This is a genomic window from Zongyangia hominis, from assembly GCF_014385095.1.
GTDB lineage: Bacteria > Bacillota > Clostridia > Oscillospirales > Ruminococcaceae > Zongyangia > Zongyangia hominis.
In genome coordinates this window covers 1-56,890 of the sequence record NZ_JACRTC010000006.1, presented here as the reverse complement: position 1 = coordinate 56,890, position 56,890 = coordinate 1, and the positions used below count along the sequence as shown (strand labels likewise).

The window sequence follows — 56,890 nt, the reverse complement described above, 5'->3', positions numbered from 1 at the left end:
CAGCGGCACGATGCCGGCGTTAATGAGATTGGCCCGGTGGATGCGGGCAAAGCTCTTGGCGATGACCGCCTTGATGCCCAGATACAGGGGGACCAGCGCCGCATGTTCCCGGGAGGAACCCTGGCCGTAGTTCTGGCCGCCCACGATGATGCCCTTGCCCGCTTTTCTGGCTCTCTCCGGGAACGCCTCGTCGCACACGGCGAAGCAGAAGTTGGAGAGATAGGGGATATTGGAGCGGTAGGGGAGAATCTTGGCGCCCGCCGGCATGATGTGGTCGGTGGTGATGTTGTCGCCGACTTTGAGCAGCACGTCCGCGGAAATGTCCGCCGCGATGGGGTCGGCGTTGGGGAACTCCTTGATATTGGGCCCGCGCAGGATCTGGAGATCTTTGGCTTCCTCGGGGGAGGCGGGGGGCTCGACCATATTGTCGTTGATGAGGAAGTGTTCGGGCAACTCGATCTTAATTTCGTCGCCGAAGGTGCGCGGGTCGGTGAGGACGCCGGTCAGGGCGGAAGCCGCCGCCACCTCGGGGCTAACCAGGTAGACGCCCGCGTCCTTGGTGCCGGAGCGGCCCTCAAAGTTGCGGTTAAAGGTGCGCAGGGAGATGCCGCCCGAGTTGGGGGATTGTCCCATGCCGATGCAGGGGCCGCAGGCGCTTTCCAGGATGCGGGCGCCTGCCGCGATCAGGTCGGCGAGAGCGCCGTTTTGCGCGATCATGTTAAAGACCTGCTTGGAGCCCGGCGCGATGGCCAAAGAGACGTCGGGATGGACGGTTTTGCCTTTCAGCATGGCCGCCACCCGCATGAGATCCAAGTAGGAAGAGTTGGTGCAGGAGCCGATGCAGACCTGGTCGACCTTGATGGGCCCGATTTCGTCGATGGTTTTCACATTGTCCGGGCTGTGGGGACAGGCCGCCATGGGGACAAGCTCGCTTAAATTGATGTCGATGACTTCGTCGTACTCGGCGTCCTCGTCTGCGAAGACGGGAACCCAGTTTTCTTCCCGCCCCTGGGCCGCGAGGAAGGACTTGGTCACCTCGTCGGAGGGGAAGACGGAGGTGGTGGCGCCCAGCTCCGCGCCCATGTTGGTGATGGTGGCGCGCTCGGGGACGGTCAGGGTGGCAACGCCCTCGCCGCCGTACTCGATGATCTTGGAGACGCCGCCCTTAACGGACATCCGGCGCAGGACCTCCAAAATGACGTCCTTCGCCGCCACAAAGGGCCGCAGTTTGCCGGTGAGGTTGACCCGCACCATTTTCGGCATGGTGATGTAATAGGCACCGCCGCCCATGGCCACCGCCACGTCTAAGCCGCCCGCGCCGAAGGCCAGCATGCCGATGCCGCCGCCAGTGGGGGTGTGGCTGTCCGAGCCGATGAGAGTCTTGCCCGGGATGCCGAAGCGCTCCAGGTGGACCTGATGGCAGATGCCGTTGCCCGGCCGGGAGAAATAGATGCCGTGCTTTTTGGCGATGGAGCCGATAAACCGGTGATCGTCCGCGCTTTCAAAGCCGGACTGGAGGGTGTTGTGGTCGATGTAAGCGACGCTGCGCTCGGTCTTAACCCGCTCCACCCCCATGGCCTCAAATTCCAGATAAGCCATGGTGCCGGTGGCGTCCTGTGTCAGCGTCTGATCGATGCGAAGACCGATCTCCTCGCCGACCTTCATCTGGCCGTCCACCAAATGGTTCTTTATGATTTTCTGAGCGATGGTATAACCCAAATGTACCGCCCCTTTCCAGAAATTGAACTAACAAAGATACACTTAATTTTATAATACATTATATATATTGTCAATGTTTTAACATGTTAAAGTAATGTAAATTCGGCGAAATACCGCGGAAAAATGGAGGGCGAGGGGAAAACAGGATACCGCGGGGAAAGAAAAGAAAAAATGAAAAAGAATCTTAAGAACCGGCAAATTGACATAGATATGAAAGGTAGTCTATAATGAAGCGTATGACAAAACAAAAGTTTGGCAGCTTCGGAGAAGAGAAAACTGAGCCGGAGCGTGATAAATGCGCCGCCGCGGTCAATACTAGTGGGAGTAATGAACGCGGAGGTGGATTTTTTGTCACAGGAAGAAAAAAAGGAGCGGCTTCGCGCCCAAGAGGACCCAGTCCAGGAGAGCGGAGACGCCAATGGGGACGAATCCCAGGACGAGCAGGAAAAAACCGACGAAAAGATGTCGGCCCAGCAGTCCCAAATTATCGAGACGGGGTCGGTAACCCCGGTGGGAGGCAAGCATGTCATCCACTGCCTGACCATCGTCGGGCAGATCGAGGGGCACTACATCCTGCCGCCCCAAAATAAGACGACCAAATATGAGCATGTGATTCCTCAGCTGGTGGCCATCGAACAAGATCCCCGCATCGAAGGGCTCATCATCATCCTCAACACCGTGGGCGGTGACGTGGAGGCGGGCCTTGCTATCGCCGAGCTCATCGCCGGGATGAAAAAGCCCACCGTTTCCCTGGTGCTGGGCGGCGGACATTCCATCGGCGTGCCTTTGGCGTGCAGCGCCAAACAGTCCTTTATCGCGCCGTCGGCCACCATGACCGTCCACCCGGTGCGGATGAGCGGGTTGGTGCTGGGCGTGCCCCAGACCCTGTCCTATTTTGACAAGATGCAAGAGCGCATCGTCAACTTTGTCATCGACAATTCCCACATTTCCCCCGAGCGCTTCCGGGAGCTGATGATGAACACCGGGGAGCTTGTCATGGATGTGGGCACCGTACTCGACGGGGAAAACGCCGTGGAGGAAGGCCTGATCGATCATCTGGGCGGCCTGTCCGACGCCATCGGATGCCTTTACGACCTCATCGAGGAGCAGGATGGTGCGGAAGAAGACGGCGGGGAGGACGACAAGGAAGAAAAGCCCAAAGCCGCCAGCCGAAAGAAGGCGGACGGGGAGAAAGCTTCCTCCAGTCCCAATACCCCCAGCGGGAACCCGCCCAGAAAGCGGCCCAAGGCCGCCGGAAAGAAAAAGTCCGGCGAAGGGGAAAAAGCGTCCGGCGCCCGCAATGGCAAGGACGCGGATACAAAACCCAAAGGCGGGAAGAAGAAACAGGCCGGGGGGGAAGCGCGATGATCCTTTACACCACCCAGCCCGCGGAGCTCATTTTTCCCACCGATGCAAGCGCCTACCAGTGTTCCACCGCCCGGGTGGGGGGACAACTGGTCATGGGCGTGCGGCAGGGGCGCTCCTTTCAGGTGACCCGGCTCCTGTCCACCGACCCGGCGGCCTATCTCAACCCCGGCTTTACGCCCGGCGCACAGATATTCCTCGACGAAAATGATTCCGAAACGGCGGCTTTTTAGCCCCGCCGTTACATAGGAGGTAACAGCTTTGTCTATTCTCAACGCCATCTTCCAGGCCATCGTCCAGGGCCTGACCGAGTTTCTCCCCGTTTCCAGCTCCGGACACCTGTCCCTGGTCCAGCATTTTACCGGCGTGAGCGGGGAAACCGGCATCTTCTTTTCCATCATGCTCCATCTGGGCACCCTGATCGCCGTGTTCGTGGCGTTCTGGCCCACCATCAAGCGCCTGATCGTGGAGTTCTTCCTCATGATCGGCGACATCTTCCGGGGCCGCTTCAGGCTCAAAGAGGCAAACCCCTACCGCCGGATGATCCTTTTGCTCATCGTCTCCTTAGTGCCGCTGATTCCGTTTTACTTTCTCAGCGACTTCTATAAGGGCCTTGCCTCCGACAAGAGCATCTTAGCCGAGGGCATCTGCTTCCTCATCACCGCCGCCCTCCTTTTCATCGCCGACCGGCGGATGGACGGGCGCAAGACCGCCAAAAACATGCGCTTTGCCGACGCCGTCGCCATCGGTATCGCCCAGGGCATCGCCCCGCTGCCCGGCGTCTCCCGCTCCGGTTCCACCATCTCCGTGGGACTCATGTGCGGGCTCAAAAAGGAATACGCGGTCAAGTTCTCCTTCATCATGGGCATCCCCGCCGTGCTGGCGGCGAACCTCGTGGAACTCAAGGACGCCATGGAGGTGGGCACCCAGGGCGTGGGCGCCGCCGCGCTGATTGTGGGCGTTTTGGTCTCCGCCGTGGTGGGCTTTTTGGCCATCAAGATGGTTCAGTGGCTGCTCAAGGAAAACAAGTTTAAGATCTTTGCCTACTACACCCTGATTCTGGGCATCCTGGTCATCACAATCGCCATCATCGAACTGCTGATGGGCCAGAATATCGCCGCCTTCTTCGGGTGGATCAAATAGCGAGACCTCCCCGGATACAACCGAATGGGTCCCCGGCGGCTTTCCGCCGGCTTCGTCAAAAAAAGGCTCTGCACGCAGGGCCTTTTTTGTGTTATAATAAATCTGATTACGCACGCGGGAAGCCGCCTTGTCCGGAACGAGGCCGCCTTTGCCGCTTTGCATGACACTGCTTTGCATTTCAAACCGAAAAGAAAGGGATTACCATATGCCTGCAACGACCACTGGAAAGAAGAAGACCCCCAGCCGGTCCTCCTCTTCCGCCTCAAAAAAGAAGCCGTCCACCCAGCGGATGACGGCGGCACAAAAGCGCCAAAAGCTGGAACAGGAGCGCCGGGCCCGGCAGCAGATCGGAGCCATCGTCCTGTTTGCGGTGGGGCTGCTCTGCCTGTGCCTGACCCTCATCGAGGGACAAAACGTCTGGAAATGGATGCACGACGGCCTGTTCGGCCTGTTCGGCTGGTGCGCCTGGCTCATCGCTCCGGTGTTTATCTACATCGCCGTGGTGGTGACCATGGATAAGAAAAACTTCCTCTTGGGCCACAAAATCTGGCAGGCGGGGGTGCTTTTCCTCCTCATCTGCGCGGCCACCCAGGTCTTCGGCAAGAACCTGGTTCTGGGGGAGAGCTTGTGGGACAAGCTGGGCTATCTCTTCGAGCAGGGCAAAACCTTCTCGGGCGGGGGACTGGCTTCCGCCCTCTTCGCCATGCCGCTGACAAGCCTTCTGGGAAGCGTGGGAGCGGGCATCGTCATCGTCCTGCTCATCTTTGTTTTCCTCATGATTTTTACCGGCTTTACCCTCATTGATCTGTTCCAAACCGCGGCAAAGCCGGTCAAACGGATGGAGCAGGTCTACATAGAAAAGGCCCAGGAGAAGGAGGAGCGGGCGGCCCAGGCCTCCTTTAACATCGACGTGCCGCTGGACAAGGAGTCCAAGTTTATGCCCGCCCATCCGGTGGAAGCGCCCAAGGGCACGGGCGCGGCGGCCATGAGCCCCGAGGAGGAGCAGGCGTGGGCCGAGGCGGAGCTGTTAAAACAGCAGGCCCAGGCCACGGCCAAAAAGCTCCGAGAAAGCGAGCAAATCAGGGAGGAAGCGAACAAAAAGCCCATGGAGCTGGTGGAGGAACTGCCTCCCATCAAGGCCCCCGATCCGGTGGAAATTCTGGACGGCCCCGAGGAGGAGCCGGCGGCGGTGTCCGCCATCCCGCCCTTTGCCGTGGAGGACGCTCCCCCCGTCATCCAGACGGACAGCCCCAAGGAGGAGGGCTTCCAGTTTGATTTCGGCGGTGCCGTCACCGAGGCCCCCCAGGTTCATCCCCGTCCGCCGCTGAGCCTTCTCAAGGAGCCGGGTCCCGCCCGCACCGGCGATGAAAACGAACAGCAAAACGGAGAAATCCTCATCGAGACGTTAAAGAGCTTCGGGGTCCGGGCCAGCATCATCGACATCGCCCGGGGCCCGGCGGTCACCCGGTATGAACTCCAGCCCGCCGCCGGGGTCAAGATCAGCAAGATCACGAACCTCGCCGACGACATCGCGCTCAACCTGGCCGCCGCCGGGGTGCGCATCGAGGCCCCCATCCCCGGCAAGCCCGCCGTGGGCATCGAGGTGCCCAACAAGAACGTGGGGCTCGTGGGCATCCGTGAGATCATCGATTCCAAGGAGTTTGAGCAGAGTAAGAGCAAGCTCACCGTGGCTTTGGGCAAGGACGTCTCGGGCAATATCGCCGTGGCCGACATCGGCAAGATGCCCCATATGCTCATCGCCGGGGCCACCGGCTCCGGTAAATCGGTGTGCATCAACTCCATCATCATCAGCCTGCTCTATAAAGCCACCCCCGACGAGGTCAAGCTCCTGATGGTGGACCCCAAGGTGGTGGAGCTGGGCGTCTATAACGGCATCCCCAACCTCTTGGTCCCGGTGGTCACCGACCCGAGAAAAGCCGCCGGTGCCCTCAACTGGGCGGTCAACGAGATGTTAAACCGCTATAAGCTCTTCGCCGACAACGGGGTCAGGGACCTCAAAGGCTTCAATAAGCTGGCAAACTCCAAGGAGGAGGAAGCTCTGAAGCCTCTGCCGGAGATCGTCATCATCATCGACGAGCTGGCCGACCTGATGATGGCCGCCCCCAACGAGGTGGAGGACGCCATCTGCCGTCTGGCCCAGATGGCCCGGGCGGCGGGCATGCATCTGGTCATCGCCACCCAGCGTCCGTCGGTGGACGTCATCACCGGCGTCATCAAGGCCAATATCCCCAGCCGCATCGCCTTCGCCGTCTCCTCCCAGGTGGACTCCCGCACCATCCTGGACATGGGCGGCGCGGAAAAGCTCTTAGGCCGGGGCGATATGCTCTTTTACCCCGTGGGCATGCCCAAGCCCCTGCGCGTCCAGGGCTGCTACGTCTCGGACAGCGAGGTGGAACGGGTGGTGGCCTTTGTCAAGGAGGCCCAGGACGCCGACTATGACGAAGACGTGATGGAGGAGATTGAAAAGCAGGCGGTGGCCGAGAAGGGAAGCGGCGGCGACGGCGGCGGCTTCTCCGACGAGGACGAAATGCTCCCCAAAGCCATCGAGTGCGTCATCGAGGCCGGACAGGCCTCCACCTCCCTGCTCCAGCGGCGGCTCAAACTGGGCTACGCCCGGGCGGCCCGTCTCGTCGACGAGATGGAACAGCGGGGTGTGGTGGGCCCGTTTGAGGGCAGCAAGCCCCGGCAGGTCCTCATGACCCGCCAGCAGTGGATTGAGATGAACATGCAAAAGGACGAGTAAAAGGAAAAGAAGCGGGATGTTCCCCGCTTCTTTTGAAATAGGATTTATGAACATGGGAGCCCCAGGTGGGCATTGGCGCCGACAGTGCCCAGGTCTTGCCCCCGCGCGTGCTTTGAGGCGGCGTGACCGGCGCGACTGTCCGGTATCCCCCACCGGCAGGTGGCCGCTCATGCCGCGGGGGCACACCCTTTCCCTTGCCGGAAAGGATGCAAAGGGCACAGCAAGGGGGACACCCCCTTGCTGACATCCCCCAAGGATCGCGCTCTGGGTTTGCATGGTCTGACAGTCTCCCTCCACGCGAAGCGTTCGCGGAGTATCACAGCCACCGGCTCGCTCGCCGCTCGAAAGGGGCTCACGCCCCGCGGCGTACGAGACCACCGTCACGATTGCCCGCCGGGAGGCGCGTACTTTGGCGTCCGTGGGCGGGAATCAGTGCGAAGCACTGACAGCCACCCGGTCCACAGCGCGGGACGCTCTTGTTTTCGCCCGCGCTGTTAGAGGGTGGGTGCCGCCCATGCCCATGGGTTGCCATGCGGCCGCATAAGCGGGGTTTTCGAAGGGGTGTCCCCTTGGATCACTTTTGCATCCTTTTCTTGAGAGAAAAGGATGTGCCCGCCCCGGCACGAGGGGCACGCCTACCGGCGAGGATGCCGGACAGTCGCGGCGATGACGCCGCCGCAAAGCACGCGCGATGGAAAGGCTTCGACGGCGACTGTGCCCTGCGCGTTACGGGCTTATTCCTCCTCATGGATGTTGACGCCCGCGAACAGGGAGGCCCCCAGCGAAAAGCCGCGCTGGAAGGCGCAGTCCCGCTCCAGATCGGTGCAGAGACTCATGGCGTCGTAATAGCGCAGCAGCACCCTTTTGCGGGGGCCCAGCATATTTTTGAGCAGGCGCTGGTAGTAGCGGAAGAGCCGCATGGAACGGTCGTATTCCAGGGCGTCCTCGGGGAGCACGGCGTGCTCCTTCTCTTGGGCGTAGAGCTTGGCGAGAGCCGGTTGCATTTTATCCCCTCCTTTGTTTTGATTAAACGCTGCGAGCGAAAGGGGAGAATAATAACTCCTAGAGTTATTATAGAGGCGAAAGGGACAATTTTCAAGAAGGAAATAACTATAAGAGTTATTTTGAGAAGGAGGCACATATATGTCCGTCAAAATTAATCTGAAAGAAATCCTAAAAGAGAAACGGATGACGATGAAAGAGTTATCCGTTTTAACGGGCATCCGCCCCAACACCATTTCCAACCTCAGCAAAGAAACAGCAATGCGAATTCAGTTCGATCAGATCGATGCGCTCTGTAAGGCGCTGGACTGCACAGTCGGGGAGCTGTTTGAATATATTCCCGACAAAAAATAGATAGGAGCAAGTTATGGCAGAATTTTTACCCATCTTTAAGCGGGACATGGCGGCCCGGGGCTGGGAGGAATGCGACTTCATCTGCGTCACCGGCGACGCCTATGTGGACCACCCCAGCTTCGGTGTGGCCATCATCTCCCGGCTTTTGGAAAGCCTGGGATACAGGGTGGGGGTCATCCCCCAGCCCAACTGGAAAAATCTTACCGACATCACCCGGCTGGGCAAGCCCCGGTACGGGTTCTTTGTCACGTCGGGGAACATCGACTCCATGGTGGCCCACTACACCGTCGCCAAGCGTAAGCGCAGCGACGATGAGTACACCGCAGGGGGCAAAGCGGGACGGCGTCCCGACCGGGCGGTGATCGTCTATGCGAAGCTCATCAAAGAGGCCTATCCCGACGTTCCCGTGATCATCGGGGGCCTGGAGGCGTCGCTCAGACGCTTTGCCCATTATGACTACTGGGACGACGCGGTGCGCCCCTCCATCCTGGTAGACGCGGGGGCGGACCTCATCTCCTACGGCATGGGCGAGCACCAGACCGAGGAGATTGCGAGGCGGCTCTCCGCCGGGGAGGACATTTCCGAGATGCGGGACATCCGGGGCACCTGCTACCTCTGCCGCCAATTCGAGCTGCCCCAGGACGCGGTGTCCTGCGCCTCCTTTGACAAGGTGGCGTCGGACAAGACCGCCTACGCCAGGGCCTGCAAGACCCAGATCGACGAGCAGGACCACATCAGCGGCAAGGCGGTCATTCAAAAGCATGGGGAAGTCTATCTGGTGCAAAACCGCCCCAGCCTCCCCCTGACGACCTCCGAGCTCGACCGCATCTACGCCCTGGATTACGCCCGCACCTATCATCCCGAGTATGAGAAACTGGGCGGCGTCCCCGGCATCCAGGAGGTGGAGTTTTCCATCGCCCACAACCGGGGCTGCTTCGGCGCGTGCAACTTCTGCTCCATCGCCTTCCACCAGGGCCGGTACGTCACCACCCGCAGCGAGGAATCCGTCCTCGAGGAGGCGAAGCTCTTAACCCGGCTTCCCGGCTTCAAGGGCTACATCCACGACATCGGCGGCCCCACCGCCAACTTCCGCCAACCCTCCTGTAAAAAGCAGGAGAAGGCGGGGCTCTGTAAGGGGAAAAAGTGTCTGGCCCCCGCGCCCTGCCCGGCGCTTGAAGTCGATCACACCGAATATTTGGAGCTGCTGCGCAAGGTACGGGAGCTGCCGAAAGTCAAAAAGGTGTTCATCCGCTCCGGTATCCGGTACGACTACGTCATCCGGGACAAGGACGACCGGTTTTTGGAGGAGCTCGTCGAGCACCACGTCTCGGGCCAGCTCAAGGTGGCCCCCGAGCATTGCAGCGCCCGGGTATTGGACATGATGGGCAAGCCCCACATCTCCGCCTACGAGGAGTTCCAGGAGAAGTTTTACCGGGCCACCAAGCGGGCGGGGAAGGAGCAGTACCTCGTGCCCTATCTCATGTCTTCCCACCCGGGTTCCACCCTCAAGGACGCGGTGCAGCTGGCCCTATTCCTCAAGAAAAACAACATACATCCCGAGCAGGTGCAGGACTTTTATCCCACGCCGGGCACCGTCTCCACCTGCATGTTTTATACGGGGCTCGACCCCAACACCATGAAGCCGGTCTATGTCCCCCGCACTTCGGAGGAAAAAATGATGCAGCGGGTGCTGCTCCAATACTTTAAACCCCAGAACCGCCCCCATGTCATCCGGGCGCTCAAGGCCGCCGGCCGGGAGGACCTCATTGGCAAGGGGCCGGGCTGCCTGGTCAGCGCCCCTTATGACCCCAATGCCAAATATAAGGCCCAGGCGCAGGAGAAGCCGGGGCAGCGGGAAAACCGGAACCCCAAGGGCCGGCAGACGTCCCGCACCGGCGGCAAGGACGCCGGGCGCGGCAAAGGCGGCGGCCGGGGCGGAAAAGATACAGGAAAACAGCGGGGAAGGAGAGGATAACATGAGCCGGCGCAGACGCAGAAACGGAGCGATACTGGGAACGGTGGGCGGCATCTTGGCGCTGCTCTGCCTACTTGTGACGGTGGCGTCCCATGTGGAGCTGCCCTTCCCGTTTCCCACCTGGGACCAGATCTTCGACGGGACCGGGCTCAAGGAGAGCCGTCCGGTCATCGGCGCCGACGTGGAGGGCGGCATCACCGTCCACGTCATCGATGTGGGCCAGGGGGAGAGCATTCTCATCAAAACCGACAGCGGCAACGTCCTCATCGACGCGGGTGAAAACGATCAGGGTCCCACGGTGATGGATTATCTCCAAAGCCAGGGGGTCGAGACCATCGACTATTTTGTGGGCACCCATCCCCATTCCGACCACATCGGCGGCATGGACTACATCATCGAACACATGGACGTCAAAGAGGTCGTCATGTCCGACATCCCCGACAGCATCCTGCCCACCACCAAGACCTTTCAGGATGTGCTGGCCGCCGTCCAGAAAAAGAATTTGGAGATCACCGTGGTGGAGCCGGGGGACTCCTTCGATTTGGGCCCCGTCCACTTCGCGGTGCTGGCGCCAATCAAAGCGTACGATGATCTCAACGACGTCTCGGTGGTCCTCAAAATGACTTATGGGGAGCGCTCCTTCCTCTTCCCCGGCGACGCGGAGAAGACTTCGGAAAAGGACATGGCGTCGTCGGGGAAGGATTTGTCCGCCGACGTGCTGGTGGCCGGACATCACGGCAGCCGCACCTCCTCCAGTAACGCCTTTCTGGACAAGGTGAACCCCGCCTATGTGGCCATCTCCTGCGGGAAGGACAACAGCTACGGCCACCCCCACAAGGAGACGCTGGAAAATCTGGAAACAAGAAAGATCGCCGTCAACCGCACCGACGAGGAGGGCTCCATCATCTATCTGACCGACGGAAAAAATATTGCGGTGCAGACGGAAAAGGCCGCGTAAGGAGGGGATTTTGGTGCAATCTATTTGTATCGACCGCTTGGAAGAGGGCGTCGCCGTCTGCCAGGACGAAAGCGGCGCGAAGCTGGAAATCCCGGCCGTGCGGCTGCCGGCGGGCGCTATGGAAGGGGACTGGCTCCTCTTCGACGGCGCTCGGTTCTTCCCCGACCCCGAGCGGACCAGACGGGAGCGGGAAAAGGTGAAAAATCTTTTCCACAGTCTAAAAAAACGGAGGAATAGCGATGGGTAAGGTACTCTGGAACCCGGGTACCCTCTTGGGGCCCGTGCCGCCGGCCCTCGTCACCTGCGGGAGTATGGAGCGCCCCAATATCCTCACGGTGGCCTGGACGGGCATTGTCAACACCAAGCCCCCCATGACCTATGTGTCCGTGCGGCCCGAGCGGTATTCCTACCCCCTCATCCGGTCGTCGGGGGAGTTTGTCATCAACCTGACGATCGCCTCGATGGTCCGCGCCGCAGACTTCTGCGGGGTCAAAAGCGGGCGGGACTTGGACAAATTCGCCGCCTGCGGGCTGCATGCCATCCCCGGGTCCAAGGTGACGGCCCCGGTATTGAAGGAGAGCCCCTTGAGCCTCGAATGCCGGGTGAAGGACGTCTTAGAGCTTGGGAGCCACCACATGTTTTTGGCGGAAATCCTGGGCCTCGACGTGGAGGAGGGGCTCATCGACAAGGACGGCGGACTCCACCTGGAAAGGGCGGGGCTCATGGGTTACGCCCACGGCGCCTATTACGCGCTGGGGGAGCGCCTTGGCACCTTTGGGTACTCGGTGCGCAAAAAGCCCCTGAAAAAGCGCGGGCGGCCCCAAAAGGAATAGGCGCTTTTGCCCCAAAGACGCGGGAAGCGACAAGAAAGCAAGGAGGAAAACCAAATGGAAGAAGCAAAACGGGTTTCCGATTCCTATACGGAACAAATCCACATCCTCATGCCCCAGCACATCAACGGCTATCAGCGGATGTTCGGCGGCGTGCTCATGCAATGGATTGACGTGGTGGCCGCCGTGGTGGCCCGGCGCCATTCAAATTGCAACGTGACCACCGCCTCGGTGGATAACCTCCAGTTCAAGGCGGCGGCCCACGTCAACTGTACCATCTTCATGTCCGGACGGGTCACCTATGTGGGCAGGACCTCTATGGAGGTGCGGGTGGAGACCTTCGTCGAGGAGCTCGACGGCCAGCGCAAAATGGTCAACCGGGCCTATTTGGTCTTTGTGGCGCTGGACGAAAACGAGCACCCCGTGCCGGTGCCCCGCCTCATCCTCGAAACCGACGAGGACCGCAAGGAGTGGGAGGCCGGACAAAAGCGCCACGCCCTGCGCAAACAGCGGCGGCTGGAACATTACTAAGAGAGCACTCGTGAAATGGCGTCCGCCAACCGGTGGCCCCGCGTTATGGGGGCCGGTTGACGTAAAGCGCCCTCACTTCCGGGAATGGCGCCACATTTTTTTAAAATAGGGTGGACTGATCTGATATTCAGATAAAAAAGGCAGGGACGCCGTCAGACGTCCCTGCCTTTTTTCTTCCAACAGGATTCCTACTCCTCCTTTTGGAGCTTTGCTATAAAGTGCTTGTGGATAAGGATGCCGGCGATGCCCACGACGCCCACCCCGGCGAAGACCAGCACCGAGGTCAGCACATTGCCCTCGATGAAGGAGGAGCCGACAAAGGTGGAGGAGATGACCGAGGGGATGCGGGCAAAGAGGGAGAGGAAGAGGAAGCGCCCCAAGGAAATGGGGGTGATGCCCGCCACATAGGTCAGCACGTCCTTGGGTGTGCCGGGGATGAAGAAGAGAAGGAAGATGAGGGTTTCTAAGCGGGTGGTGTTATTTAAAAACTTGTAGCTTTTGAGCTGCTCCTCGCTGACAAATTTGGTCAGCAGCGGGTAGCCGAATTTTTTGACGGCCAAAAAGATGCCGCCGGTGCCGATGAGGAGCCCCAGATAGCAGGTGAAGAGGCCGCCCCAGGTGCCGAACATGGCCCCGGCCAGCAGCTCGATGGGCTCGCCGGGCAGTACCGCCACCACCACCTGCAGCACCTGCAGCCCCAGGATGATGAAGAATCCCCCCGCGCCGAAGGAGCGCAGGGTGTTTTTAAAACTTTCCAAATTTTCGGGCTTGGTCAGGGAGGAGATGAAGGGGAACGCCGCGACGGTTACGCCTACGAGGACCAGGACCACCAGCACCAGGGCCACAATTTGCCCGGGGGTGAGCTTTCGCTCCTTTTTGCCTGTGGTTTCATTTGTCATGCTGCTACCGGCCTTTCTGTATCAAAATGACGTTCTGCAATTTTTGGAGCTGGAAGCGTCCAGCATTTGCTTTGTAAGTTTTAAAGCGCCCCGCATAGAATAGTTACTGTCCCGCCGGGACACTTAATCTTTGAAAATAAAACGGAAAGCGCCTCCCCTCTCCGGAACCACGACGCAGACGCTCACAATGCGGGATATTGCCCCCGAATTCGAGGGACCTTTGCCGCGCCGCCCGGAACTGGCGCTGGAAGATGCCACCTTTTCATTGTTTTTCCTCCGATTCAACCGTTCATACATGCGCGGGACAGGATCTGTCCAACAGTAGTATACTTGGTTTTCGCCGCGGTGTGAATGGTTCAGGTAAAAATTTCAAAATTATTTAAGAAGTCCTTATCCTTTTTGAAAGTTTTTACGTTTTTCCGGTGAGACAGAGCAAAAAACCCGATGTCAAATATGACATCGGGTTTTATTATACATAGGATAGGCAGGGCTATTTCGTGAAATAGTCCACAGCGCCCTCGAACATGCGCTGATCAAACGCGCCGGGGACATTCTGGTACACGCCGGCGGAGAGACGCTCGGAGTGGCCCATCTTGCCGAAGATGCGTCCGTCCGGGGAGGTGGCGCCCTCGATGGCGTGGACGGAGGTGTTGGGGTTAAAGCGGATGTCCAGGGTGGGACGTCCCGCCTCGTCCACATACTGGGTGGCGATCTGGCCCTGTTCCTCCATGGAGGAGATCAGCTCCTCGGAGGCGATGAACCGGCCCTCACCGTGGGAGATGGGGATGGTGTGGATGTCGCCCACCCGGGTGTGCATCAGCCACGGGGACTTGTTGGAGGCGATCCGGGTGCGCACCAGCATGGACTGATGGCGGCCGATCTTGTTGTAGGTCAGCGTCGGGCAGCCTTCGTCCATGTCGCGGATTTCGCCGAAGGGCACGAGGCCCAACTTGACCAGCGCCTGGAAGCCGTTGCAGATGCCGCACATCAGGCCGTCCCTGTTTTTGAGCAGGTCGTGGACCGCGTCTTTGACCGCGGGATTGCGGAAGAAGGCGGTGATGAACTTGCCCGAGCCGTCCGGCTCGTCGCCGCCGGAGAATCCGCCGGGCAGGGCGATGATCTGGCTTTCGGCGATGAGCGCGGCCATCCGCTCGACGCTCTCCTCGATCTGGGAGGACGAGAGGTTTCTCACCACAAAGATTTCGGGAAGGCCGCCGGCCCGCTCAAAGGCTCTCGCCATGTCGTACTCGCAGTTGGTGCCGGGGAAGACGGGGATGAGGATCCGGGGCTTGGCCACTTTGACGGCCGGGGATGGCCATTTGTCCGCTGTAAAGGAGAAGCTCTTGACAGCCTCGGTGCGGGGGGCAATCGTCCAGGGGAAGACGGGATTGAGCTTTTGCTGCCAGGCGTCCTGGACCTCCCCGAGATCCACCGCGCCGTCGGGGGTTTCCACCCGATATTCGGAAATTACCTGGCCGATGACCTTGCCCACCGGCGCCGCGCCCTCGGCCATCTCCAGCAGGAAGCCGCCGTAGACATTGTCCCAATACGCGGGGATATCCAGCCTCGCGGCCTGATCGTCGGTAAAGCGGAAGCCCAGGCCGTTTCCGAAGCACATCTTGGCGATGCCCTCCGGGACGCCGCCGTAACCGAGGGCCCAAGCGGCTTTGACTTCCCCGGCGCTGACGGCGCTCTCCACCCGGTTCCAGACGGATTTGAGGTCGTCGAAGTCGACGAGATGGTTTTCGTCGTAGCGGGGGGCGATGAGACAGACATCGTGTCCCGCCTTTTTAAAGTCGGTGGTGACGATGTGAGCGATGCTCGTCACCGACACGGCGAAGGAAGTGAGGGTGGGCGGGACGTCCAGCTCCTCAAAGGTGCCGGACATGGAGTCCTTGCCGCCGATGGCCGCGCAACCCAGTTCCAGCTGGGCTTTGAGGGCGCCGAGCAGGGCGGAGAGGGGCTTGCCCCAGCGCTTGGGGTCGTTTTTGGTCCGCTCGAAATACTCCTGGAAGGTCAGCCAGCACTTGTGGTAGCTGCCGCCCGCCGCGATGACCTTGGCGATGGATTCCACCACCGCGGCCATGGCCCCGTGGTAGGGGCTCAAGCTGCTCAGGTCCGGATTAAAGCCCCAGCCCATGATCGAGCAGGTGGCCGTCTCGCCGGAGAGGACCGGAATTTTGGCCGCCATGGCCTGGGAGGGGGAGAGCTGTCTTACGCCGCCGTAGGGCATGAGGACGGTCCCCGCGCCGATGGTGGAGTCAAAGCGCTCGACGAGCCCCTTCTGCTGGCAGACGTTTAATTGGCTGAGGTGGGCGCACCATTTAGCCGTGGTGTCGCCGATAGTTCCTTTGGCCCCGCCGATGACGGCGGGGGCCTCGATCTTCATGTCGGTGTGCTTGGAAGCGCCGTTGGAATTTAAAAACTCCCGGGAGAGGTCGACGATGACGTTGCCGTTCCACTCCATGGTAAGCCTCGGTTCCTTCTCGACCACGGCCACCACGGTGGCTTCCAGGTTTTCCTTGGAGGCGGCGGCGATAAAGTCGTCCACGTCCATCTTGTCCACCACGACCGCCATCCGCTCCTGGCTCTCGCTGATGGCAAGCTCGGTGCCGTCGAGGCCGTCGTACTTTTTGGGCACCGCGTCCAGATTGATGCGCAGCCCGTCGGCCAGCTCGCCGATGGCCACCGACACGCCGCCCGCGCCGAAGTCGTTGCAGCGCTTGATCATCCGGGTGACCTGGGGGTCCCTAAAGAGGCGCTGGAGCTTTCTCTCCTCGGGCGGGTTGCCCTTTTGGACCTCCGCGCCGCAACTTTCCAAGGATTCCAAGGTGTGGCTCTTGGAGGAGCCGGTGGCCCCGCCACAGCCGTCCCGGCCGGTGCGCCCGCCCAGCAGGATGATGATGTCGCCGGGGACGGGGCGCTCCCTGACCACGTTTTCCTCCGGGGCCGCGCCGATGACCGCGCCGATTTCCAGGCGTTTGGCCGCGTAGCCCGGGTGATAGACCTCACTGACATGGCCGGTGGCCAGGCCGATCTGGTTGCCGTAGGAGCTGTAGCCGTTGGCGGCGGTGGTCACGAGCTTTTTCTGGGGGAGCTTGCCCTCCATGGTCTCGGAGACGGGGACGAGCGGATCGGCCGCGCCGGTGACCCGCATGGCCTGATAGACATAGCTGCGCCCGGAAAGCGGGTCGCGGATGGCCCCGCCCAGGCAGGTGGCCGCGCCGCCGAAGGGCTCGATCTCGGTGGGATGGTTGTGGGTCTCGTTTTTAAACATGAGCAGCCAGTCTTCCAGTTTGCCGTCCACGTCCACCTTGATCTTCACCGAGCAGGCGTTGATCTCTTCCGACTCGTCCAGGTCCTGGAGCTTGCCCTGGGCCTTGAGAATCTTTGCGCCGATGACCGCCAGATCCATCAGGGTCTGGGGCTTACTTTTGCCCTGTTTCGTATAGAGCTCGTCCCGGTAGTGGAGATAGGTGTCGTAGGTGTCTTGGATGTAGCCGGGCTCGATTTCCACCTTGTCGATGTTCGTCAAGAAGGTGGTGTGCCGGCAGTGGTCGGACCAATAGGTGTCGATCATGCGGATTTCGGTGATGGTGGGGTCCCGATGCTCGGTGTTTTTGAAGTAATTCTGGCAGAATTTGATGTCGTCCTCGTCCATGGCGAGGCCGTAGTCCCGGACAAACGCCGCGAGCTCCTCGTCAGAGAGGGCGATAAAGCCGGTCAGGGTTTCCACCGTGGTGGGGATGTCGTACCGGACTTTGAGGGTTTCGGGGAGGCCGAGGCCCGCTTCCCGGCTTTCCACCGGGTTAATCAGGTAGTGCTTGATGCGGTCAAACTCCCGGTCGTCCATGGGCCCCGAGAGGATGTAGATCCGGGCGGTGCGAACCAGCGGCCGGTCCTTCTGGGTGGACATCTGGATGCACTGGGCACAGGAATCGGCCCGCTGGTCATACTGGCCGGGCAGGTATTCCACGGCGAAGATGCGCTCGTTTTCGCCTAAGACGGGCAGCTCGTCGCTGACCGTGTCCACCTGGGGCTCGGAAAAGACGGTGTTTCTGGCGCTTAAAAAGTCGCCCTCTTCGATCTCCTCCACGTCGTAACGGTTGAGAACCCGTACCTTCTCCACGCTGTCGATGAGCAGGGAAGTGCGGATGTCCTGGAGCACCGCGTCGGCCTCGACGGCAAATTTCGGCTTTTTCTCTACATAAATGCGGTAAACTGCCATGAATAAACACTCCTATCATATTGGGTTGCCAAAAGGAAAAGTCCTCCGGTTTCTAAGGGCGGCAACGGGAGGACTGTGATGGACTTCTATGAGTTAAGGCGTGAGCCTCTCTTCCAGCAGGACGCCTTCGCAGACGTCCCCGTCGTTGTCCCCGATCTCGGTCAGGCGCACAGCGCCCTGGAGAGGCAGCGGGGACTTCACCCGCACGGGGGTGTAATTTTTGGTGTAGCCCTCGTAGACGCCGTCCCGGCCGGTTTCAAAGAGGACCTCTTCGATGAGGCCCCGCTGCCGGTCCAGAAAGGCCCTGCGGGTGGCCCCCGCCGCCGCAATCATCCGGGCGCTGCGCGCCTCCTTGTCGGTTGGGGACACCTGTCCGGGCAGGGAGGCCGCCCGGGTGCCCGGACGGACCGAATAGGCGAAGACATGGGCTTTGGCGAAAGCGATGTCGGAGACAAACTGAAGGGACTGGGCGAATTCCTCCTCGGTCTCGCCGGGGAATCCCACCATCACGTCGGTGGTGATGGCGCACCCTGGAAAGTGTGCCCGCAAATCGTCCACAATCCGCCGATACTCGGCGCGGTCGTAGTGGCGGTTCATCCGCTGGAGGGTCGCGTCACAACCGCTTTGGAGGGACAAATGAAACTGGGGACAGAATTTGGGAAGAGCGCTCATCCGCTCGATGTCCTCCCCGGTGAGAAGCTCGGGCTCCAAGGAGCCCAGCCGCACCCGGCGGATGCCGTCGACGGAACAGGCGAGCTCCACCGCGTCGATGAGGCGCAGCCCCAGGTCCCGGCCGTAGGAGGAGAGGTTGATGCCCACGAGCACCGCCTCCTGATAGCCCCGTTTTGCCAGGGCGACCAGCTCCCGTCTGAGCTCCTCCAAGGGTTTGGAGCGGATGGGGCCCCGGGCGGTGGGGATGATGCAGTAGGAGCAGTACCGGTCGCAGCCGTCCTCAATTTTGACAAAGGCGCGGGTTCGGTCCAAGAAGGCGCCGGCCTCCATGGGCTCGAAGGCCTCCCCCTTGGCGTGGGGGGTGATGGCGATGACCCGCTCCCCCGTGATGAGAGCCTTCTGGATGGCGGGGAGGAGGCCCTTTCGGTTGTAGGAGCCGGTGATGACGTCGGCCTCGGTGATCTTGGCCGCCTCCTCGGGGAAGGCCTGGGGAAAGCAGCCGGTCAGCGCCACTAAGGCCCCCGGGTGCTCCCGCTTCATCCGGCGCAGGGACTGGCGGGTTTTTTTGTCGCCGGTGGCCGTCACGGTGCAGGAGTTGACCACAAAGATGTCGGCGCCCTCGGGGGAATCGGAAACATCAAAGCCGCTTTGGGAAAAAAGCTGGGAAAGAATCTGGGTTTCGTATTGGTTGACCTTGCAACCAAGGGTGGTAAAATGTACTCTCATGAGGCCCCCTGACCATTTTTTTGTGGAATAAAACGGGCATAATTGCCAGAAAATTGTCTTAAAAAAATGAAGAAAAAATTTTTTCAAAAAATTGATGCTTTTTACGGCGAAAATGGATACTATTATTATAAACAACAGCAAAAGGTTTTGCAATTAGCAGTTGACTAAAAACTCCGCTGCTGATATATTGTAAATATAGTGATTTTCTTATAAAACCCAACAGCCTGATGACTGGTTGGCACCCACAAGGTAAAATAAGGAGGCAGACAGTATGAGACAGACCACCATCGCACTCAAATCCATTGATGACGTTAAAAAATTCGTAAAGATCGTTTGCATGTATGACTTTGATGTGGATATGATCAGCGGCCGCCACATCGTCGACGCGAAGTCCATCATGGGTATCTTCAGCCTGGATTTGTCCAAACCCATCAAGCTGGAAATTCACGCCATTGAATGTGACAAATTCCTCGAGGAAATCAAGGAATTCGCGGCATAAATTCCGTCTGATAAAACACACCTTGCAAAAGGTGTGTTTTTTCTTTTTCCCGCAGCTTTTCGCCGCCGCGCCCGTCCCGGGCGGGGGGGTGTCCGCCGGAAGGGACGGCCCCTTTCGCAATTCATCGCATATCGCGCCGCACGGCGCATAAACATGTACTAAATGAAAAAAAGGCGGGCCCCGTCTGGGCGCCGCCAAAAAGCCGGCGCGGCCGATGTGAGCGCGGCCGGCTTTTTCATAGTAGCGGAGGTGCGGTGATGAAGGTCAAATCGAGTTTTGTGGCTTATCTTGTTTTATTTTCTCTCCTATTGGGGATGATGGCGCCTGCGGTGCACGCCGCCGGCGAGTGGCCGGCCGTGGCGCCCACAACGACGGCGGCGGAATCTACGGCGGCGCCCACCACCCAGGCACCCGCCGAGAGCGCGCCCACAACGACCACAGCGCCCGGGGAGGAGAAGGCGCCCGACAGTACGCAGGGAAGCGGGGAGAGCCAGCAGCAGGCCCCCGGCGGAACGGAGGCCCAGGTGGATATCAAATCCAAGTCCGTCATTTTGATGGAGCAGTCCACCGGCCAGGTCCTCTACTCCTTTAACCCCGACGAGCAGTATCCCCCCGCCTCCATCACCAAAATTATGACCCTGCTGTTGGTGATGGAGGCCGTCGATTCGGGCAAAATATCCATTGACGACATGGCCACCTGCTCCCAGCACGCCGCGGACATGGGCGGCAGCCAGATCTGGCTGGAACCCAATGAGCAGATGAGCGTCAACGACCTGCTCAAGGCCACGGCGGTCTCTTCGGCCAACGACGCGGCGGTGTGTCTGGCCGAGCATGTGGCGGGCAGCGAGGAGGCCTTTGTGGCCATGATGAACGAGCGGGCCCAGCAACTGGGGATGAAGAACACCACCTTCATCAACGCCAACGGCCTGGACGCCCAGGGACACCTTTCCACGGCCAGGGACATCGCCATCATGTCCATGGAGCTGCTCAAGCACCCCAAGATTTTGGAATACTCCACCATTTGGATGGATTCCCTGCGGGGCGGCCAGACCCAGCTTGTCAACACCAATAAGATGATCCGTTTCTACGACGGGGCCACGGGGCTCAAGACCGGCACCACCAACGGCGCGGGCAGCTGCCTGTCCGCCAGCGCCACCCGGGGCGGCATGACCCTCATCGCCGTCACCCTGGGCAGCGCCACCAGCGACGAGCGCTTTTACACCGCACGGAAGCTGTTGGACTTCGGCTTTGCCAACTACGAGGTGGCTAACATCGAGCCCCTTTGCGCCGACGCGCCCGTCAAGGTGACCGGCGGCGTGGAGAAGGAGGTCGCCTGCAAGGCCGAGCAGCCGGGGAGCCTGGTGCTCCAAAAGGGCCGGGCCAAGGAGCTCACCCAGGAGTTGGAACTGCTGCCCGAGGTTACCGCCCCGGTGGAACAGGGCCAGACCGTGGGCCGGGTGGTGGTGAAGCTGGACGGGGAGGAAATCCTCAGCTACAACATGGTGGCGTCACAGTCCGTCGAAAAGATGACCTTTGGCAAGGCCTTTGGCATCTTATTCCGGACGATGGTGGGATAAAGATACTAAAATTTTGTGGATACTACACAAAAATGTGTCGAATTAAAATCCCATACTTGAAAAATATGACTGGATAGAGTAAAATAAAGAGTACCAAATCAGAGACATCGCAGACGAGCAAAACTGACGGAAAAGCAGAAAGGGGAAGACCAATGGCTGTTACACTCAATGCAAATCATCTCAAGGGATTTGTCATGGATCACGAGCTGTGCGGCATCCAGGCACAACTCGACGCGGCCCATCGCACCCTGCACGAAAAGACGGGGCTGGGCAATGATTATTTAGGCTGGCTCACCCTGCCCACCGATTATGATAAAGAGGAATTCGCCCGCATCAAAGCGGCGGCGGAAAAGATCAAAGGCGACAGCGACATCTTGATTGTCATCGGTATCGGCGGCTCCTATCTGGGAGCGAGAGCGGCCATCGAGTTTCTCAAATCCCCCCTTTATAATAACTTAAAGAAGGATACCCCCGACATCTACTTCGCGGGCAACTCCATCAGCCCCGCTTATGTAAACGACCTGCTCTCCATCTGCGAGGGCAAGGACATTTCGGTCAACATCATTTCCAAGTCCGGCACCACCACCGAGCCGGCCCTGGCCTTCCGCATTTTCCGGGACCTGTTGGAGAAAAAGTACGGCAAGGAGGGGGCCAAGGGACGCATCTACGCCACCACCGACAAGGCGAGAGGCACCCTCAAGGAGCTCTCCGACAAGGAGGGCTATGAGACCTTCGTCATCCCCGACGACGTGGGCGGGCGCTTTTCGGTGCTCACCGCCGTGGGACTGCTTCCCATCGCCGTGGCCGGCTGCGACATCGACGCGCTGATGGCCGGGGCCAAAGAGGCCCAGGACGCCCTGTGCGACCCGGATGTGGAGAAAAACGACTGCTACAAATACGCGGCGCTGCGCAACTGCCTCTACCGCAAGGGTAAGGCTGTGGAACTGCTTGTCACATACGAGCCCTGCTTTACCATGATGAACGAGTGGTTCAAACAGCTCTTCGGCGAGAGCGAGGGCAAGGATCACAAGGGGCTCTTCCCGGCGTCGGTTACCTTCTCCACCGACCTGCACTCCATGGGCCAGTTCATCCAGGACGGCTCCCGGGTGCTGTTTGAAACGGTGGTCAAATTTAAGACCCCCAAGTCCGACTTGTTCATCCAGCCGGATGCAGCCAACTTCGACGGGCTCAACTTCCTCTCCAACCAGAACATGTCGGTGGTCAACGAGAAGGCCTTTGAAGGCACCATCTTGGCCCACACCGAGGGCGGCGCGCCCAATATGGTGTTGGAAGTGGGCGGCGTCAACGAGAAGGAACTGGGATATCTGATCTATTTCTTCGAGAAGGCCTGCGCCATCTCCGGCTACCTGCTGGGGGTCAACCCCTTTAACCAGCCGGGCGTGGAGGCCTATAAAAAGAATATGTTTGCCCTGCTCGGCAAGCCCGGCTATGAGGACTTGCAGGGCGCGCTCCTTGAAAAGCTCAAATAATTTGACAAGTCCGTCTTGATATTGTATTGTAGAAGTATGAAATGAAGTCGGATTTTTCCCCGGCGAAGAAGGAAAAATCCGGTCATCGAAGTTCAAATAACACTGTTAAAAAATGGGCGGCTTCCGTCCGTTTCAAGGGAGGAATTTCACATGATAAAGCTCATCGTTGGAAATAAGGGTTCCGGAAAGACAAAGACGCTGATCAATATGGTCAATGACGCGGCGCAGACCTCCAACGGCAATGTGGTTTGCATCGAGAAAGGTCTCAAGCTGACCTATGATCTGGACATGAAAGTCCGGTTAATCGACATCGACGATTACGGAGTCAGCGGCTGCGACGCGTTCTACGGTTTCCTGTGCGGCCTGCTCGCCGGCAACTACGACATCACCGACCTGTGCATCGACGCCACCCTCAAAATTGTGGGCCGCGATCTGGGCGCTTTCGCCGAGATGGTGGAAAAGCTGGAGGCACATCACGGAAAGAACGTCAACTTGCTCTTTACCGTTTCCTGCGACAAATCTGAAATTCCTGACGCGATCACAAAGTTCATCATCTAACCCGATGCCCTTTGTCCCCTTGCTTTAAGCGATACAAAGGAACGAAACCCTTGCGGTTTCGTTCCTTTTTTGTTGTTTTTCTGCGTCCGCGCTCTTGACGGGCCCCGGAAACATAGAGTATAGTTATTTTTGCAAAATCCTCCGATATGGGGGACTGCCGCTTGGTCCGGGACCGTCCCGGGCGGCGGGAAAAGCTGAGCCATCGCCAAAAGCGGGAAAATTTCCCCCAGGGCGCGGCATATCCGGCGGCGGGAATCAAATCTTGGGGAGGCAGAAAAATGATCAAAGCAATGATCGTAGGATACGGCAACATTGGAAAGAGCGTGCTGGAAGCGCTGCTCGCGGCGCCCGACTTTACCGTCTTGGGCGTGGTGAGGAGAAACGCGGGCGGCACGCAGCCGGCGGAGCTTGCGGACATCCCGGTGGTGGACGACGTGGAGAAGCTCTCCGAAAAGCCGGATGTGGCGTTTTTGTGCACCCCCACCCGCTCGGTGCCGGTGGAAGCGAAAAAATATTTGGCCCTTGGCATCAACACGGTGGACAGCTTCGACATCCACACAAGCATCTGGGACCTCAAATGCGAATTGGACCCGGTGGCCAAAAAGTACGGAAAGACCAGCATCATCTCGGCGGGCTGGGACCCGGGCTCCGACTCGGTGGTGCGGGCCCTGTTGGAGGCCGCCGCGCCCAAGGGCATCACCTATACGAATTTTGGCCCCGGCATGAGCATGGGCCACACGGTGGCGGTCAAGGCCATCGAGGGCGTCAAGGCGGCCCTCTCCATGACCATTCCCTTGGGCACCGGCATCCACCGGAGGATGGTGTATATTGAGCTGCAAGACGGATATGCTTATGAGGAAGTGGCGGCCAAGATCAAGGCTGACCCCTATTTTGCCCACGACGAGACCCATGTCATGGCGGTGGACAGCGTCGACGCGCTGTTAGATAAGGGCCACGGCGTCCACATGGAGCGCAAAGGCGTGTCCGGCGCCACCCAGAACCAGCGCTTCCAGTTCGATATGCAGATCAATAACCCCGCCCTGACCGCCCAGATTCTGGTGGCCGTGGCCCGGGCCGGTATGAAGCAGGCCCCCGGCTGCTACACCATGATTGAGCTGCCGGTCATCGACATGCTCTACGGGGAGAAAGAGGATCTAATCAAGCGCCTGGTGTAACCGGCGCACTAGGGTTGGAGCTCGTTGACGGAAACGCAGGGTTTCCTTGTCGAGCCGAGCGGGACGTGCTGTCCCGGAGGGGCTTCCCGCCCGGAGCGGAGTTTGCCCGTCTTCGCCGTCGTTTGCGGCGGAAAGGGCAAAGAAATCGGGAAAAAGGCCGGATTTTAGTTGACAAACCTTCGGGGGAATATTATAATAGTTTCCGTGGCATTATGAGGTGAACGATGTTAATTGATGTAAAACAGCTCTTTGACGTGGAGGGCGAAGCTCGCAGAGTGGACTACGAGCTGGACCTGAGCGGGATGGAGCTGGGAACAATGTGTCCGCTTTCCAAGCCAGTCGCCATCCGCGGGGAGATTTGTAACCGCGCGGGGGTCGTCACGCTGCGCTACACGGCGAGCTTCGTGTACGAGGGTGTCTGCGACAGATGCTTGGAGCCGGTGATCCGTCCCTTTGCGATGGACTTCGAGCACACCCTGGTCACCCGCTTAGAAGGGGAGGACCAGGACGAATTTTTGGTGATCGAAGACGGAAAACTGGAGATGGATGAGCTGGTTAGATCCGACATCCTGCTGGAATTTCCCACTAAAATTCTTTGCGGGGAGGATTGCAAGGGGCTGTGCCCCGTGTGCGGAACCAATCGAAATATCAGAGACTGCGGCTGTAGGAAGCCCCAGCCTGACCCTCGCCTTGCAGCTTTAAAAGAGCTACTGGACTAAAAAGTAAAAAACGACGTTTCGTCGTGATTTCGCTGGTTAAGGAGGTGCTGAGCATGGCGGTACCCAAGAGAAAAATATCCAAAGCAAGACGTGACAAAAGACGCTCCAACGTCTGGAAAATGAGCGCGCCCGCTTTTTCCAAATGCACACAGTGCGGTGAGCTGAAACTCGCTCACAGAGTCTGCGGCAACTGCGGATTCTACAAGGGCAAAGAGGTTATCAAAAAGGAAGCGTAATGAGGTTTCCTCAAAGAACTAGAGGAGGAGAAATCCTTCTCTATTTTTTTGATTTTCTTACGTTTTCCAGTTTTTTCCTCTCTTCAGTGAGCGCGGGGGAAAATAGAAGCGGTGAAATTTGCCCCATCTATTTTAATCCGGGACGCGATTGTGTATACTAAGAGAAACAAGGGCCGATAGGGCCGAAAGACGAGGGCAGTTTTTCATGGCAGTTTCAATCACACAGGTGCAGCCGGGTTCCCCGGCGGACAGATGCAAAATCGCGCCGGGGGAGACGCTTGTTTCCATCAACGGCCACCCCATCGCGGATGTGCTCGACTACCGCTTTTATATGACCGAGGAGCGTTTGCTCTTGGAGCTGGAGCGGGATGGACGCAGGCGGCGGGTGCGGGTGCGCAAGGACGAATATGAGGACTTGGGGCTGGAATTTGCCACCTACCTCATGGACCGGCAGCACAGCTGCAAAAACAAGTGCATCTTCTGCTTTGTGGACCAGATGCCGCCGGGTATGCGGGATTCCCTCTACTTTAAGGACGACGACGACCGGCTCTCCTTTTTCTTCGGCAACTACATCACCATGACGAACTTGAGCCCCCAGGAGATTGAGCGGATCATCAAAATGCGCATCAGCCCCATCAATATTTCGGTGCACACCACCGACCCGGCGCTTAGAGTCAAGATGATGAAAAATCCCCGGGCCGCCGACTCCCTCGCCTATATTGAGCGGCTGTGCGAGGCGGGCATCAAGGTCAACACCCAGCTGGTCCTGTGTCCAGGGATCAACGACGGGCCGTTCCTCGAAAAAAGCCTGCGGGATTTGGGAGGACTCTACCCTGGCGTGCAGAGTATCGCCTGTGTGCCGGTGGGCATCACCCGTTTCCGAGAGGGGCTCTATCCCCTGACCACCTACACCGAGGCGCAGGCCCGGCAGGTCGTCGCCACCATCAACGCCTTCGGGGACGATTTTGAGCGGAGATATGGCAGTAGAATCTGCTACCCGTCCGACGAATTTTATCTCCAGGCGAACCTCCCCCTGCCGGGGCCGGACTACTACGGCGACTTTGACCAACTCGAAAACGGGGTGGGACTCTTCGCCTCCCTGGAAAGCGAGATTGACTGGGAGATCAATAACCCCGACGGCCGCCGGGGGACGGGGGAAGAGTGCACCATCGCCACCGGCGTGGGGGCGGCCCCCTTCATCCGCCGGATGGCGGAGAAGGTGGCGGGCGCCTTCGAGGGGGTGAAGCCCCAGGTCTTTGCCATCGAGAACCGGTTTTTCGGCCCCACCATCACGGTGGCGGGGCTCGTCACCGCCACCGACCTCATCGAGCAGTTGCGGGGGCGCAGCTTGGGCAAACGCCTGCTGCTGCCGGCGGTGATGCTCCGTCACGAGCAGGACCGCTTTCTCGACGACGCCACGGTGGAGGATGTGGAAACGGCGTTGGGCGTCGAAATACGGCTCATAGAAAACGACGGCGCCGACTTTGTCAGCGCCCTATTGGGGGAATGATCCCGCGTTTCGCCCGATGAGTGGCGGGCAGGATCCTTTCGCCGGAAACCAGGGGGAATGATCTCGCACTTCGCTCGATGAGTGGCGGGCGGGGCCCTTTCACCGGAAAACAGAGGAAACACCGTCCCGCGTCCGCGGGGCTTTGAATAGAAGGGAGAAACTATGGCGAAACCTTTGGTAGCGGTGGTGGGAAGGCCCAATGTGGGCAAATCCACCCTCTTTAATAAACTGATCGGCCAGCGCCTCTCCATTGTGGAGGACACCCCCGGAGTCACCCGGGACCGGATTTACGCCGAATGTGAATGGCGGGGCAAAGAATTCATGCTGGTGGACACCGGCGGCATCGAACCCAGAGCCGACGACGTCATCCTGTCCCAGATGCGCCGCCAGGCCCAGCTTGCCATTGAAAAGGCCGACGCCATCATCCTGGTGGTGGAGCTGGCTGCCGGTATCACGGCTAACGACGCCGACATCGCCACCATGCTCCAAAAGAGCGGCAAGCCGGTGGTGCTGTGCGTCAACAAATGCGACCGGCTGGGGGACGTGCCCCCCGAGTTTTACGAGTTTTATAATTTGGGACTGGGCGACCCGGTCCCCGTCTCCTCGGTCCACGGCCACGGCACCGGCGACTTACTCGACGCGGTGTTTGAGCATCTGGACTTCGAGAAGGGGGAGGAATACGGGGACCATTATATCCGGGTGGCGGTCATCGGAAAGCCCAACGTGGGCAAATCCTCCCTCATCAACCGCATTGCCGGGGAGGAGCGGGTGATCGTCTCGAACATTGCCGGCACCACCCGGGACGCCACCGACACGGTCATAGAAAACGAACACGGCAAATATGTATTTATTGATACCGCCGGCATCCGCAGAAAGAGCCGGGTGGAGGAGGCCATTGAGCGATACAGCGTGCTCAGGGCCTATATGGCGGTGGACCGGGCCGACGTGGCGGTCATCGTCATCGACGCCACCACCGGCTTCACCGAGCAGGACTCCAAGGTGGCGGGCTACGCCCACGAGCAGGGCAAGGCCTGCATCGTGGCGGTCAATAAGTGGGATGCGGTGGACAAGGACGGCAGCACCATGAAGGAGTTCCAGAAGAAGCTGGAAAACGACTTCAGTTTCATGTCCTATGTGCCGTTCCTCTTCATTTCCGCCCTGACCGGACAGCGGGTGGAGAAGCTCTACGACCTCATCCGCCACGTCCACGAGAAAAACTCCATGCGCATCACCACCGGCATGCTCAACGACATGCTCGCCTATGCCACCGCCCGGGTGCAGCCGCCCTCCGATAAGGGCAAACGGCTCAAAATCTACTACATGACCCAAGCTTCCACCAAGCCCCCCACCTTTGTCTGCTTTGTCAACCGTGCGGAGCTGTTCCACTTTTCCTACCAGCGGTACCTGGAAAACCAGATCCGCGAGACATTCCAGCTCGACGGTACCCCCATCCGTATGATCGTGCGGGAGCGGGGTGACAAATAATCCGCCCGTGGGACGGATGACATTTTAACGGACAGGGCGTGTCCGAAGAAGGAAGGTCGATTCGATGAACACACTGTGGGCGCTTTTATCTTCAGCGGCGTGCGCCTATCTCCTGGGCAGCATCAGTTTCGCTGTCATCGTCAGCAAGCTCTACTCCAAAAAGGACGTGCGGGACTACGGCAGCGGCAACGCGGGCATGACCAATGTCCTGCGCAATTTCGGCAAGCTCCCGGCGGCGCTGACGCTGCTCGGCGACTTTACCAAAGGGGTGGTGGCGGTCTTGCTGGGGCGTTACCTCTTCAGCCTCTTTGGCGTCACCGCCTTCGACGGGGCCTATGTGGCGGGCCTCTTTGCCCTTCTCGGCCACATGTATCCGCTCTACTTCGGCTTTAAGGGGGGCAAGGGGGTGTTGACCTCCGCCGGTATCATCCTGGTCATCAACCCCATCACCCTGGCGGTGCTGCTGGTGGAATTTCTCATCGCCTTCGGCATCTCCAAGATGGTGTCGCTAGGCTCCATTGTGGACGCCGTTTCCTACCCCATCGTCACCTATATTGTGCTGAAAGTCAGCGGGGAGCCGGCGCTCATCAACACCCTCTTCGCCGCCCTCATCGGGATCATCGTCCTCTACCTCCACCGGGAAAACATCAAGCGGATTTTCGCGGGGACCGAGTACAAATTTGGCCAGAAAAAAGAGAAATAGGGGACGGGAATGCTAGACATGATCCCCGCCTTCGTGCTACAATAAATATGCTAAAGCCTTCGGCCGCGGCGAAACTCAAATCAGGAGGTACCTCCCCATGATAATTGTAACAACCCATACCGTACCCGGCAAAGAGATCGACCAGGTGGTAGGCTTTGTCAGAGGCAGTGTCGTCCAGTCCAAGAATATCGGCAAGGACTTTATGGCCGGATTTAAAAGCATGGTCGGCGGCGAAATCAAGGATTACACCGAGATGATGGACCAGGCCCGCGAAATCGCGCTCTCCCGGATGGTCCAGCAGGCCGAGGCCCTGGGCGCCGACGCCATTGTGGGGCTGCTCATCTCCACTTCCTCCATCATGCAGGGCTGCTCCGAGGTCATGACCTACGGCACCGCAGTCAAACTCAAGGGCTAAATTCAAAGCTTACATACCCGTGCCGTGAATTTTCACGGCACTTTTCTTTTAAAAAAAGGGAATAAATGGTGAGGATGAACAGAGATGTCCAGGCACTTTTGGTTACTTTTTTAGAACAAATTGCACGAATCACGTTGACAAAAATTCCCTTTATAGTACAATATAACTAAAGAACGGAAAAGTCGGCCCCAAAGCGATCAAAAGGAGGAGACTTATGGAACTGCGAGCCATTCGAATCAAGGCCCAAAACAACAAGAAGATTGTCATCCGGGCGGTACCGGGCCATTTCGCCACCAGCCACTCCCATGTCAACTACTATATTGACATCACGTCCCCCAAGACGCAGGCCAACATGGCCCACGACGTGGCCAAGGAACTGGCCGAACGGTGCATGAACAAGGCGGTCGACACCATCGTCTGCCTGGACGGCACCGAGGTGGTGGGCGCGTTTTTGGCGGAGGAGCTGACGCAGTCCACAGTGGTGGGCATCAACATCGGCAAGGATATTTTCGTCATCACACCGGAAATTAACTCCAGCAACCAGATGCTTTTTAGAGACAACACCGAGCAGATGATTTGGCAGAAAAACGTGCTGCTGCTGGTGGCGTCGGTGACCACCGGCAAGACCATCAACCGGGCGCTGGACTGTATCAAATATTACGGCGGCGAGGTGTCGGGCATCTGCTCGCTCTTTAGCGTCATCGAGGAGATCGGCGGGATTTATGTGGAGAGCATCTTCGGCATGGACGACATCCCCGACTACCAGGTCTATTCGAACCACGACTGCCCGCTGTGTGAAAAGCGGCTTAAAATCGACGCGATTGTCAATAGCTATGGCTTCTCACGGCTTTAACGCAGAATTTCGTCATCCAAAGGGGGGCGCGGGTTTTGTCCCGCGCCCCCCTTTCTTGCGCAAAAAAGCGCCGGGTGCTACAATAGGACAAAAGGGGGCTAGAACATGAGCAAATGGCAGAGGGTGGTCATCCTCTTATATTTGGTTCCGCTGGCGCTTTTGGTGCTTTGCTTTGTGGCGGCCTTTGTCTTTCCGGCGGCGGTTCCCTATCTTTCCATCGCGCTGTTTCTATGCATGCTCGCCGCGCAGATCATCTCCCGCACCAAGCTGCGTGAGGAGATGGGGCGGCCCGACGAGAAGGAATGAACTCCGTTTGCAAAGCATTTGCGCGGGGCGCACATAGGACACCGGGGGTTGCGACGGCAAAAACGTCTGTGCGGTACCAGGGGACTGGTAAACCACAGCGCTGTAAAGACGCCCGGAGGACCGGCAGTCGAGAAAAATACAGCACTAACGAAAAAGCGCCCGGCATTTTAGCCGGGCGCTTTTGGGCAGTGGACGAGCTTTTTAAGAGAAAATCCCCGGGGAGTTTTTAACCGAAGGGGAGCGGACATCAAAAAGGACGATCCCCACAGGATCGTCCTTTTGTAATCTGTTTTCTCTTAAACAGCGCGGGTCACCTTATTGGAACGTAGGCAGCGGGTGCAGGCGTAGATGTGGCGAGGAGATCCGTCGACAATCGCCTTGACGCGCTTAATGTTGGGCTTCCAAGCTCTATTGGAACGTCTGTGAGAATGGGAAACCTTAATTCCAAAAGTGACACCTTTTCCGCAGATGTCGCATTTAGCCATGTGTCTGCACCTCCTTTTGCTAACAGAGAGTCAACGTTTGTATCCTATCATATTTCCTCGACAAAAGCAAGGCTTTTCTTTTGAAAAACCTTCCAAATTTTAAAAAACCGTAAAGTTTCACCCGCCTTTCGGCTTTCCCTTGTATTTTACACCCCCCTTCTGTATAATAATGAAGTACTGGGACTGCCCTTAAATTTGAATGTTTTACCGGTTTCTCTTGGGGGAGACGCCGGTTTTTCTTAAAGGAGTTGCTTTCATGGTCTTTTTCCGCAACATGGATTTTCAGCAGATGATGCTGCTGTTCTTTTCCAGGGCCTTGGTGGCCTTCGCTATCCTTCCCATCCATGAATGCGCCCACGCCTGGGCCGCCAACAAGATGGGGGATTCCACCGCAAGGTGGCAGGGCCGGATGACCCTCAACCCCATGGCCCACTTAGACCCCATCGGCACCGTGCTGCTGGTGCTCACCGGCTTCGGCTGGGCAAAGCCCGTGCCCATCAACCCCTATAACTTCAAAAACCGGAAAAACGGCATGGCGCTCTCCGCGCTGGCGGGTCCCGCCTCCAATGTGGTGGTGGCTCTCATCCTCACCATCCTCTACAAAATACTGGCCTACACCTTTGTGCTCAATGGGATGGGGAACCTGTGGTTTTTGCAGGTGATTCTCACCATTATTTCCACCATGGCCTGGGTCAACGTCTCCCTGGCCGTGTTTAACCTGATTCCCGTGCCGCCCCTGGACGGCTCCCGCATCGCCACCCTCTTTCTGCCCGAGCGCCTCTATTTTAAGGTTATGGAATATGAGCGGTACATCGTGCTCGGACTGTTTGTCCTCCTCTTCACCGGCGCGCTCGACGGGGTGCTGGGATTTTTGGCGGACAAGGTGATGTGGCTGATTAATTTCTTCTCCTCCTTCGTCGACGTCATCGCGAAGATGTTTATGTAAGCATGGAAAAGCTGTTATTTAAACTGCAGGAATTTGAGGGCCCGCTGGACCTGCTGCTCCACTTGATCGCCAAGCACAAGCTCAATATCTACGACATAGAAATCTCGGCCCTGCTGGAACAGTACCTGGGCGCCATCGAGCAGATGCAGCGCCAGGACATGGAGGTGGCCAGCGAGTTTTTGGAGATGGCGGCCAGACTCGTCCACATCAAGACCGTCTCCCTGCTGCCCCGCCATGAAGAGGAGCAGGAAGAGCTCAAGCGGGAACTGAGCGGCCAGCTCTTAGAATACCAGGCGGTCAAGGAGATCGCCCGGGAACTCTTCCTACAAAACCGAAGCGGCGACATTTTTGTCCGCGCGCCCCAGCCCCTGCCGGTGGACATGCTCTACACCCGTTCCCATCCGCCTGTGGATCTGCAGAAGGCCTACGACGCGGTGCTGGGCAAATTGGGGCGGAAGCTGCCTCCGCCGGTGACGGCCTTTTCGGGCATCGTCCACCGCAGGGTGGTGTCGGTTTCCTCCCGTATCCTGTTTATCCTGCGCCGGCTCTATGAAAAAAGCAGCCTGCGCTTTCACTCCCTCTTCGAGCGGGGGGAGGACCGCTCGGAACTGGTGGCCACCTTTTTGGGGGTATTGGAGCTGGCCAAATCGGGCCGGGTGCGCATCAGCGACGACAACGAGCAGATTACGCTCAATACTACCCACAAACGGCGGTGAATACATCTTGGAAATCAGTATGTTAGAGGGCGCCTTGGAGGCGATTTTGTTCGCCAGCGGCGAAAGCATTTCCGCGGAACGCCTCGCCCAGGCGCTGGAGGTGGAGCAGCCCCTCGTCGACCGGCTCATCGAGCGGCTGCGGGATAAATATGAGCGGGCGGACAGCGCCTTGGAGGTGCTGCGCTTGGGCGACGCCTATCAGCTTTGCACCAAGGCGCAGTACGCGCCCTATGTCAAAAAGGCGCTGGACATCCGGCGCAACGTGCCGCTGTCTCAGGCGGCCATGGAGGTCCTTTCCATCATCGCCTACAACCAGCCGGTGACCCGCAGCTTCGTCGAGCAAATCCGCGGCATCGACAGCTCTTCCGTGGTCAGCTCCCTGGTAGAAAAGGGGCTGGTGGAGGAGGCCGGGCGGCTGGAACTGCCGGGGCGTCCCATCGCCTACCGGACCACCGCCAATTTCCTGCGCTGCTTCGGGGTGTCGAGCATCGACGAGCTGCCCCAGCCCCGGCGGCAGGAGGAGCAGGCGGAGGGGCCGGGGGACGGCGTGGAGCCGGACAAGCCGGAAGAAAGCCTCGAGGAGGCGCAGTCATAACAAAACAGGGGGGAGAACGATGATCGGACTATGGATCACCCTGGGTATCGTTGTGTTCTTGGCATTCCTCCTCTGGATGCCGGTGAAAGCCCATCTTGTCTTTGACGAAACCCTCTCCCTCAAAATCACCTATTTGTTTCTGCGCTTTCAAATTTACCCCGAAAAGCCCAAAGCGGAGAAGCCCCCCAAGGCGGCCAAGCGCCGGAAGGAGGGGGAAGGGGAGAAGGAAAAACCGCAGGACAAAAAGGAAAAGAAAAAGGACATGCTCCCCCTCCTTTGGGAGATTGTCAAGGACGCGGGGGGAGCGCTCAAAAAGGCGCTCGGACACCTACATGTTTACGATGTGGACTTTCGTGCCACAATTATCAGAGAGGACGCCTATGAGACGGCGGTGGGCTATGGACAGTTAAACGGCATCGTCTACGGCGCGCTGGCGTGTCTTCGAAACCTTCTCGATGTGCGTATCCGCGCCCTCTCCATCGTTCCCGATTTTACCCGGTACGAGGGCGGGGACATCTATAAACTGCGGCTCAAAGCGAGATTCCGTCCCGGCGTGGCCCTTTGGCTGGGCCTGCAAATCGGATGGAAGCTCCTCAAGTATATGATGAAACAGCAAAGCTCCAAACCAACAAGACAAGGCGGTGCAGTACAATGGCAGAACATCCCATAGAGGGACTCATGAACACGGCGATGCAGAAACTGCGGGAGCTGGTGGATGTCAACACCATCATCGGCGACCCCATCACCACCCCGGACGGCATCCTCATCATTCCGGTGTCCAAGGTGACCTTCGGCTTTGGCTCGGGGGGCTCCGACTGGCCCACCCAAAACCCCAAGGAGACCTTCGGCGGCGGCTCGGGCGGCGGCGTCTCCATTAGCCCCATCGGCTTTTTAGTCGTATCGGGGGGCGAGGTGCGTCTGCTCCAATTGGCGGCGCCCAATAACACGGGGGACCGGCTGGTCAATATGGTGCCCGACCTGGTGGACAAGGTGTCCGGCCTCTTTAGTAAGGACAATAAGAAAAAGGGCGAGGAAACGGCGGACAAGCAGGACGAAAAATAGCCCGCTGTCCGTTTTGAAGCGATGCCGGCGGAAGGAAAGCCGCCGGCATCGCTTTACGCATGGGAAAGCCGCCGGTCGCATAGACTAAAACCGAGGCAGGTGGTTTTCTCTATGTTGAAAAAATGGCTGGCCGCTGTGACGGCGGCCCTTCTTCTCGCGGCCTCCTTTCCGCTGGGGGCCTGCGCTTTTACTCCCGACGCCAAGGGCGCGGTGGTCATCGAAATGGAATCGGGGCGGGTGCTTTACTCCCTGGATGGGGAGGAGCAGCTTCCCATGGCCAGCACCACCAAGATTATGACGGCGCTCCTGACCCTGGAGCAGCCGGATTTGGACCGGTATTTTGAGGTGGACGCTTCCGCCATCCAGGTGGAGGGCTCCTCCATGGGATTGTGCGCCGGGGACCAGGTGACGCTGCGGGTGCTCGCTTACGGGATGCTTCTCTCCTCCGGCAACGACGCCGCGGGCGCGGCGGCGGTGCGTATCGCGGGGAGCGAAGAGGCCTTTGTCCGCCGGATGAACGAGCGGGCCCGGGAAATGGGGCTGACAAACACCCATTTCGTCACCCCCTCAGGCCTCGATGGGGAGGGGCACTACTCCACGGCCCACGACATGGCGCTCCTAGCGCGCGTTGCCCTGCAAAACCCGGACTTCGCCCAAATCTGCGGCACCTACCGTGCCAAGGTGGAGTACGGCAACCCGCCCTACGCCAGATGGCTCAAAAACCACAATAAGCTCCTCGACATTTGCGAGGGGACTATCGGCGTCAAGACCGGATTTACCAAGGTGGCCGGGCGGTGCCTGGTCTCGGCGGTCGAGCGTGACGGGGTGGGGCTCATCTGCGTGACGCTGGGCGCGGCCGACGACTGGAACGTCCACCAGAAGCTCTACGAGGAGTATTTTAAGGCCCTGCCGCTGCGGAATCTGGACCAGAGCGCCGCGCCGCAGTCGGTGCCGGTGGTGGGCGGGGGCCTCGAAGAAGTGTCCGTCGCCCCGGCGGCTCCTTCCCAAGCGCCGCTGACCGACGAGGAGCTCGCTAGGGTGGAGCGGCGGGTGGAGATTTCCCCCTTCCTTTACGCGCCGGTGGCGGCCGGACAGGTGGCGGGGAATCTCGTCTACACCCTGGACGGGGCGGAGATCTGCCGGACGGCCTTAGTGACCCAGGAGTCGGCGGCGGCCTTGCAGGTAAAGCCCAAGGAGAGCTTCTGGGGCAAGATTTGGAATTGGCTCACCGGAGGAAACAAAAAGACGAATGAGGAAAGCGCCAAGTAGCGCATAAAGAACCAGGACACAAAAGGGAAAGGAAACAATCGATGGCAAGAGATACGAGACTGCAAAAATTCCTCTCTGAGGCGGGCGTAGCCAGCCGGAGAAAATCGGAAGAATACATCGCAGCGGGCCGGGTGACGGTGAACGGCCGCAAGGCGCAGGTCGGCGACAAGATCGACGTGCGCAAGGACATGGTCGCTGTGGACGGCAAGAACGTGGAATTTGACAGGGGCCGGCAGAGCGTCTACATCATGCTCTATAAGCCCCGGGGCTATGTGACCACCATGGAGGACGAACAGGGCCGCAAATGCGTGGCGGAGCTCGTCGAAGACGTGGGGGTTAGGGTCTACCCGGTGGGACGGCTGGACATGAACTCGGAGGGGCTATTGCTGCTCACCAACGACGGGGAGTTTGCCAACATGATGATGCACCCCCGCCACAGTGTGGCCAAGAGCTACCGGGTGACGGTGCGCCCCGACCTCAGCGACGCCCAGGCGGCCCAGCTTGCCGAGGGCGTGGTCATCGACGGCAAAAAGACCCTGCCCGCCCAGGTGCGGGTAGTGACCAAGGAGCCGGGCCGGGTGGTCATCGTCATCACCATCCGAGAGGGGCGCAACCGGCAGATCCGCAAGATGTGCGAGGCCGTGGGCCTGGAAGTCGCCCGCCTCAAACGCATCTCGGTGGGGCCCCTGAAGCTGGGGATGCTCCGCCCGGGCAAGTGGCGGCATTTGCAGCTCAACGAAATCATCATGCTCCGCAACGCCGCCTCCGGCGCGCGTCCGGTGCCCGTGAGGAGGCAGGGAAAACATGATTGAGATGAAAATTGCCGGGGATGAAACGCGGGACAAGCTCCTCGCCCAGATGGGCGTCGGCGAGGAGGACGCCCAGTGCTTTTGGGCGGCGGACCGGGAGGAACCCTTAGGCGGCGCGGCCTTTTGCGTGCGGGGCGGACAAGCGGTGATGTTGGACCTCTTTACCGCTCCCGGGCTGGAGGGGGCGCTGGGCGACGGGCTCATCCGGGGGGCGTGGAACTACTGCTCCTCCCACGGCGTCAAAATAGCCCGGTTTGGGGAGCGCTTTCCCTTGGAGAAGTTAAAAAAGCTGGAATTTTTTAAGGACTTCGGGCATGAGGAAATCGACATCGAAAAATTCTTTCAAACCCGCAAAAAATGTGGACAAACCCGCTAGAAAGAGCTTGTTATTTATCTAACGAGAGTGTATAATATTCATTGATTACGGTTTTCTAGGGAAATGGGCCGCTTTGATAGGAGGTCCTCGAGCGGAGAAACGTAAAGATATGGTGATCAAATGATTCAATCATCTTAGATTTCATGGTGAGAGAAACGGAGGAACAAAGATGAGTACCGAAAGCAAATCCAAAGTTCTTGCGGATGCTCGCGCGGCGGCGGTAAAGGCTTCTCCGGCTCGGGAAAGACTGAACCTTCTCTTTGATGGGAACAGCTTTGTCGAGCTCGACGCATTTGCCAAAGTGGGCGACAAGGGCGCTGGCGTCGTCACCGGTTACGGTGCGATCGACGGCAGCCCGGTGTTTGCCTTTGCGCAGGACATCGAGTCCGCAGGCGGCGCGGTGGGCAAAATCCACGCCGCAAAAATCAAAAAAGTTTATGAGCTGGCCGCCAAGACCGGCGCTCCGGTCATCGGGATCTACGATTCCAACGGCGCGCGCCTGTCCGAGGGCAACGACGCGCTGGCCGCTTACGGCGACATGCTGCAGTGGTCGAGCAACATTTCCGGCGTTGTGCCCCAGGTTTCCCTGGTGCTGGGCACCTGCGCGGGAACCGCGGCCATGATCGCCTGCAACGCCGACTTCGTCGTCATGAGCGAGAACGCGGAGTTCTTCTTAAGCGCTGCGGGAGCCGGCGACGCCGGCAAAGCGGCCGACGCGGCCAAATCCGGCACGGCTCATCTGGTCCTCCCCACCGAGGCGGAAGCCATCGGCGCGGCGAGAAACCTCATCTCCATGCTGCCACTCAACAACTTAGCGGCCTCCCCCGTCTGCGACTTCTCCGAAGCGGACGCGGGCGCGGCGCTGGCCGCCGCCTGCGAGAACATCGCCGACGCCGACATGAGAGCCATCCTGGACAGCGTCTTTGACGCCAACAGCGTCATCGAACTGCAAAAGGATTTCGGCAGCGACTCTGTCGCGGCTCTGGCCACCATGGGCGGCTTCACCTGCGGCGCCGTCGCTGCAAACGGCAAACTGGGCCGCGACGACTGCGCCAAGATCGCGAGACTGGTGAGCATCTGCGACGCCTACCAGATTCCGGTCATCACCTTCGTCAACACCGAGGGCTTCAAAGCCTGCGGCGAAGAGACCCTGGCCGGCGCCGTGAGAGAGAGCGCCAAGCTCGCCCACGTCTACGCGCAGGCCACCTGCGTCAAGGTCAGCGTCATTGTGGGCGCGGCCTACGGCAGCGCTTACATAGCGCTGGCGGGCACCAACGCCGGCGCGGACGTCACCTACGCGTGGCCCTGTGCCGTCATCAGCGCCCTGGAGCCCAAGACCGCGGTCGCCTTTGGCCTGGGAGCGGAAATTACCGCCGACAAGTCCAGAGCCGACGCCGAAAACGAGTATAAAGAAACCACCGCATCCGCCTACACTGCGGCGGCTGACGGTTATATTGAAGATATCATTGATCCTGCCGCCACCAGAAGCGTGCTGCTCTCTACGTTAGACATGCTCGCTGGCAAGAGAGTGACAGGTCTGCCGAGAAAACACAGCAACATACCCATGTAACCGAGGAACCCCCTCGCAACAAAAAAGGAGGATTTATTGTGAAAAGATTTAATATAACGGTCAATGGCCAGGCTTATGACGTCGCCGTAGAAGAAATCGCAGCCGGCGCTCCGGCCCCCGCCGCGGCACCCGCTCCCGCACCGGCGGCAGCTCCTGCTCCCGCAGCAGCCCCCGCTCCCGCACCGGCGGCAGCTCCTGCTCCCGCAGCAGCCCCCGCTCCCGCACCGGCAGCAGCCCCCGTGGCCGCCGGCGGCACCAAGATTAACGCTCCCATGCCCGGCACCATTCTGGATGTCAGAGTTTCCGTCGGTCAGAAGATCGCCAAGGGCGACATCATCGTCATCCTCGAGGCCATGAAGATGGAAAATGAGATCATGGCTCCCTGCGACGGCACCGTTGCCAGCCTGAGTGTCAAGAAGGGCGACACGGTCAACTCCAACGACCTGATCGCAACGCTGGGCTAGCAGCCGGCGTCCGGGCGTCCCATCGTCCGGCCCCCCGAGCCGCCCGTTTCGGGAGCGGCCCTCTCCATCATTATCGCTGCGTGTGATGAGAGAATTTCCAAACTTCAGATCAGCCGACACGCAGCGGCGGAAAAGGAGCTTTACATTATGGGAAAAGTAAAAATTACCGAGACCATTCTTCGTGATGCTCACCAGTCCCTGATTGCCACGCGCATGACGCTTGACGATATGAAACCGATGCTCAAGGCCATCGACGACGTGGGCTTTTATTCGGTAGAAGCCTGGGGCGGAGCGACTTTTGACGCCTGCCTGCGGTTCCTTGACGAGGACCCCTGGGAGAGACTGAGAGTCATCAAGAGCTACATGAAGAACACCAAGGTACAGATGCTGTACCGCGGCCAGAATATGCTGGGCTACCGCCACTACGCGGACGATGTGGTCGAATATTTCGTCCAGAAATCCGTGGCCAACGGCGTGGACATCCTGCGCGTATTCGACGCCCTCAACGACAAGAGAAATCTGGAAGCCTCGGTCCGCGCCACCAAGAAGGAAGGCGCGCACCTGCAGGCGGCCCTTTCCTATACCTTGAGCCCGGTGCACAACATCGAGTACTTTGTGAACTACGCCAAAGAGCTCGAGGACATGGGCGCCGACTCCATCTGCATCAAGGACATGGCGGCGCTCATCACCCCGACCATGGCCTATGATTTGGTCAAGGCCCTCAAAGAGACAGTCAAGATCCCAGTGCAGCTGCACACCCACTACACCTCCGGACTTGCCTCCATGGCGCTGCTCAAGGGCATCGAGGCGGGCGTCGACATCATCGACACCGCCATGTCCCCCATGGCGCTGGGCACCTCCCACGCCCCCACCGAGAGCATGGTGGCGGCTCTCCAGGGCACCGAGTACGACACGGGCCTGGATCTGAAGAAACTCAACATCGTGCGCGAGCACTGTGTCAAGCTGCGTGAGAAATATCTGGCAAACGGCTTACTCAACCCGAAGGTGCTGGGCGTGGACGCCAACACCCTGCTCTATCAGGTGCCGGGCGGCATGCTCTCCAACCTGATTTCCCAGCTCAAACAGGCGGGCAAAGAGGATCAGCTCGACGCGGTTCTCCACGAAGTGCCCGAAGTGCGCAAAGACGCCGGCTACCCGCCGCTGGTCACCCCGTCCTCCCAGATCGTGGGTACCCAGGCGGTGTTCAACGTCGTCATGGGCGAGCGGTACAAGATGGTCACCAAGGAGTTCAAAGCCCTGGTGCGCGGCGAGTACGGCAAGACCCCGGTTCCCATCGACCCCGCTTTCCGCAAGAAGATCATCGGCGACGAGAAGCCCATCGACTGCCGTCCCGCCGATCTGCTGGAGCCGGAACTGGAGAAGCTCAAAGCCGAATTCCCCAAGGAGTTCTACGAGCAGGAGGAGGATGTCCTCAGCTACGCGCAGTTCGGCCAGGTGGCAACCAAATTCTTCGAGAAACGCCGGGACAAAAAGTACGGTGTGGACGCCGCTCATGCGGACAGAGAAAACAACGTGCATCCCGTGTAATCAGATACGCAAACGTCAGCGCTCCGGTTTATACCGGGGCGCTTCTTTTTACTTTGCAAAGGAGGGCGACAATATGGCCATTCTCAGTTACAGCGGTGGGATGCGGGAGCGGGTGCTAAACATCTGGCTGGAAGGCAACTTGCAGGCCCACCCCTTTCTGCCGGCATCCTATTGGCGCGGCCACCGGGAGGCGGTGGGCCTGGCGCTTCAAGAAGCGCAGGTTTTCGTATACGAGGAGGAGGGGGAGCTCCTGGGATTTTTGGGGTTGGCGGAGGGAAACTATATCGCGGGAATATTTGTGGCCCAGGGGTCCCGGGGCAGGGGCGTCGGCGCCCGGCTGTTAGCGGAACTCAAGTCCCGCTATGCCGTTTTGCGGCTGCATGTGTACGAAAAAAACGAGCGGGCCGTAGCCTTCTACCGCAGACAGGGCTTTTTCGAGACGGGCCGGGAGGTGGAGCCCGACACCGGGGAAAGGGAGATCGCCATGGAGTGGCGGAAAGTATAGGGACGATGGCGGACCTTCCCGTGGGAGAAAGCGGGAGGAAAAGGCGCGTTTACGTTGACAAATCACGCGCAACAATAGTAAAATATAGATTGGTATATTTTATTCTGCAATCAAATGGTTCAAAATAAAGGGAATAAGGCGGCAAAATATCATGATCAGAAGCATGACCGGCTATGGCCGGAGCGAACAAATCATCGACGGCAGGGATATCCTATTTGAGATCAAATCCGTCAACCACCGGTTCTTCGAGTTTTCCGCCCGGGTGCCCCGGGTCTACGGTTATCTGGAGGAAAAGATCAAAAGCTATTTGCAGCAGCGGGTATCCAGAGGGAAGATCGACGTGGGCGTGACCATCCTGACGCTGGAAGGAGCAAGCGCCGAGGTGGAGATCAACCATGATCTCACCCGTTCCTATGTAAAGGCGCTGCGGGAGCTGAGCGAAAAGTTCGACCTCACCGACGATCTGAGCTTATCCTCCATCTCCCGCTTTTCCGATATCTTTACGGTGCGCAAAAACGTGGAGGACGAGAGTGTCATCTGGGACGGCGTGCGCCAGGTGGCCGACGAGGCGGTGGCCGCGTTTCTCTCCATGCGGGAAACAGAGGGCGGGCGTCTGGCGGAGGACATCCGCTCCCGGCTCGACTTCATCGAGGAACAGGTGGCCCGGGTGGAGGAGCGCTCCCCCGCCACCGTCAAAGAATATTACGACCGGCTTTATCAAAAGATGACGGAGGTCCTGGGGGACAACCGCTTCGACGAGCAGCGGATTATCACCGAGGCGGCCATCTTCGCCGACAAGGTGGCGGTCAACGAAGAGACGGTGCGCCTGCATAGCCATCTCGGCCAGTTCCGGGAGATCCTCTCCGCCGGCGGTCCGGTGGGGCGCAAGCTGGACTTTCTGGTGCAGGAAGTCAACCGGGAAGTGAACACCATCGGTTCCAAGGCCCAGGACAGCGAGATCGCCCGGATTGTGGTGGATGTCAAGAGCGAGATCGAGAAGATCAGGGAACAGATCCAGAATTTAGAATAGAACTTTTTGTGGCAGGATCTTCCCACCGGCGCCCGGCGGCGCGGGGAAGAGCCAAACTTCCGCCGGCATCATAAAAAAGGAGTACCGACATGAAACTGATCAATATCGGATTCGGCAACATGGTGTCCGCAAACCGGCTGGTGGCCATTGTCAGCCCGGAGTCCGCGCCCATCAAGCGCATCATTCAGGACGCCCGGGACCGCGGCACCCTGATCGACGCCACCTACGGCCGCCGGACCCGTGCGGTCATCATTACCGACAGCGACCATGTCATCCTTTCGGCCGTCCAGCCGGAAACGGTGGCCAACCGCCTGATCGACGACGAGGAAGAGGAGATGGAGGAAGATGAATAAACGAGGACTGTTGATCGTCCTTTCCGGGCCCTCCGGGGTGGGAAAAGGCACGGTATTGCGCAGCTATCTGGAAAAGAACCCGGGGGCGCGGCTATCGATTTCAGCCACCACCCGCCAGCCGAGGACAGGAGAAGTCAGCGGCGTGCACTACTATTTTCTCACCGAAAAGGAATTTGACAAAAAGATTGAGCAAAACGAGATGCTCGAATACGCCACTTACAGCGGCCACCAATACGGCACGCCCCGGGAGCCGGTGGAGCAGATGCTGGAGGACGGACTGGACGTGATTTTGGAAATCGAGGTCCAGGGCGCCATGCAGATCAAAGAGAGCTGCCCCGACGCCATCTTCATCTTCATCATGCCCCCCAACATGCAGGAGCTGACCCGGCGTCTGGTGGACCGCAAGACCGAGGACGAGGAGACCATCCGCCGCCGTTTGGAGCGTTCCCACAGCGAGATCGCCATGGCGAAAGAGTATGACTACGTGGTCATCAACGACACCATCGACAACGCGCTGGAAAAATTGGACGCCATTGTCTGCGCGCAAAAATGCAGCATGAATCATATGAAACAGTTTGTGGAAGAGGTGCTTGAAGATGCTTAAACCGGCAGTGACATCCCATATTTTAAAACCGGGTCAGAGCTACTACTCGCTGGTGGTGGCCGTGGCCAAACGGGCCCGCCAGATCGCCGAGGACGCGGAGGAAAGCCATGATATTCTGGTGGAAAAACCGGTCCAAATTGCGGTAGAGGAATTTACCAACAATAAATATAAGCTGGTGGAGCCGTACAATATCGGCCAGGACATCGAATAAAAAGGGAAGGAGGGCGATTCCATGAAGCAGCTTAAGGGCAAAACCATCGTACTGGGCGTCACCGGCGGCATCGCCGCCTACAAGGCGGCCTATCTTGCCAGCTCCCTTGTCAAAGCGGGGGGTGAGGTCCACGTCATCATGACCCAAAACGCCATGGAGTTTGTCGCCCCTCTCACCTTTGAAACGCTTACCGGCCAAAAGTGCGTCACCGACACCTTTGACCGCAACTTCCAGTGGAATGTGGAACATGTGGCCTTGGCCAAGCGGGCGGACCTGTTTGTGGTGGCCCCCGCCACCGCCAACATCATCGCCAAATTTGCCTGCGGTCTGGCCGACGACATGCTTTCCACCACCTGGCTGGCGGCTTCCTGCAAAAAGCTGGTGGCCCCGGCCATGAACACCGGTATGTATGAAAACCCAGTGACCCAGCGCAACCTGAAAGCGCTGGAGGAGCTGGGCGTATCCCTGGTCGAACCGGGGGTGGGTCGCCTCGCCTGCGCCGATGTGGGCAGGGGGCGTCTGGCCGAGCCGGAGGAAATCTTCGAGCGGATTTGTTTTCTTTTGCATGAGAAACAAGACCTTGTGGGCAAGCGGGTGCTGGTGACGGCCGGCCCCACCCAGGAGGCTTTGGACCCGGTGCGCTATATCACCAACCATTCCAGCGGGAAGATGGGCTTCGCCGTCGCCCGCCGGGCCGCCCTGCGGGGCGCTCAGGTGACGCTGGTGGCCGGTCCCGTCGCCCTGCCCACGCCCCAGGGCGTCTGCCGGGTGGACGTGCGCTCGGCCCTTGAGATGTTCGAGGAGGTCAAGGCGCGCATGGAAGAAGCCGACATCGTCGTCAAAACGGCGGCGGTGGGGGACTTCCGCCCTGAAACCACGGCCAGGGATAAGATCAAAAAAGCCGGGGAGGACACCATGGAGGTGCGCCTTGTCAAAAACCCGGACATCCTGCGCTATGTGGGGGAGCACAAGCGCCCGGGGCAGATCGTCTGCGGCTTCTCCATGGAGACGCGGGATCTCCTCGAAAATTCCGCCAAAAAGTTAAACGCCAAAAACGCCGACATGATCGTGGCCAATTCCTTAAGCGAGGCGGGCGCGGGCTTTGGGGTGGATACCAACATCGTCACCCTGCTGACCAAAGAAGGCGCGGAGCGCCTCCCCCTCATGGAGAAAGAGGAGCTGGCCGACGTGATTCTGGACCGGCTGTTGGCTCTTTGACGACACAACGGGAAAATGGAGGTGGCTTGTCATCGCTGTGGTGGACGTAGTGAAGGTCGCAGTGGACAAAGCTGCCTTTCATTTTGACAAATTATACGATTATCTCCCGCCGAAACCGGGCCAGTCCTCCGCGCTGGTGGGCTGCCGGGTGCTGGTCCCCTTCGGACGGGGCAACCAAAAGCGCCAGGGTGTGGTTTTGGGCTTTGGCGAGCGGGAGCGGGAGAGCTTTCTCAAGCCGGTCAGCCGGGTCATCGACGAGAGGCCCGTCCTCACAAGCGAGATGCTCCGGCTCATGCGGGCGCTCAAGGAGAGCACCTTCTGCACCTGGTTCGACGCCCTGCGCTGTGTGCTCCCCGGCGGCCTGGGGTATGAAATCAGGCCCCGGTACACGGCCCTCCGGGACCCCTACGCCGAGGAGGCCATGAACCTTTCCGGGGACGAGAGCCGGCTTTACACCTACATCAAAAACCGCAAAGACGGGGTCCAGGAGCAAAAAATCAAGGCGGACCTGGGCTTTGCAGACCCCAAATCCCTTTTAGAGAAGCTGCAGGGACTAGGGCTCATCGCAAAGCTCGAGGATGTCCACCGCCGGGTATTGGACGAGACGGTGACCATGGTGCGCCTGACGGGGGAGGAGCCCCCTCCCGACAAAAAGCTGACCCAAAAGCAGCAGGCGGTGGCCGAATTTCTCGAGGAGGTGGGTTCTGCCACCCTCAAGGAGATCGGGTACTTTACCGGGGTGACCCGGGCCGTCACCGACCGGCTGCGGGACGCCGGGGTGGTGGAATATCTGGAATGTGAAGTCTACCGCAGCCCGCAAGAGCCCGCGACTTCGGAAGAGCCCCTCGCCATCACCCTCTCCGACTACCAGCAGAAGGCCTACAACCAGCTTTATGCCGATTACCGTTCGGGGCGTTATACGACCGCCCTGCTCTACGGCGTCACCGGCAGCGGCAAGACCTCCGTCTTTTTGAAGCTGACAAAACAGGTCATCGCCGATGGGAAGTCGGTCATCGTCATGGTGCCGGAAATCTCCCTGACCCCCCAGACGGTGGAATACTTCCACCGGTGCTTTGGGAAGAATGTGGCGGTGATGCACAGCGCCCTCTCCATGGGACAGCGCCTGGACGAATGGAAACGCATCCGCCGGGGGGAAGTCCAGGTGGTGGTGGGCACCCGCAGCGCGGTCTTCGCCCCGCTTGAGCACATCGGGCTTATCATCATTGACGAGGAGCAGGAGCACACCTATAAATCGGAGTCCTCCCCCCGCTTCCACGCCAGGGATGTGGCCAAGGTCCGCTGCAACTACCACGGAGCCATGCTTTTACTCTCCTCCGCCACCCCGTCGGTGGAGAGCTTCTACTTCGCCAAAACGGGGCGCTACCATCTGGTGAGCATGCGCCGGCGCTACGCCGCGGCCAAGCTCCCGGAGACCTATATTGTGGACATGCGTATGGGCGCCATGGAGGGCAACACCTCCATTTACAGCGCCGCCGTTTTGGACGCGCTCAAAAAGACGCTCCAAAAAGGCGAGCAGGCAATTCTGCTCCTCAATCGCCGGGGCTACCACACCAGTGTGCGGTGCCCGTCCTGCGGGCATGTGTGGAAATGCCCCCACTGCAGCATTTCCATGACCTATCACCGCATGAACGGCCGGCTCATGTGCCACTACTGCGGATACAGCGAGGAGGTCCCCCGCGTCTGCCCCGAGTGCGGCTTTGACCATCTGAGCTTTGTGGGGGTGGGGACCCAGCAGGCCGAGGAACAGCTACGGGAGATTTTGCCGGGGGCCAGGGTGCTGCGGATGGACATGGACACCACCATGTCCAAATTTTCCTACCAGAAAAACTTTGACGCCTTTAGGCGGGGCGAATATGATGTGATGATCGGCACCCAGATGGTGGCCAAGGGGCTCAATTTTCCCAAGGTGACCATGGTGGCGGTATTATCCATCGATCAGGCCCTGTATTCCACCGATTTCAGGGCTTATGAGCGGGCTTTTGGCCTGATGACCCAGGTGGTGGGCCGGTGCGGCAGAAACGATCTGCCGGGGAAGGCCTATATCCAGACCTACACGCCGGAAAATCCGGTGATCGAGGTGGCGGCGGCCCAGGATTACGACCGCTTTTTTGAGGATGAGATCTTAAACCGCAAGGTGATGCTCTATCCGCCCTTCTGCTCCATCTGCTCGGTGGGTTTTTCCGGCGAGCGGGAGAGCCAGGTCATCCGGGCGGCGGGGCTCTTTGTGGAGCGGATGAGGGAAAAGGTGACCCGGGAGTATGCCTCCCTTCCCATCAAGGTGCTGGGGCCCACGGGCTTTGGCATATTGAAGGTGAGCAACAAATACCGCTACCGTGTCATCATCAAATGCAGAAACGACGACAATTTCAGAAGGATGATGGGCGAGCTATTGACGGAGCTTGGAAAGCAAAAGGAATTTTCCGATGTCTCCCTCTTCGCCGATCTCTATTTTGATTCGAACCAATAGAGAATTTTTGAGAAAAAAGGAGATACTAGAACCATGGCAATCAGACAAATTGTACTGGAAGGGGACGAGATTCTCCGCAAGAAATGCCGTCCCGTCACCGATTTTAACGAGCGGCTGTGGACCATGCTCGACGATATGGCCGAAACCATGTATGCCTCCGACGGCGCGGGACTGGCAGCGCCTCAGATCGGCGTGCTCCGCCAGGCGGTGGTCATCGACGCCGGGGACGGCCTCATCGAGCTGATTAACCCCCAGATCGTGGAGGAGAAGGGGAAGCAGGAGGGCCCGGAAGGGTGTCTGTCCTGTCCCGGGGAGGCAGGCATTGTGGCGCGGCCCATGCACGTCAAGGTGGCGGCCCAGAACCGCTACGGGGAAAAGATCCTCCTCAAAGGAAGCGAGCTCACCGCCCGGGCCATGTGCCACGAAATCGACCATCTTTCCGGACGTCTCTTTAAAGACATCGCCACCCGGATGCTGCAGGACGACTAAGACTTTGGAGCGTCCCCGGCGTTTCCCCAGCACAGGGGAGCGCCGGGGGACGGTCTCCTGTGGGGAGGAAATAGAGATGAACCTTGTATTCATGGGGACGCCCGATTTCGCCGTTCCCTGCCTGCGTGCCCTCGCGGAGGGCGGGCACCATATTCTGGGGGTCTACACCCAGCCGGACAAGCCTAAGGGCCGGGGCTATCAGATGACCTTTTCCCCGGTCAAGGAGCTGGCGCTGGAACTGGGGCTGCCGGTCTTCCAGCCCACCACCTTTAAGGATGCGGCGGTGGTGGAACAGCTTCGCGCCCTCAAGCCGGAACTCATCGTGGTGGTGGCCTACGGCAAGATTCTGCCCAAGGCGGTGCTGGACATTCCGGTCCTCGGCTGCGTCAATGTCCACGGCTCCCTGCTCCCCAAATACCGGGGCGCGGGTCCCATCCAGTGGAGCGTCATCCGTGGGGAGAAGGAAACCGGCATCACCACCATGTTCATGGGCGAGGGGCTGGACACCGGCGACATGATACTCAAAAAAGCCACCCCCATCGGGGAGGACGAGACCGCCGGGGAACTCTTCGACCGCTTGATGGCGCTGGGGGCACAGTGCCTGATGGAAACCATCGCCCTCTTCGAGAGGGGCGAGGTGCCCAGAGAGCCCCAGAACGACGAGGCATCCACCTACGCGCCCATGCTGGACAAAAAGCTCGCCCGGCTCGACTTTTCAAAAAGCGCCGAAGAAATCCACAACCTGGTGCGGGGCCTCAACCCCTGGCCGGTGGCCTTCACCACCTTGGGGGACAAAAAGCTCAAGGTCTTCGCGGCCAAACCGGCGGCGGGATATGCCGGGGAACCCGGACGTCTGCTCAGCGGAGAGCGCCTGATCGTCGGATGCGGCGGAGGCGCGGTGGAGTTTTTGGAGGTGGCGCTGGAGGGCAAAAAGCGGATGAGCGGCGTCGACTTCCTGCGGGGGCGCAGGCTCGAAAAGGGCACGGCCTTCGGCGGGTAATCGTTCGAAATTCTTAGGGAACCATTCATGGATTGGTCAAATGTGGGGCGTACAATGAGGGTCAGCCTGCCGGGATGGCCCGCGGGCCCGCGCGCGCCAATTGACAAGCCATGGGGAGGAACAATGTTTTATTATTACGATCTCTATTATCTCATTTTGGTGGTGCCCGCGCTGCTTTTATCCGTGTGGGCGCAGCTGAAAGTTTCCACCACCTTTAGCCGCTATGAGCGGGTGCTCTCCCGCAGCGGACTCACCGCCGCCGAGGCGGCCCGCCGCATCCTGGACCGGAATGGGCTTTCCCATATCCAGGTTCAGATGATCGACGGCAAGCTCAGCGACCACTTCGACCCCAAAGCGGGCGTCATCCGCCTGTCGGGGAGCGTGTATCACTCCACGTCGGTGGCGGCGTTGGGGGTGGCGGCCCACGAGGCGGGCCACGCGGTTCAGTACGGGACGGCCTATACCCCCATCAAGGTGCGCAACAGCCTGGTGCCGGTGACCAATCTTTGCTCCACCATCTCCATTCCGCTGGTGATCCTGGGCTTTTTCATGGGCGCCCGGCCCCTGGTCATCGCGGGCATCCTGCTCTTTAGCGCCGTGGCGGTGTTTCAGCTGGTGACCCTGCCGGTGGAGTTTAACGCCAGCCGCCGGGCCATCGCCGTTTTGGGCGAGGGCGGCATGCTGGACGGGGAAGAGCTCCAAGGGGCCAAACGGGTCCTTTCAGCGGCGGCCATGACCTATGTGGCGGCGCTGCTGGTGACGCTGATGCAGCTATTGCGCCTTGTCCTGCTGGCGGGCAGACGAAACCGCGACTAATCCGCGCCCGTTTGAAGGGCGCTTCATCTTAGAACGAAAGGCGGGGAAGCGGATGGATACGGCCCGGATGCTGACGGCAAAGGCCCTTATCAAAATGGAGCGGGCCAAGAGCTACTCCAATTTAACGCTGGACCGCCTCCTTTCCCAGAGCGGGCTTTCCAGTCAGGACCGGGCCTTTGCGGCGGCGCTTTTTTACGGCGTGCTTGAGCGGATGCTCACTTTGGACGCGGTGATCGCTTCCCGCGCCAAGACCCCGCTTCCCCAGATGCGCCCCGAGGTGCGGGCCATTTTGCGGTGTGGGCTCTATCAGCTCCTTTACATGGACACGGTGCCCGAGAGCGCCGCGGTCAACGAGAGCGTGGCCCTCGCCAAAGCCATGGGGCAGGGGAGGGCCGCCGGGTTTGTCAACGCCCTGCTTCGGGGATTTATCCGGGAGGGAAAGCCCCTTCCCCTCCCCGACCGAGGGAAGGACCCGGTGGGGTATCTTTCCGTGGCCTATGCAAGCCCCCGGTGGCTCATCAAGCTGTGGAACAAAAGCTATGGGGAAGATAAGTGCGAGGGGCTTCTTCGCTCTTCCCTGGGCCGTCCGCCCCTCTATGCCAGAGCCAACACCCAAAAGTTGACCGCCGAAGCCCTGGCCGCCCGGCTCCATGAAGCGGGCGTCGGAGCAAGGGCGCTCCCACATGTCCCAGGTGCTCTCCAGTTGGAGGGCGTGGGGGAGGTGCGGGAGCTGGACGCCTTCAAGGAAGGGCTTTTCCACATCCAGGACTTATCCTCCCAGCTTTGCGCCATGGCCCTCGCCCCAAAGCCGGGGGAGCGGGTCTACGACCTGTGCGCCGCCCCGGGGGGCAAGACCTTCACCCTGGCCCAGTTGATGGAGGACGCGGGGAATCTAACGGCCTTTGATATCCATCCCCACAAGGTGGCACTCATCGAGGACGGGGCGAAGCGCTTAGGACTGCGAAGCGTCCGGGCGGCGCTGGGGGACGCGAGTGTCTATGATGAGGCCCTGCCCCAAGCCGACCGGGTGCTGTGCGACGTGCCCTGCTCGGGGCTCGGCATCATCCGCCGCAAGCCGGAAATCAAGTATAAACGCCCGGAGGAGCTTTCCGCTCTGCCGGACATCCAGTATAAGATCTTACAAAACGCCGCAAACTATGTGAAGGCGGGCGGCATCCTGCTTTATTCCACCTGTGCGCTGAGCCCCGCCGAAAACGAGGAAAATGTCCGGCGCTTTTTGTCTGAACACCCGGACTTTTCCCCCCAGGCGCTGCCGGAAGTCTTCGACCGGCTCTTTCCCGGGCGCGCACAGGCCCATCAGCTGACCATCTTTCCGGAAGACATCGGCTCCGACGGATTTTTCTTAGCGACTTTACGAAAAGAGAGGTGACCCGAGCCTTGGCGCTTGCCGATATCAAATCCCTGACCCTGGAGGAGATGACCCCGCTGCTCTTGGAGCTGGGGCTTAAAAAGTTTCAGGCCAAAGAGGTTTACCGCTGGCTGCATCAGAAACAGGTCTGCTCTTTTGAGGAAATGACCAACATTTCCAAGGAGATGCGCCAAAAGCTGGGGGAGCATTTTTACATAAATTTCTTAAAAATCACGAAAAAGCTTGTATCTTCTATTGATGATACGATAAAATATCTCTATGAGCTCAGAGACGGGCAGATGGTGGAGAGCGTCTTCATGCGCTATAAGCACGGCAACAGCCTTTGTATCTCTACCCAGGCCGGCTGCCGGATGGGCTGCAAATTCTGCGCCTCCACCCTCATGGGGCTGGCGCGGAACCTGACGCCCGCCGAAATGCTCGACGAAATCTACACGGCCCAGCGGGACACCGGGGAGAAGGTGGACTCGGTGGTGCTCATGGGCATCGGGGAGCCGCTGGACAATTTTGAAAACGTGCTCAAGTTCTTGCGCATCCTCTCGGGGCCCGACGGCATGAACATGAGCCTGCGCCACGTCTCTCTTTCCACCTGCGGCATCGTGCCCATGATCGACGCGCTGGCCAAGGAGAATTTGCAGTTGACGCTGTCCATCTCCCTGCACGCGCCCAATAACAGTATCCGTAACGAGCTGATGCCGGTCAACCACAAGTGGGATATCGACGCGCTGCTCGCCGCTTGCGACCGCTATTTTTCGATGACGGGCCGGCGCATCTCCTACGAGTACGCGCTGGTGGGCGGGGTCAACGATACCCCGGCGGCGGCAAGGGAGCTGGGAAAGAGGCTGGGAGGAAAAAATTGCCACGTCAATCTCATCCCGGTCAACGCCGTTAAGGAACGGGGCTTTACAAAGGGCTCAAAAGAAAGTATTCAGCAGTTTGCAAGGATTTTGGCGGGCTACGGGGTGACCACCACCGTCCGCCGGGAACTTGGTTCCGATATCAACGCTGCCTGCGGCCAGCTTAGACGCCAGCAGGGACAAGAGGGGGAATCGTAGTTTGTACAGGATGATCAGCGAAACCGATGCGGGACGCATACGACAGAATAACCAAGACTGCTTACAGGGCGGCCTCATCGGGGAGAACACCCTCTGGGCGGTGGTATGCGACGGCATGGGCGGCCCCAGCGGCGGCAAAATCGCCAGCGAGACAGCGGTGCAGATTATCTCCAAAAATATCGTCAGCCATTATAAAGAGGAAATGGGGCTCAATTCCATCCGCTCGGTCCTCTTTACCGCAGTCAGCGCCGCCAACGCCATGATCTTCGACATGGCTCAAAACGACGAGGAGCTCAAAGGCATGGGCACCACCGTGGTGGCCATTATCATTTCCGGCGACACGGCCTGCATCGCCCACGCGGGGGACTCGAGAGCCTACAAGGTGAGCCGCGACGCCTTGGAACAGATCACCAAGGACCACTCCATCGTCCAATACCTGGTGGAGCAGGGGGAGATCACCCAGGAAGAGGCGAGAAGCCACCCCAACAAAAACTTCATCACCCGCGCAGTGGGCGTCCAGGAAACCATTGACATTGACTACAACGAGATCACCCTATCGGATGACGACAGAATACTCATCTGCACCGACGGACTGACCAACTGTGTCAGCGACCAGGAAATCCACGCCATTGTGATGGGCGCGGATGTGGAGGGCAGCGCCCGTGCTCTGGTGGAAAAGGCCAACCAAAACGGCGGACAGGACAACATCACCGTTGTCGTCATCACACAATAAGGGCAGGAGGATTTTGAAGCCAATGGACAAAAATGATAAATACATCGGCAAACGGCTGGATGGGCGCTATGAGGTTTTAGAGCTCATCGGCGTGGGCGGTATGGCCAACGTCTATAAGGCCCACGACATCGCCGCCGACCGCATGGTGGCAGTGAAGATCCTCCGGGAGGAATATCTCTCCAACGAGGAGCTCCTCCGCCGTTTTAAAAACGAATCCAAGGCCATCGCGGTGCTCAGCCACCCCAATATCGTCAAGGTCTACGACGTGATCTTCGCCGACCGCATCTATGCCATCGTCATGGAGCACATCGACGGCATCACCCTCAAGGAGTATATCGAGCAGCAGCATGTCCTCAAGTGGAAGGAAGCGGTCCATTTTACCGTCCAGATCCTCAGAGCCTTGCAGCACGCTCACGACAAGGGTATCGTCCACCGGGACATCAAACCCCAGAACATCATGCTCCTAGAGGACGGCACCATCAAGATGATGGATTTCGGCATCGCCCGCTTTGCCAGAAGCGAAACCCGCACCATCACCGACCGGGCCATCGGATCGGTCCACTATATCAGCCCCGAGCAGGCCTGCGGGGAGGTTACCGACGAGAAGACCGACCTGTATTCGGTGGGCGTCATGCTCTTCGAAATGCTCACCGGCGAGCTGCCCTTCGACGCCGACCGCCCGGTGACCGTGGCCATTCAGCAGATTCAGGCCCAGCCCAAGCGCCCCCGCCAGATCAATCCCGATATCCCCGAGGGGCTTGAGGAGATCACGGTGCGCGCCATGCAAAAGGACCGCACCCGCCGCTATCAGAGCGCGGCGGAGATGCTCCACGATATCGACGAATTTAAGAAAAATCCCTCCATCCAGTTTGAATACCGCTATATGCAGCAGGAGCCCCAGTACAAACGGGCCATCTCCACCGCCCGCAAGCAGAAAACGGAGGATACGGGCAACAAGAAATCTCCCGCCATCCCCATCATGGGCGGCATCACCTTGGCCTTTGTCATCATCGCCATCCTATTTGTGGTGGGCATGGTGTGGCTGGCCAATCCCTTCGCCAAGGTGGAGGAAGTGGTCCTCCCCGACTTTGTGGGACTCAAATACGAGTCCATCGTCAACGACGAACTCTACAAGGACTTTAAATTCGAGGTGGAAATCGAGGAGCCCAACGACACCTACGACAAGGGCCTCATCTTCGACCAGAACCCCAAACAGGGCAAGACGGTCAAGGTGGGCTCGAAAGTGAAAATCAAGGTGTCCAGCGGCAAGACGGTCATCACCATTCCGCCGGTGGCGGGAGTGGAGGCCACCTTGGCCGCGGGCCAGCTCTCCGATTTGGGGCTGGAAGTGAGCCAGAAGACCGAATATAGCAGCGATGTGGCCGCCGGCGAAGTCATCCGCACCGACCCGGTGGAGGGCACTGAAGTGGGCGCCGGTACCTCCGTTATCCTCTATGTGAGCCTGGGCGCCGAGGAAAAGCTCATCGACATGCCCAATGTCACCGACATCCAGTTGGAAACCGCCCGGAAGCTCTTGCAGCAGAAGGGGCTCAAGGTAAACTCCGTCAAGACCGATCCCGACAGCGACAAGCCCTCCGGCACCGTCATCGCCCAGGAGCCCCAGGCCGGGTCCCAGATCAAGGCGGGCAGCGCCGTCACTCTGACCATTTCCGGCTCGGGAAGTGGCGAATCGGGAAGCGGCGAGGGCAGCGAGGCGAGACTCTTTGTGCCGCTGCCCATGCGTTATGAACACGAAACCAATCTGACCGCTACCCTGAACGACCAGATCGTCTACGACGAGACGGTCATCCCCAGCGAGGACCAGTCCTGGCAGGGCATCTTCAAAGGTAACGGCATCGGGGACGTCAAGGTCTACCTCAATGGCAAGCTCTACATGCAGTGGAGCGTCAACTTCGACGAGAACACGGCGGAGACGGTGGTGGACAACTCCTCCGGATTTGACCCCACGCCATGAGGACACAAGACATGAACCAAACGTTACACGGACTTATTGTCAAAGCATTGGGTGGTTTTTACTATGTAAAAACCACCCATGCCTTGTTTGCGTGCAGAGCCCGGGGAAAATTCAGAAAGATTGAGCAGACGCCCCTGGTGGGCGATCAGGTGGAGATTTCCCCCACCGGGGAAGAGGAAGGGTATGTCACCAACATCCTGCCGCGGAAGAATTTCCTCGTCCGGCCGCCCCTTGCCAACATCGACAGCCTCGTCTTGGTGACCTCCATCGAGGAGCCCGCGCCCAACACCCTGGTCCTCGATAAGCTCATCGCCATCGCCGAGCACAAGGACATCGCCCCCGCCGTGGTGGTGAGCAAGGCGGACTTAGAGGGCGAGGAAGCGGAGCGCTTTGCTAAAATTTACCGGACATGCGGATTTCCTACTTTCCTTGTCTCCAGCGAGACCGGGGAGGGCGTGGAGGCGGTCCGGTCTTATCTGACGAATAAACTCAGCGCCTTTTGCGGCAACTCAGGGGTAGGGAAGTCGAGCTTACTCAACCGCATCGACGACCGCCTCTCCCTGGAGACGGCCCACATCAGCCAGAAGCTGGGCCGGGGCCGCCACACCACCCGCCATGTGGAGCTCTATGAGCTGCGGGAGGGCGGCTACATCGCGGATACCCCGGGTTTTTCCTCGGTGGATTTGGAGCGGTGCGAGGTCATCCTCAAAGACGAGCTCCAGTACTGCTTCCGGGAGTTTGAGGAATGCATTCCTCACTGCAAGTTTACCGGCTGCTCCCACACCTGCGAGAAGGGCTGCGCGGTGCTCGCCGCCGTGGAGGAAGGGAGCATCCCCCGCTCCCGGCATGAGAGCTACTGCGCCCTTTACGAGGATGCGAAGAACATCAAGGAGTGGGAACTCAAATAACGCGGGCGCGCCACGACGGGGGCGGCCTGGAAGGAGGGATGTTGCGCCATGAAACGATGTGTAATCCTCTCGGCGGCGCCGGTCTGGAACACCCGCGGCATGCGGGAGCTGATCGAGGAGGGGGACATGATCATCTGCGCCGACGGCGGCGTGAAGTTGGCCGAGAAGCTGGGGGTGCGCCCCAGCCTGATTCTAGGAGACTTCGATTCCTTGGATGAGGTGCCCCATGGCGCGCCGGTCATGACCTACCAGGTGGAAAAGGACGACACCGACACCATGCTGGCTGTCAAGCAGGGCATCGCGTACGGATGCGGCTATTTCCTCCTTCTCGGCTGCACCGGCGGCGGGTTCGACCACACCTATGCCAACATCCAGGCGCTGTGCTATCTGACCAATCACGGCTGCGAGGGCTATCTGATGGACGCGGACAACATCGCCACCATGATCACAAACACCACGGTGGAGGTAAAGCGCCAGCCGGGGTTTAAGCTCTCCCTCTTCGCCTATTCGGAAAGGTGCGAAGGGGTGACCATCCGGGGGGTCAAATATCCGCTGACCGACTATACGCTTCTGCATAGCTTCCCTCTGGGGGCCCGCAATGAGATTTTGGAGGAGAAAGCGGAAATTACCGTCAAAAAGGGCACCCTGCTCATCGTTTTATCAAGAGAAGCGAACACAATCTGAGCCTTTGGCGTATACTGGAGCAGAACCAGTTGGAAAACGGGTTTACAGTAACGCTAAGGGGTGGTGGGTTTGTCCATGAGGCGCCGAAAGGACCGCAGGGCGCTGACATGCTTGACCATAGCCTTTGGAGCGGGAATCATCATCGCGCTGTGTTTTTCTTTTAAATTCATCGCTGTCATTTCCCTGATCTGCCTGCTGATTGTGGGCATCGGGTCCCTGCGGTGCTGAGAGAGACGGCGCGGACATGATCTTGATGGAGGTTTTGGCATGAAAATCGTAGTCATCAAAAGCCCAAAGTTTATCGCGGGAATCCTGAGAATGATCTTTAAAATTAAAAAGGAACCAGCATAAAGAAAAAAGGAACGCCTTGGCGTTCCTTTTTTATTGGGTTATGGCCGGATGTCCTTGTCCTCATGCAGAGCCCGAATGCATCTGCATAACGGTTTCAAACGTAAAATTTTACATCGAATAGGATGTAAATAGTAAATTCAGATGAAAATAGTGTAAAATAATCATGAGGTGGTGAAATGGAAAGTATATTGGAAAAGTTGTTTCTGGGGGGCATCTGTGGAGAAGCGGAGCCTGTGGAGGACCCGGAATATAAGGAAGCCCAGCGGATATACAGCAAAGTCCGGGACAAGTGGGAAAATATCCTCCCTCCCGATCAGCGGGAATTCTGGGAGAAGCTGAACGACGCGGCGGACGAGCGGTTTTATTACGAAGGGAAGCAGTGCTTCCTGACCGGGTTTCGGATGGGGCTGCGGATCGCCGTTGAGTCTCTTCCGTGCCGGGGCGGGCACATCCTTTTCTGTCAAGAAAAGGATGCAAAAGTGATCGAAGGGGAAACCCCTTCGAGAACCCCGTGTGCGGCCGCAAGGGAACCCATGGGTATGGGCGGCGAT

At 59.2% G+C, this 56,890-nt stretch carries 58 protein-coding genes (1 of these 58 cut by a window edge); 52 read left to right on the top strand and 6 right to left on the bottom strand.

Annotated features, from left to right (window positions below):
- A protein-coding gene (locus H8709_RS09040; protein ID WP_392391677.1) for an aconitate hydratase crosses the window boundary here: on the bottom strand, positions 1-1,665 show its 5' portion. The gene continues 210 nt to the left of window position 1, outside the view; the window shows 1,665 of its 1,875 coding nt (coding positions 1-1,665); its start codon is at positions 1,663-1,665; its stop codon lies off the left edge, out of view.
- 516 nt (positions 1,666-2,181) lie between these two features.
- Here H8709_RS09040 and H8709_RS09035 point away from each other — a divergent pair.
- The 4 genes from H8709_RS09035 (at position 2,182) to H8709_RS11830 (ending at position 6,991) form a co-directional block, all read left to right on the top strand.
- Positions 2,182-3,087 carry a ClpP family protease gene (locus tag H8709_RS09035; RefSeq protein WP_262398181.1) on the top strand — a complete coding sequence of 302 codons (906 nt, stop codon included), beginning with the start codon at positions 2,182-2,184 and terminating at the stop codon, positions 3,085-3,087.
- Positions 3,084-3,317, top strand: a complete 234-nt coding sequence (locus tag H8709_RS09030) for a YlzJ-like family protein (protein ID WP_262398054.1) — start codon at positions 3,084-3,086, stop codon at positions 3,315-3,317. The genes H8709_RS09035 and H8709_RS09030 overlap by 4 nt, the downstream gene beginning before the upstream one ends.
- A gap of 28 nt (positions 3,318-3,345) precedes the next feature.
- Positions 3,346-4,227 (top strand): undecaprenyl-diphosphate phosphatase, encoded by an 882-nt coding sequence (locus tag H8709_RS09025; RefSeq protein WP_262398053.1) that lies wholly within the window; start codon positions 3,346-3,348, stop codon positions 4,225-4,227.
- A 205-nt stretch (positions 4,228-4,432) separates the two neighbouring features.
- Positions 4,433-6,991 (top strand): FtsK/SpoIIIE family DNA translocase, encoded by a 2,559-nt coding sequence (locus tag H8709_RS11830; RefSeq protein ID WP_316248755.1) that lies wholly within the window; start codon positions 4,433-4,435, stop codon positions 6,989-6,991.
- A 734-nt stretch (positions 6,992-7,725) separates the two neighbouring features.
- Here H8709_RS11830 and H8709_RS09010 read toward each other — a convergent pair.
- Positions 7,726-7,995: a DUF6809 family protein gene (locus H8709_RS09010; RefSeq protein ID WP_262398052.1), complete on the bottom strand. Its 270-nt coding sequence runs from the start codon at positions 7,993-7,995 to the stop codon at positions 7,726-7,728.
- A gap of 139 nt (positions 7,996-8,134) precedes the next feature.
- Between H8709_RS09010 and H8709_RS09005 the strand changes: the two genes are divergently transcribed.
- Genes H8709_RS09005 through H8709_RS08980 form a run of 6 tightly spaced genes read left to right on the top strand, consistent with a single transcriptional unit; the run spans position 8,135 to position 12,641 of the window.
- Positions 8,135-8,347 carry a helix-turn-helix domain-containing protein gene (locus tag H8709_RS09005; protein ID WP_262398051.1) on the top strand — a complete coding sequence of 71 codons (213 nt, stop codon included), beginning with the start codon at positions 8,135-8,137 and terminating at the stop codon, positions 8,345-8,347.
- Between the two features lie 13 nt (positions 8,348-8,360).
- On the top strand, positions 8,361-10,322 hold the full coding sequence (locus H8709_RS09000) for a YgiQ family radical SAM protein (RefSeq protein WP_262398050.1): 1,962 nt from the start codon (positions 8,361-8,363) through the stop codon (positions 10,320-10,322).
- Position 10,323: 1 nt separating this feature from the next.
- The gene (locus tag H8709_RS08995; protein ID WP_262398049.1) at positions 10,324-11,280 is read left to right on the top strand and encodes a ComEC/Rec2 family competence protein; all 957 of its coding nucleotides are present in this window, start codon (positions 10,324-10,326) and stop codon (positions 11,278-11,280) included.
- A 13-nt stretch (positions 11,281-11,293) separates the two neighbouring features.
- On the top strand, positions 11,294-11,527 hold the full coding sequence (locus H8709_RS08990) for a DUF3006 domain-containing protein (protein WP_262398048.1): 234 nt from the start codon (positions 11,294-11,296) through the stop codon (positions 11,525-11,527).
- The gene (locus H8709_RS08985; protein WP_262398047.1) at positions 11,520-12,113 is read left to right on the top strand and encodes a flavin reductase family protein; all 594 of its coding nucleotides are present in this window, start codon (positions 11,520-11,522) and stop codon (positions 12,111-12,113) included. The genes H8709_RS08990 and H8709_RS08985 overlap by 8 nt, the downstream gene beginning before the upstream one ends.
- Positions 12,114-12,167: 54 nt before the next feature.
- Positions 12,168-12,641 carry an acyl-CoA thioesterase gene (locus H8709_RS08980; RefSeq protein WP_262398046.1) on the top strand — a complete coding sequence of 158 codons (474 nt, stop codon included), beginning with the start codon at positions 12,168-12,170 and terminating at the stop codon, positions 12,639-12,641.
- A gap of 188 nt (positions 12,642-12,829) precedes the next feature.
- Here the strand turns inward: H8709_RS08980 and H8709_RS08975 are convergent, their stop codons facing one another.
- From H8709_RS08975 to mtaB, 3 genes are all read right to left on the bottom strand, one after another.
- Positions 12,830-13,540, bottom strand: coding sequence for a TVP38/TMEM64 family protein (locus H8709_RS08975; RefSeq protein WP_262398045.1), 711 nt, complete (start codon positions 13,538-13,540; stop codon positions 12,830-12,832).
- A 490-nt stretch (positions 13,541-14,030) separates the two neighbouring features.
- On the bottom strand, positions 14,031-17,768 hold the full coding sequence (locus H8709_RS08970; RefSeq protein WP_262398044.1) for a phosphoribosylformylglycinamidine synthase: 3,738 nt from the start codon (positions 17,766-17,768) through the stop codon (positions 14,031-14,033).
- A gap of 93 nt (positions 17,769-17,861) precedes the next feature.
- The gene (gene mtaB, locus H8709_RS08965) at positions 17,862-19,166 is read right to left on the bottom strand and encodes a tRNA (N(6)-L-threonylcarbamoyladenosine(37)-C(2))-methylthiotransferase MtaB (RefSeq protein ID WP_262398043.1); all 1,305 of its coding nucleotides are present in this window, start codon (positions 19,164-19,166) and stop codon (positions 17,862-17,864) included.
- A 271-nt stretch (positions 19,167-19,437) separates the two neighbouring features.
- Between mtaB and H8709_RS08960 the strand changes: the two genes are divergently transcribed.
- From H8709_RS08960 to H8709_RS08900, 13 genes are all read left to right on the top strand, one after another.
- Positions 19,438-19,665 carry an HPr family phosphocarrier protein gene (locus H8709_RS08960; RefSeq protein WP_262398042.1) on the top strand — a complete coding sequence of 76 codons (228 nt, stop codon included), beginning with the start codon at positions 19,438-19,440 and terminating at the stop codon, positions 19,663-19,665.
- A gap of 257 nt (positions 19,666-19,922) precedes the next feature.
- On the top strand, positions 19,923-21,242 hold the full coding sequence (locus H8709_RS08955) for a D-alanyl-D-alanine carboxypeptidase family protein (RefSeq protein WP_262398041.1): 1,320 nt from the start codon (positions 19,923-19,925) through the stop codon (positions 21,240-21,242).
- Between the two features lie 152 nt (positions 21,243-21,394).
- Positions 21,395-22,732, top strand: a complete 1,338-nt coding sequence (locus tag H8709_RS08950; protein WP_262398040.1) for a glucose-6-phosphate isomerase — start codon at positions 21,395-21,397, stop codon at positions 22,730-22,732.
- Between the two features lie 150 nt (positions 22,733-22,882).
- On the top strand, positions 22,883-23,290 hold the full coding sequence (locus H8709_RS08945; RefSeq protein WP_262398039.1) for a type IV pilus twitching motility protein PilT: 408 nt from the start codon (positions 22,883-22,885) through the stop codon (positions 23,288-23,290).
- Between the two features lie 278 nt (positions 23,291-23,568).
- On the top strand, positions 23,569-24,465 hold the full coding sequence (locus H8709_RS08940; protein ID WP_262398038.1) for a diaminopimelate dehydrogenase: 897 nt from the start codon (positions 23,569-23,571) through the stop codon (positions 24,463-24,465).
- Positions 24,466-24,689: 224 nt separating this feature from the next.
- Complete coding sequence (locus H8709_RS08935; RefSeq protein WP_262398037.1) at positions 24,690-25,184, top strand: YceD family protein; 495 nt, start codon at positions 24,690-24,692, stop codon at positions 25,182-25,184.
- A gap of 53 nt (positions 25,185-25,237) precedes the next feature.
- On the top strand, positions 25,238-25,420 hold the full coding sequence (gene rpmF / locus H8709_RS08930) for a 50S ribosomal protein L32 (protein ID WP_262398036.1): 183 nt from the start codon (positions 25,238-25,240) through the stop codon (positions 25,418-25,420).
- Positions 25,421-25,625: 205 nt separating this feature from the next.
- Positions 25,626-26,930: a DUF512 domain-containing protein gene (locus H8709_RS08925; protein ID WP_262398035.1), complete on the top strand. Its 1,305-nt coding sequence runs from the start codon at positions 25,626-25,628 to the stop codon at positions 26,928-26,930.
- 162 nt (positions 26,931-27,092) lie between these two features.
- Positions 27,093-28,415, top strand: a complete 1,323-nt coding sequence (gene der / locus H8709_RS08920) for a ribosome biogenesis GTPase Der (protein ID WP_262398034.1) — start codon at positions 27,093-27,095, stop codon at positions 28,413-28,415.
- A gap of 64 nt (positions 28,416-28,479) precedes the next feature.
- The gene (gene plsY, locus H8709_RS08915) at positions 28,480-29,118 is read left to right on the top strand and encodes a glycerol-3-phosphate 1-O-acyltransferase PlsY (protein WP_262398033.1); all 639 of its coding nucleotides are present in this window, start codon (positions 28,480-28,482) and stop codon (positions 29,116-29,118) included.
- A gap of 97 nt (positions 29,119-29,215) precedes the next feature.
- Positions 29,216-29,533: a YbjQ family protein gene (locus H8709_RS08910; RefSeq protein ID WP_262398032.1), complete on the top strand. Its 318-nt coding sequence runs from the start codon at positions 29,216-29,218 to the stop codon at positions 29,531-29,533.
- Between the two features lie 214 nt (positions 29,534-29,747).
- The gene (locus H8709_RS08905; protein WP_262398031.1) at positions 29,748-30,386 is read left to right on the top strand and encodes an orotate phosphoribosyltransferase; all 639 of its coding nucleotides are present in this window, start codon (positions 29,748-29,750) and stop codon (positions 30,384-30,386) included.
- A gap of 105 nt (positions 30,387-30,491) precedes the next feature.
- Complete coding sequence (locus H8709_RS08900) at positions 30,492-30,692, top strand: hypothetical protein (RefSeq protein WP_262398030.1); 201 nt, start codon at positions 30,492-30,494, stop codon at positions 30,690-30,692.
- A 296-nt stretch (positions 30,693-30,988) separates the two neighbouring features.
- On the opposite strand, the gene rpmB is transcribed toward H8709_RS08900, so the two are convergent.
- The gene (gene rpmB, locus H8709_RS08895; protein WP_262398029.1) at positions 30,989-31,177 is read right to left on the bottom strand and encodes a 50S ribosomal protein L28; all 189 of its coding nucleotides are present in this window, start codon (positions 31,175-31,177) and stop codon (positions 30,989-30,991) included.
- Positions 31,178-31,433: 256 nt separating this feature from the next.
- On the opposite strand from rpmB, the gene H8709_RS08890 reads away from it, so the two are divergent.
- The 29 genes from H8709_RS08890 to H8709_RS08755 form a co-directional block, all read left to right on the top strand.
- Positions 31,434-32,123, top strand: coding sequence for a site-2 protease family protein (locus tag H8709_RS08890; RefSeq protein WP_262398028.1), 690 nt, complete (start codon positions 31,434-31,436; stop codon positions 32,121-32,123).
- A gap of 2 nt (positions 32,124-32,125) precedes the next feature.
- Entirely contained in the window at positions 32,126-32,839 is a 714-nt protein-coding gene (locus tag H8709_RS08885; protein WP_262398027.1) for a segregation and condensation protein A, read from the top strand.
- 7 nt (positions 32,840-32,846) lie between these two features.
- Entirely contained in the window at positions 32,847-33,434 is a 588-nt protein-coding gene (gene scpB / locus H8709_RS08880) for an SMC-Scp complex subunit ScpB (protein ID WP_262398026.1), read from the top strand.
- Positions 33,435-33,453: 19 nt separating this feature from the next.
- Positions 33,454-34,104, top strand: coding sequence for a DUF2953 domain-containing protein (locus H8709_RS08875; protein WP_262398025.1), 651 nt, complete (start codon positions 33,454-33,456; stop codon positions 34,102-34,104).
- Entirely contained in the window at positions 34,086-34,496 is a 411-nt protein-coding gene (gene ytfJ / locus H8709_RS08870; RefSeq protein ID WP_262398024.1) for a GerW family sporulation protein, read from the top strand. Before H8709_RS08875 ends, ytfJ begins: the two co-directional genes overlap by 19 nt.
- A gap of 111 nt (positions 34,497-34,607) precedes the next feature.
- Complete coding sequence (locus H8709_RS08865) at positions 34,608-35,765, top strand: D-alanyl-D-alanine carboxypeptidase family protein (RefSeq protein WP_262398023.1); 1,158 nt, start codon at positions 34,608-34,610, stop codon at positions 35,763-35,765.
- Between the two features lie 41 nt (positions 35,766-35,806).
- Complete coding sequence (locus H8709_RS08860) at positions 35,807-36,577, top strand: pseudouridine synthase (RefSeq protein WP_262398022.1); 771 nt, start codon at positions 35,807-35,809, stop codon at positions 36,575-36,577.
- Positions 36,570-36,950: a hypothetical protein gene (locus H8709_RS08855; protein ID WP_262398021.1), complete on the top strand. Its 381-nt coding sequence runs from the start codon at positions 36,570-36,572 to the stop codon at positions 36,948-36,950. The genes H8709_RS08860 and H8709_RS08855 overlap by 8 nt, the downstream gene beginning before the upstream one ends.
- A 169-nt stretch (positions 36,951-37,119) precedes the next feature.
- The gene (locus tag H8709_RS08850) at positions 37,120-38,520 is read left to right on the top strand and encodes a carboxyl transferase domain-containing protein (RefSeq protein ID WP_262398020.1); all 1,401 of its coding nucleotides are present in this window, start codon (positions 37,120-37,122) and stop codon (positions 38,518-38,520) included.
- Between the two features lie 38 nt (positions 38,521-38,558).
- On the top strand, positions 38,559-38,984 hold the full coding sequence (locus H8709_RS08845; protein WP_262398019.1) for a biotin/lipoyl-containing protein: 426 nt from the start codon (positions 38,559-38,561) through the stop codon (positions 38,982-38,984).
- A gap of 147 nt (positions 38,985-39,131) precedes the next feature.
- Positions 39,132-40,532: an oxaloacetate decarboxylase subunit alpha gene (locus H8709_RS08840; RefSeq protein WP_262398018.1), complete on the top strand. Its 1,401-nt coding sequence runs from the start codon at positions 39,132-39,134 to the stop codon at positions 40,530-40,532.
- A 73-nt stretch (positions 40,533-40,605) separates the two neighbouring features.
- Positions 40,606-41,037 carry a GNAT family N-acetyltransferase gene (locus H8709_RS08835; protein WP_262398017.1) on the top strand — a complete coding sequence of 144 codons (432 nt, stop codon included), beginning with the start codon at positions 40,606-40,608 and terminating at the stop codon, positions 41,035-41,037.
- Between the two features lie 151 nt (positions 41,038-41,188).
- Positions 41,189-42,067 carry a YicC/YloC family endoribonuclease gene (locus H8709_RS08830; RefSeq protein ID WP_262398016.1) on the top strand — a complete coding sequence of 293 codons (879 nt, stop codon included), beginning with the start codon at positions 41,189-41,191 and terminating at the stop codon, positions 42,065-42,067.
- An 89-nt stretch (positions 42,068-42,156) separates the two neighbouring features.
- Positions 42,157-42,420, top strand: a complete 264-nt coding sequence (gene remA, locus H8709_RS08825; protein WP_262398015.1) for an extracellular matrix/biofilm regulator RemA — start codon at positions 42,157-42,159, stop codon at positions 42,418-42,420.
- Positions 42,413-43,024 carry a guanylate kinase gene (gene gmk, locus H8709_RS08820; protein ID WP_262398014.1) on the top strand — a complete coding sequence of 204 codons (612 nt, stop codon included), beginning with the start codon at positions 42,413-42,415 and terminating at the stop codon, positions 43,022-43,024. The genes remA and gmk overlap by 8 nt, the downstream gene beginning before the upstream one ends.
- A complete protein-coding gene (locus tag H8709_RS08815; protein WP_262398013.1) occupies positions 43,017-43,235 on the top strand; it encodes a DNA-directed RNA polymerase subunit omega in 219 nt (72 codons plus the stop codon). The genes gmk and H8709_RS08815 overlap by 8 nt, the downstream gene beginning before the upstream one ends.
- A 21-nt stretch (positions 43,236-43,256) precedes the next feature.
- The gene (gene coaBC / locus H8709_RS08810; protein ID WP_262398012.1) at positions 43,257-44,453 is read left to right on the top strand and encodes a bifunctional phosphopantothenoylcysteine decarboxylase/phosphopantothenate--cysteine ligase CoaBC; all 1,197 of its coding nucleotides are present in this window, start codon (positions 43,257-43,259) and stop codon (positions 44,451-44,453) included.
- A gap of 37 nt (positions 44,454-44,490) precedes the next feature.
- Positions 44,491-46,941 carry a replication restart helicase PriA gene (gene priA, locus H8709_RS08805; RefSeq protein WP_262398011.1) on the top strand — a complete coding sequence of 817 codons (2,451 nt, stop codon included), beginning with the start codon at positions 44,491-44,493 and terminating at the stop codon, positions 46,939-46,941.
- Between the two features lie 33 nt (positions 46,942-46,974).
- Positions 46,975-47,430, top strand: a complete 456-nt coding sequence (def, locus tag H8709_RS08800) for a peptide deformylase (RefSeq protein WP_262398010.1) — start codon at positions 46,975-46,977, stop codon at positions 47,428-47,430.
- A 76-nt stretch (positions 47,431-47,506) separates the two neighbouring features.
- Entirely contained in the window at positions 47,507-48,430 is a 924-nt protein-coding gene (gene fmt, locus H8709_RS08795) for a methionyl-tRNA formyltransferase (protein WP_262398009.1), read from the top strand.
- 123 nt (positions 48,431-48,553) lie between these two features.
- Positions 48,554-49,246, top strand: a complete 693-nt coding sequence (locus H8709_RS08790) for a zinc metallopeptidase (protein WP_262398008.1) — start codon at positions 48,554-48,556, stop codon at positions 49,244-49,246.
- A gap of 52 nt (positions 49,247-49,298) precedes the next feature.
- Positions 49,299-50,636 (top strand): 16S rRNA (cytosine(967)-C(5))-methyltransferase RsmB, encoded by a 1,338-nt coding sequence (rsmB, locus tag H8709_RS08785; RefSeq protein WP_262398007.1) that lies wholly within the window; start codon positions 49,299-49,301, stop codon positions 50,634-50,636.
- An 8-nt stretch (positions 50,637-50,644) separates the two neighbouring features.
- Complete coding sequence (rlmN, locus tag H8709_RS08780) at positions 50,645-51,688, top strand: 23S rRNA (adenine(2503)-C(2))-methyltransferase RlmN (protein WP_262398006.1); 1,044 nt, start codon at positions 50,645-50,647, stop codon at positions 51,686-51,688.
- A 10-nt stretch (positions 51,689-51,698) separates the two neighbouring features.
- Positions 51,699-52,421, top strand: a complete 723-nt coding sequence (locus H8709_RS08775) for a Stp1/IreP family PP2C-type Ser/Thr phosphatase (RefSeq protein WP_262398180.1) — start codon at positions 51,699-51,701, stop codon at positions 52,419-52,421.
- Positions 52,422-52,443: 22 nt separating this feature from the next.
- A complete protein-coding gene (gene pknB, locus H8709_RS08770) occupies positions 52,444-54,396 on the top strand; it encodes a Stk1 family PASTA domain-containing Ser/Thr kinase (RefSeq protein WP_262398005.1) in 1,953 nt (650 codons plus the stop codon).
- A gap of 11 nt (positions 54,397-54,407) precedes the next feature.
- Positions 54,408-55,304, top strand: coding sequence for a ribosome small subunit-dependent GTPase A (rsgA, locus tag H8709_RS08765; protein ID WP_262398004.1), 897 nt, complete (start codon positions 54,408-54,410; stop codon positions 55,302-55,304).
- A 48-nt stretch (positions 55,305-55,352) separates the two neighbouring features.
- Positions 55,353-55,988, top strand: coding sequence for a thiamine diphosphokinase (locus tag H8709_RS08760; RefSeq protein WP_262398003.1), 636 nt, complete (start codon positions 55,353-55,355; stop codon positions 55,986-55,988).
- A 267-nt stretch (positions 55,989-56,255) separates the two neighbouring features.
- Positions 56,256-56,339: a stage V sporulation protein SpoVM gene (gene spoVM / locus H8709_RS11885; protein WP_224771641.1), complete on the top strand. Its 84-nt coding sequence runs from the start codon at positions 56,256-56,258 to the stop codon at positions 56,337-56,339.
- Between the two features lie 176 nt (positions 56,340-56,515).
- Positions 56,516-56,890: DUF6809 family protein (locus H8709_RS08755; RefSeq protein ID WP_262398002.1), on the top strand; the 375-nt coding region annotated here is incomplete at its 3' end.

Coding starts and splice junctions, on each gene's coding strand:
- H8709_RS09035 (WP_262398181.1), top strand. CDS start 2,182: ATGTCGGCCCAGCAGTCCCAAATTATCGAGACGGGGTCGGTAACCCCG.
- H8709_RS09030 (WP_262398054.1), top strand. CDS start 3,084: ATGATCCTTTACACCACCCAGCCCGCGGAGCTCATTTTTCCCACCGAT.
- H8709_RS11830 (WP_316248755.1), top strand. CDS start 4,433: ATGCCTGCAACGACCACTGGAAAGAAGAAGACCCCCAGCCGGTCCTCC.
- H8709_RS09010 (WP_262398052.1), bottom strand. CDS start 7,995: ATGCAACCGGCTCTCGCCAAGCTCTACGCCCAAGAGAAGGAGCACGCC.
- H8709_RS09005 (WP_262398051.1), top strand. CDS start 8,135: ATGTCCGTCAAAATTAATCTGAAAGAAATCCTAAAAGAGAAACGGATG.
- H8709_RS09000 (WP_262398050.1), top strand. CDS start 8,361: ATGGCAGAATTTTTACCCATCTTTAAGCGGGACATGGCGGCCCGGGGC.
- H8709_RS08995 (WP_262398049.1), top strand. CDS start 10,324: ATGAGCCGGCGCAGACGCAGAAACGGAGCGATACTGGGAACGGTGGGC.
- H8709_RS08985 (WP_262398047.1), top strand. CDS start 11,520: ATGGGTAAGGTACTCTGGAACCCGGGTACCCTCTTGGGGCCCGTGCCG.
- H8709_RS08980 (WP_262398046.1), top strand. CDS start 12,168: ATGGAAGAAGCAAAACGGGTTTCCGATTCCTATACGGAACAAATCCAC.
- H8709_RS08975 (WP_262398045.1), bottom strand. CDS start 13,540: ATGACAAATGAAACCACAGGCAAAAAGGAGCGAAAGCTCACCCCCGGG.
- H8709_RS08970 (WP_262398044.1), bottom strand. CDS start 17,768: ATGGCAGTTTACCGCATTTATGTAGAGAAAAAGCCGAAATTTGCCGTC.
- mtaB (WP_262398043.1), bottom strand. CDS start 19,166: ATGAGAGTACATTTTACCACCCTTGGTTGCAAGGTCAACCAATACGAA.
- H8709_RS08960 (WP_262398042.1), top strand. CDS start 19,438: ATGAGACAGACCACCATCGCACTCAAATCCATTGATGACGTTAAAAAA.
- H8709_RS08955 (WP_262398041.1), top strand. CDS start 19,923: ATGAAGGTCAAATCGAGTTTTGTGGCTTATCTTGTTTTATTTTCTCTC.
- H8709_RS08950 (WP_262398040.1), top strand. CDS start 21,395: ATGGCTGTTACACTCAATGCAAATCATCTCAAGGGATTTGTCATGGAT.
- H8709_RS08945 (WP_262398039.1), top strand. CDS start 22,883: ATGATAAAGCTCATCGTTGGAAATAAGGGTTCCGGAAAGACAAAGACG.
- H8709_RS08940 (WP_262398038.1), top strand. CDS start 23,569: ATGATCAAAGCAATGATCGTAGGATACGGCAACATTGGAAAGAGCGTG.
- H8709_RS08935 (WP_262398037.1), top strand. CDS start 24,690: ATGTTAATTGATGTAAAACAGCTCTTTGACGTGGAGGGCGAAGCTCGC.
- rpmF (WP_262398036.1), top strand. CDS start 25,238: ATGGCGGTACCCAAGAGAAAAATATCCAAAGCAAGACGTGACAAAAGA.
- H8709_RS08925 (WP_262398035.1), top strand. CDS start 25,626: ATGGCAGTTTCAATCACACAGGTGCAGCCGGGTTCCCCGGCGGACAGA.
- der (WP_262398034.1), top strand. CDS start 27,093: ATGGCGAAACCTTTGGTAGCGGTGGTGGGAAGGCCCAATGTGGGCAAA.
- plsY (WP_262398033.1), top strand. CDS start 28,480: ATGAACACACTGTGGGCGCTTTTATCTTCAGCGGCGTGCGCCTATCTC.
- H8709_RS08910 (WP_262398032.1), top strand. CDS start 29,216: ATGATAATTGTAACAACCCATACCGTACCCGGCAAAGAGATCGACCAG.
- H8709_RS08905 (WP_262398031.1), top strand. CDS start 29,748: ATGGAACTGCGAGCCATTCGAATCAAGGCCCAAAACAACAAGAAGATT.
- H8709_RS08900 (WP_262398030.1), top strand. CDS start 30,492: ATGAGCAAATGGCAGAGGGTGGTCATCCTCTTATATTTGGTTCCGCTG.
- rpmB (WP_262398029.1), bottom strand. CDS start 31,177: ATGGCTAAATGCGACATCTGCGGAAAAGGTGTCACTTTTGGAATTAAG.
- H8709_RS08890 (WP_262398028.1), top strand. CDS start 31,434: ATGGTCTTTTTCCGCAACATGGATTTTCAGCAGATGATGCTGCTGTTC.
- H8709_RS08885 (WP_262398027.1), top strand. CDS start 32,126: ATGGAAAAGCTGTTATTTAAACTGCAGGAATTTGAGGGCCCGCTGGAC.
- H8709_RS08875 (WP_262398025.1), top strand. CDS start 33,454: ATGATCGGACTATGGATCACCCTGGGTATCGTTGTGTTCTTGGCATTC.
- ytfJ (WP_262398024.1), top strand. CDS start 34,086: ATGGCAGAACATCCCATAGAGGGACTCATGAACACGGCGATGCAGAAA.
- H8709_RS08865 (WP_262398023.1), top strand. CDS start 34,608: ATGTTGAAAAAATGGCTGGCCGCTGTGACGGCGGCCCTTCTTCTCGCG.
- H8709_RS08860 (WP_262398022.1), top strand. CDS start 35,807: ATGGCAAGAGATACGAGACTGCAAAAATTCCTCTCTGAGGCGGGCGTA.
- H8709_RS08855 (WP_262398021.1), top strand. CDS start 36,570: ATGATTGAGATGAAAATTGCCGGGGATGAAACGCGGGACAAGCTCCTC.
- H8709_RS08850 (WP_262398020.1), top strand. CDS start 37,120: ATGAGTACCGAAAGCAAATCCAAAGTTCTTGCGGATGCTCGCGCGGCG.
- H8709_RS08840 (WP_262398018.1), top strand. CDS start 39,132: ATGGGAAAAGTAAAAATTACCGAGACCATTCTTCGTGATGCTCACCAG.
- H8709_RS08835 (WP_262398017.1), top strand. CDS start 40,606: ATGGCCATTCTCAGTTACAGCGGTGGGATGCGGGAGCGGGTGCTAAAC.
- H8709_RS08830 (WP_262398016.1), top strand. CDS start 41,189: ATGATCAGAAGCATGACCGGCTATGGCCGGAGCGAACAAATCATCGAC.
- remA (WP_262398015.1), top strand. CDS start 42,157: ATGAAACTGATCAATATCGGATTCGGCAACATGGTGTCCGCAAACCGG.
- gmk (WP_262398014.1), top strand. CDS start 42,413: ATGAATAAACGAGGACTGTTGATCGTCCTTTCCGGGCCCTCCGGGGTG.
- H8709_RS08815 (WP_262398013.1), top strand. CDS start 43,017: ATGCTTAAACCGGCAGTGACATCCCATATTTTAAAACCGGGTCAGAGC.
- coaBC (WP_262398012.1), top strand. CDS start 43,257: ATGAAGCAGCTTAAGGGCAAAACCATCGTACTGGGCGTCACCGGCGGC.
- def (WP_262398010.1), top strand. CDS start 46,975: ATGGCAATCAGACAAATTGTACTGGAAGGGGACGAGATTCTCCGCAAG.
- fmt (WP_262398009.1), top strand. CDS start 47,507: ATGAACCTTGTATTCATGGGGACGCCCGATTTCGCCGTTCCCTGCCTG.
- H8709_RS08790 (WP_262398008.1), top strand. CDS start 48,554: ATGTTTTATTATTACGATCTCTATTATCTCATTTTGGTGGTGCCCGCG.
- rsmB (WP_262398007.1), top strand. CDS start 49,299: ATGGATACGGCCCGGATGCTGACGGCAAAGGCCCTTATCAAAATGGAG.
- H8709_RS08775 (WP_262398180.1), top strand. CDS start 51,699: ATGATCAGCGAAACCGATGCGGGACGCATACGACAGAATAACCAAGAC.
- pknB (WP_262398005.1), top strand. CDS start 52,444: ATGGACAAAAATGATAAATACATCGGCAAACGGCTGGATGGGCGCTAT.
- rsgA (WP_262398004.1), top strand. CDS start 54,408: ATGAACCAAACGTTACACGGACTTATTGTCAAAGCATTGGGTGGTTTT.
- H8709_RS08760 (WP_262398003.1), top strand. CDS start 55,353: ATGAAACGATGTGTAATCCTCTCGGCGGCGCCGGTCTGGAACACCCGC.
- spoVM (WP_224771641.1), top strand. CDS start 56,256: ATGAAAATCGTAGTCATCAAAAGCCCAAAGTTTATCGCGGGAATCCTG.